We start from the raw sequence: 42017 nt of genomic DNA on the forward strand, positions 1-42017 counted from the left end.
CCCCGCGCGAGGCGCGCGGGGCCGCAGGCGTGTTCGGCGGGCGCTAGGCGGAGGCCCGCCACAGCAGTTTGGAGCGGGCCCTGCGGTGGATCGGGTCGAGCCGGGCGAAGTCGGCCTTGGCGAGGATCTCGACGATGTCGAGGGTGTGGGAGGCCAGGCCGTGCCGGTCGAGCGCGATCGAGGTGAGCGGCGGGTCGACCGCCTCGCCGAGGGCGAGGCCGTCGATGCCGACGATGCGGACGCGGCCGGGGACGTCGATGCCGAGGGTATGCGCGCTCTGGACCGCGCCGAGCGCCATGAGGTCGTTGAACATGAGCACCGCGTCGGTCTCGGGGCGGCGTTGGATCAGCTCGGCGAAGGCGCGGCCGCCGCCGGAGATCGTCTCCTCCCCCGCCACGACCGCGGTGAGGTCGGCGCCGACCAGGCGCTCGAACCACTCCCGGCGCGCCGAGGGCGCGTAGCGGGCGCCGTCGCGGGCGCTGTAGGCCGAGTCGACCATCCCGAAGCGGCGCGCGCCGCGTTCGCGCAGGGCCGCGACCGCTTCGGCGACGCCGGTCTCGATGTCGATCTCGACGGAGTGGACGCCCGGGAGGGTGCTGCGCGACTCCAGGCGGACCAGCGGCAGGCCGCGGCAGGTCTCCAGCAGGTCGGCGTCGCTCCCGGTGAAGTGCCCGACCATGACGTCGACCTGGCCGGAGAGCAGTTCGAGCGACGCGTCCAGGTCGCCTTCGGCCGAGGCGATCACGACCTGCCAGCCGCGCTCGGCGGCCGCGGCCAGGATGTCGGCGGCGGTGTCGGTGTAGTAGGGGTTGCGGAAGGAGGACACGACCAGTCCGAGGGCGTGGGTCTTCTGGCGGGTCACGAGGTTGCGGGCGAAGCGGCTGGGCCGGTAGCCGAGCCGCTCGGCGGCGTCCAGGACCTTCCGCCGGGTCGCCTCGTTGATGTCGGCCATGCCGTTCATCGCCCGCGTCACGGTCTGCCGCGACACTCCGGCTTCGGCGGCGACATCGAGGATCGTCACCCGTTTGGCCAAGGCTCCGCCTTTCGTCGACTGGTGCGCCAATACTATGGCCGCCGGGCCCCGAGGGGCCCGGCGGCGAGGGTACTGCGCGGCGGTCGCCGCCGCGCTTCGGCCGGCGTGGAACGGTGTCCGCCGGTGCGCTACCGCTCGGCCGGGTCGAGGACGGCCTCGGCTCCGGCGAGGAGGGCGTCGCGGAGCTCGTCGACGGGGACGTCGGGGAACTGGGCGATCGGGTCGGTGGCGGCCGCGAACGCCTGGGCCGCACGCAGACGCGAGCGCCAGTCGGGGTCGGGGCCGGCGAGCAGGCCTATGGCGCGGTCGACGGTGGCGTTGACGCGGCCGACGGCCTGCACGGTGCCGTCGCCGTAGACGGAGGCGTCGCGCAGCAGCAGCCCCATGACGTCGCGGTGGTCGACCATGACGGCGATGCACCCGCGCAGCACGGCCCGGCGGGCGTCGCCGCCGTCGCGCCCGGCGGCGTCGACGACCGCGGCGAGCTCGTCGAGCGGTGCGCCGATGAGCGCGTCGAGGATCGCGCTCTTGCTCGGGAAGTGGTGGTAGAGCGAGGGTTTGGCGATCCCGAGGCGGTCGGCGATCTGCTTCATCGAGGCCTTGCCGTAGGTCTGGGCGGCGAACAGCTCGCAGGCCGCCGCCAGGATCTTGTCTCGGGTCGAACCGGTATCGCTCACGGAGTCATCCTAGCCCCCTTGCCTACCGTCCGGTCGGGCGGTTACGCTTCTCTACCTAACGGTCGGTAGGCTACTTCGAAAGGGCATCGCATGAACGTGAACGGCTGGACGGCAACGGGATTCGAGGCGGTCCACGAACGGTTCGAACAGAACTTCAGCGAGGAAGGAGAAGTCGGGGCGGCGGTCGCGGTCCTGCGGGACGGCGTCCCGGTGGTGGACCTGTGGGGCGGCCTCGCCGACCCGGCCGCCGGAACGCCGTGGCGGCGCGACACGGTCGTGTCGATCGCCTCGACCACCAAGGCGATGGCCGCGGCGAGCGCGCTGGCCCTGGTCGAGCAGGGCGTGCTCGACCTCGAACGGCCGGTCGCCGCGTACTGGCCGGCGTTCGCCGCGGAAGCCAAGGGGGGCATCACCTTGCGGACGGTGCTCGCGCACCGGTCGGGCGTCGTCGCCCTCGAACACGCGCCGGTCACGTACGCGGGCCTGGCGGCCGGGGAGCCGGTCTTCGACGCGATCGCCGCGGCGCGGCCGCAGTGGGAGCCGGACACGGCCCACGGCTACCACGGCGTGACCTTCGGGCACCTGCTCAGCGCTGTCGTCCGCGCCGTCACCGGCCGCACGGTCGGCGCGTACTTCGCCGCCGAGATCGCCGGGCCGCTCGGCCTCGACTGCCGCATCGGCCTGCCCGCGTCCGAGCGGCACCGGCTCGCCGCCCTGGTCCTGCCCGACACGGCCGCGTCGGTGCAGCTCGGCAGCCAGGTCCCCGAGCTCCTGCCGCTGTACGAGGCGCTCGGCGACCCGGCCTCGCTCACCTACCGGGCCCTGTACGGCTCCATGCACATCGGCTGGGAGGAGGCGACCGACCCGAAGTTCACCGAGGTCGAGGCGCCCTCCACCGACGGCGTCGCCTCCGCGGCGGGCCTGGCGCGGCTCTTCGCCGCGCTCATCGGCGAGGTCGGGGGCCGCCGCCTCATCGGCCCGGGCCTCGCGGCCGAGGCCGCCCGCAGCCACTCCAGCGGGACCGACGCGGTCCTGCGCATCCGCACCGACTGGGGCCTGGGCTTCATGCTCCCCGGCGGCCCCTTCACGCCCCGCGGCCTGCCGTCGACGGCCTTCGGCCACGGCGGCGCGACCGGCTCCTTCGCCTACGCCGACCCCGCCACGGGCATCGCGTTCGCGTACACCCCGAACCGCGGCTCGGAACTGCTGGAGGGCAACGACCTCCGCGTCAACGGCCTCGTCGACGCCCTCAACGCCTGCCTGTTCTGATGCGGGACGGGCCGCAGGGTCGACCTTCACGGTGGCCCCTGCGGCCCGGTCAGTGCTCGTCCGATCGGCTACCGGAGGGCGTAGGAGCGGATCGTCTCGTGGACGACGGTGTTGCCGGCCTCGTCGGCGGCGGTGAAGCGGACCGAGGCGAAACCGGGGCTCTCGGGCAGTTCGACTGCGGCGGCGGCGGTGTCGCCGGTGCGGTCGATCGGCACTTCGGTCCAGGTCGCGCCGTCGTCGAAGGAGATCTCGAAGGTCATCGCGGCGCAGTCCTGGTCGTCGGCCCCGGGCTGCTGGACGAATTCGAGCGCGAAGTCCTGCACCGTTCCCGCTTCGACGGCGCCGTTCTCGATCCCCGCGGGGGTGAACTCGACGACCGAGACCGGCAGGGCCGGGTTCGCGGCCGGGTCGTAGGCGAAGTCCCAGGCGGCCGCGGAGCGGGTGCCGAGGGTCGTCCACGGCACGGAGCGCTCGGCCGCGGCGGTCACGGTCAGCCGGCCGGGTGCGAGCGCCGCGGGATCGACGATGGTGCCGATCCGGTCGCTCGCGGCGACCTGGATCCCGTTGTTGGCGATGGCGATCTCGCCGGGCAGGTACTCGGTCTGGACGGCCTCGTCACCTGAGGAGGTCGAGAACATCCACGGGGAGAAGAACACCGCCTCGGTCGCGTCCCAGCGGTAGAACATCGCCGGAGGGTAGTCCTGGCCGTGGTTCTCCAGGCCGACCGAGACCGCCGCGTCGTTCCACACGGCGGTGGTGGCCTGCCCGGGTTCGAGGACGCCGGCGTCGCGGTAGACCCAGTCCGAGATCCTCGCGGGGCGCTCGAAGGGGAAGACGCCGCGCTGCTCCCAGTACAGGTCCTCGCTCGCGGTGAAGAACTCGGTGCGGGTGGAGGGCACGGGCACGGTGCCGTGCGAGGTGAACGCGAACGGCTCGTACACCGGGTGGACGGCCATGTCCATGCGGATGAGGGTGGTGGGCGTGCCGAGCGACTGGAACTCGGTGTCGACCCGGGCGAGGTCCCGGTCGTGGACGGTTTCGACCATGTCGCACGGGATACCGTCGGTCTCGATGCGGAACAGGTTGTAGCCGTAGGGTTCTGGTGCGCCTTCGGGGCTGGAGAAGCCCGCGCGGACCGAGATCCCGGTGTCGCGGTCGCCGGAGAGGCCGTCGGTGGGGACGGCCCAGACCTGCCCGCCGGGGTGGGCGGTGAGGCCGGTCCAGGCGCCTCGGTCGGTGCCGGGCGCGTAGCTGAAGGCCTCGACGATGACGCTCTCGGCGACGACCTCGCGGTCGAGGTCGAACCCGACGGGCTCCGCTCCGGTCGCGTCGAACTCGATCGCAGTCGGCTCGTCGCCGACTTCGAGCTCCTCGATCATGAAGGCCAACTCGTAGTCCTGTCCTTCGCTGTAGTCGCTGTGCATGACCGCGACCAGGTGGTAGTCGCCCTGCGGGAACTCGCCGACGCCGCTGCCCCCGTCGAAGAAGGTCGGCGGGGAGGCCTGGCCGGTCTCCAGGTTCACCACGGAGACGCCCATGACGTACGGCGCCGACCCGTCGAGCCATTTGCCGGTGACGGTGACCGCCGTTCCCTCCTCGGCAGGCTCCTCCGGTTCCTCCCCAGGGTCGTCGACGTTGAAGCCGCCCAGGCTCATCGCGCCTGAGGCGACCTCGCCGAGCGCCTGCGCCGGGACGGTGAACCGGTCGCCGTCGGCGCCGCGCACGACCGTGTAGGACGTGTCGGGCTCCTTGAAGTCCAGGATCCCGTCGGCCTCGACGCCGACGGTCTCGCCGGTCGGCAGGACGACTTGCGCCGGGGCCGGCGGGAGCGGTTCTGCCTCCTCCACGGGTTGCTGCGCTGCAGCGGACCATGGCACCGACACGGCGGCCACCAGGGCCGCACCTGCGGCGATCACACTTGTGCGCATGAGTACTCCGAATCCGATCGATCGAGCGTGCTGAAGCGAGGACGGCCGGGACCGCGACCGTCCCTGTCCGGTCGGGCGAGTGCCCGAAATCCGACGCTGTACATACGGGCGCAGCCCTTCGGTCCGGTTGCCGACTTCCGGCAGGAGATCATTCCGGGCCCGCCGCAGGTCACGCAGCCGGAGGTCCAGGCGAGGGACGTCATATCCGGCGTTGACCTCGATGGGCGCATCGCCTCGCGGTACTGCCGGGGCCACCTCGCGCGAACAAGCTGAAAAAATCAAGCCGGCCATATGCGTGCGGCCGCGGACCGAATCCGCGGCCGCACATCGACCCACAGCTGCCCGACCAGCTGCTGCTACCGGAGGGTCTGGCGGAGGCCGGTCGCGTCGGAGGTGCGGATGGCGTCCTGGGTCCGGTGCACGGTGGCGGCGGTGTCGAAGTTCGGCTCGGCCGCGACGCCGGTGCGGATCGCGGCGGCGAACCCGCGGTAGACCTCGCCGGCATTGTCCGAAGGCGACGGATTGTCCGAGCCGTTCGTCCAGTGCCGCTTTGGCACCGGCATCGCCTCGGTCCCGGCGGCGGTGGTCTTGGACAGGGTGTAGCGGGGCGCGACCAGCGACTCGTCCGCGGAGACCAGCACCAGGCGGCCCGTGCGGCCCTGCACCTCCAGGCGGTACCCGGCCCCGGCGGGCCCGCCGGTCATGATGTGGACCGAAGCCGGAGCGCCCGACGCCAGGACGCCGTGGGCCAGGATCTGGTCGGGCGAGGTGACCTGAAGCGGCGCACCGGTCTCGGCGATCCGCACCTCGGGGATGCGGGTCGACAGGCGCCCGGTCAGCTCGGTGAACGGGCCGAGCGCATGCCCGAACTGGTCCATCGCATGGCCGCCGACCACCGCGAGGTGGTTGACGCCCTTGGTCTTGTCGAACAGGTCGGCGTACCGCTCCGACCACGTCTCGGCCGTGCCGATCGAGTAGTGCAGCGACGCCGAGAGCACCTCGCCGATCTCCCCGGCGGCGATGAGCTCGCGCAGGTACCGGATCGCCGGGTGGTTGCGGGTCTGGAGCCCGACCGCGTGCCGGACCCCCGCGGCCTCGGCCAGGTCGCGGTACCGCAGGGCGGTGTCGGCGTCCGGAGCCAGCGGCCATTCGACGTACACGTGCTTGCCCGCCGCGATCGCGGCCTCGACCAGGTCGCCCCGCTTGGGGAGCTGGACGGCGACGAGCACCGCCTCGACGGCGGGGTCGGCGAGCAGCTCGTGCGCGTCCGCATAGGAGCGCTCGGCGCCCCACACCGCGGCCGCCTCGGCGGCCTGCGCCGCGCCGGTGGAGGCGACGGCCACGACGTCGAAGTCGGGCGACTCCCGCAGTGCGGGCAGGTGGACCGCGCGGGCCCATCCGCGCTGGGCGTGCGCGCCGATGATGCCGAGTCCGATGCCGTTGGCCATGATCGCTCCTGTCGTTCAACCGTGTCAGTGAAGACGACGCTATCCGGCCGCGTCGAGCGCATCAATGATCGAACGCGGCGAAAAGATGTCTCAGACGCTCACTCGAATGGACGATAGGATGAGGGCATGGACGTGCTCAGCGACATGATCGCCGCCACCCGGGTCGGCCGCCCCGGATTCGGACTGACCGTGCGGGACGCCCCGTGGGGCCGCGCCTACCCGCGGGTGCCCGGGGCCGGGTTCCACATGGTGATGCAGGGGTCGTGCTGGCTCATTCCCCAGCGGTCGCAGCCGATCCCGCTCTCGGTCGGCGACGTCGTGCTGCTCTACGGCGACCAGGGCCACGGCCTCGCCGACGCCCCCGGCACGCCCCTGACCGAGACCGCCGGGCCGGGCGAACCGCAGGTCATCGAAGGGCCGGGACCGAGGACCACGCTGCTGTGCGGGGTGTACGAGTTCGAGCGGGCCTGGTCGCATCCGATGCTCGACGCCCTCCCCGAGGTCGTGCACGTACCCGCCCGCCTCGGCAGGCACCCGCACCTGCGCGCCACCGTGGACCTCCTGACCGCCGAGCTGGAGGACCGCGCCCCCGGCGCCGACGCCGCCGCGCCCGCGCTGCTCGACGTCCTGCTGGTCCAGATCCTGCGGGCCTGGCTGGCCGAGCAGCCGGACGGGACGGGCTGGGCCTCGGCCCTCCACGACCCGGACCTCGCCGCCACGCTCGGGGCGATCCACGACGACCTCGCCCGGCAGTGGACGGTCGAGGCGCTCGCCGCGCACGCGGGCATGTCCCGGGCCACCTTCGCGCGGCGCTTCACCGCCAGCGCCGGCGAGCCGCCCCTCGCCTACCTGACGCGGTGGCGGATGATCACCGCGGCACGGCGGCTGCGGGAGGGCGACGCGCCGCTGTCGGCGATCGCCAAGCAGGTCGGATACGGGTCGGAGTACGCCTTTGCGAAGGCGTTCAAGCGCCTCCACGGCACCGCGCCGGGACGCTACCGCTCGAATCCGACGACCTCGGCCCAGCGCGGAGCGACCCGCCCCAGGGCCACCCTCCGGGAAGAGCACCGGGGCGACCGCGCCGCGAGCTGACCGCGGGCCCGAGGGGAGCTGTGGGCCGACAGATCGCACTCTGCCGCGTCCTGCAACGGCCCGCCGGGACAGGAGACTCGACCAGTCCCGGACGGCCGCCGAACCCGAAGCCGTGCAGCGAATTCTCGACGCATGCGCCGGCCTGCCCCTGGCGCTGGCGATCGTCGCCGCCCGTGCCGCCGCCCGGCCCGACTTCCCATTGGGGGCCCTGGCATCCGACCTGCACGAGGCGAGCGACCGCCTCGACGCACTCGCCGACTCCGACCCCGCCACCGACTTACGGGCCGTGTTCGCCTCGTCATACCAGGCGCTGTCCTCCGGGTCCGCGCGGCTGTTCCGGCTCCTGAGCCTCCACCCCGGGCCGGAACTCTCGCTCGCCCTCGCGGCCAGCATCGCCGGGGCGGCGCTGAAGCCGACGCAGCGGCTCCTGACCGAACTGACCCGCGCCAACCTGCTCGTCGAGCCGAGGCCCGGCAGATACGCGTTCCACGACCTGCTGCGCGCTTACGCCGCCGAACACGGCTTCGACGCGCACTGCTGGCGGCTGTCCTGGACGCTGCGGGACCATCTCGACCAGGGAAGCTGGCAGGACCAGGCCGCCGTCTGGCAGACCGCCCTGGAAGCCGCACGTCGGCTCCAGGACTCCGATGCGCAGGTACGGGTGATCCGCCTGCTCGCCGAGGCGTTCAGCCACACCGGCCGGATCGAGGACGGCCGGGCGCTCCTCGACGGGGCCCTCCTCCTCTGCCAGGACATGGACGAACGCGTCGGCGACCAGCACCGGGCGCTGACCTACTGCGAGCACGCCATGGCGCTCATGATCGAGATCGGCGACCGCTACGGCGAGGCCGAGAGCATCCGGGCCAGCCTCGCCCAGCTCCCACTCCAACCGTTCGATACGGTCCACGCGCGCTTCAGATGTTTGATTCAGGAAATGCTGATGACTTTCAAGCCCAGGGGAGCGTGAAGACATAATTGTCACCTTTCCCCGACACTCCCAATCAAGGAGTGATCCGGTCCGACGTGACGGTATTCGATCGAGCAGATATCCTGCTATCTGTCAAGTCGGGTCGCCTGACCAGAGTTTCCGAAATGAGTCAAGGATTGAAAATAGGGGAAGCGTCACCTGCTTCATGCACCTCTCTGATGCCGTGTCGCCAGCTAACATCGAATATTGGGGCCGTCCCGGTCCCATTCGCAATGCCAAGCCGATTCCGTATCGGAATCCTCAGTCAGATGCTGTCCGAACGAAAGAAAGGGCTTCGTATGAATGCGGTGCACAGTACGAACATTGAGATCGCGACGCGGGACGGCACGGCCGATGCCTACCTGGCGCACCCTGACAGCGTTCGCCCATATCCGGCCGTCCTGCTGTATATGGACGCCTTCGGACTTCGTCCGCACCTGAAGAAGATGGCCGACCGACTGGCCGCGGGCGGGTACACCGTTCTGGCGCCCAACGTCTTCTACCGCCATGGGCGAGCGCCGGTGATCGATCTGCCGGACTTCGTGGGCCCGGCCGAGCGGGCGGAGCTCTTCCAGCGGCTCAGTCCGGTCATCATGTCCCTGACGCCTGAGATGGCGATGAGAGACGCCGATGCCTACCTGCGCTGGCTGGCCGAGTGCCCGATGGTCCAGGACGGGCCCGTTGGCGTCACCGGTTACTGCATGGGAGCGGGTCTGGCGATGCGTACGGCCGGTGCCTATCCGGACCGGGTGGCCGCCACAGCCGGTTTCCACGGCGCGAACCTCGCTTCCGCCGCTCCCGACAGCCCGCACCTGCTCGCGGACCGTATCAAGGCCGAGCTGTACTTCGGGCACGCCGACCGGGACCGCGCGCTTCCGCCCGAGCAGATCGAGCGGTTGAACGAGGCCCTCGCCGCAGCTGGTGTACGCCACCGCTGCGAGGTGTATGCCGGCGCGGAGCACGGCTTCACCCAGGCCGACACCGCCGCATACGACGCCGAAGCCGCGGAACGCCACTGGGCGGCGTTGCTGGGCCTTTTCGCGCGCACACTTTGACGCGCTGAAGTAGCAGGTGCCGCGGCCGCAGAATCGGTCCGGCGTCCCATCGGAACATGCCGGTGGACAATTCCATAGCACACGAAATTGCTTCCCGGTCGGTAGTCCGGAGCGCATCCGTTCACTATTGTGTCCGGCCGCGTCAATCTTCCTCTCCTTAGGAGAGATCCAGTGTGCTCCCTCATGCGAAACCAATTCACTGGGAGTACTCTTGTCTGGAATGCGAATCGTCATCGCTGGCGGCGGTCTTGCCGGGATGACGCTGGCACACTTCTTGAACCGGCACGGCCTGCAGGTGGCCGTCTACGAACGCGACACCGGCATCGCCGCACGCGAGGCCGGCTACCGGATCCACATCAACTCCACCGGCACCTCCTCCTTGCACGCCGCCCTTGAGCCTCGGCTGTGGGAGCTGTTCCTCGCCACCTGCGGCATGCCCAATGACGACATGCTCTTGTTCGACGAACAGCTCAACCTCCGCCCGGGCCGCGACAAGTCCGCCACCGAAGGCATCGGGGCGCCCACCGACATCCCGGAGCACCTGGTGGTCTGCCGCTCGACGCTGCGTCGGATCCTCTATCTCGGCCTGGAAGAGGCCGTGCACTTCGGTGCCAAGGTCACCGGGTACCGCTCCAACCCGGATTCCACCGTCACCGTGCTCCTGGACAACGGGGAGCGTGTCGAGGCCGACATGCTGATCGCAGCGGACGGCATCAACTCGGCAGTGCGGGATCAGCGACTGCCGCAGGTGAAGGTCGCCGACCTGGGCGCGCGGCACATCGCCGCGAAGGTCCCGATCACCGAGGAGACCAAGGCCGAGCTGCCAGCTCAGCTCTTCAACGCCTTCTCGCTGGCATTCGACTCCGACTTCACCGGACTGACGCTCGGCCCGCTGGAACGCTGCGACCCCGGCTCCGCGCTGATCAAGGAGCAGGATCAGGGATTCCAGGACGAGGCCACCAAGAACTACGCGCTGAGCATCTTCAACTCCGTTGCGAGCCGCATGATGCCCGACGCCGAGCTGTTCACCGCCACCCCCGAGCGGCTGAAGGCGTACGCGCTGGAACGCGTGGCCTCCTGGCATCCGTCCCTGGTCGAGACGGTCCGGCTGTGGGACACCGCCACCGTGCAGGCGCTGAAGTTGCGCAGTTGCGTTCCCGTCCTTGCGTGGGAGCCCTCGAACGTCACCGTCATCGGCGACGCGATCCATGCCATGAGCCCGGCCTTGGGCATCGGCGCCAACACCGCGCTGCGCGACGCTCACGTTCTCGGAGGGGAACTGCTCGCCGTCGCCCGGGGAGGAAAGGAACTGCTGGACGGTATCGGCGCCTACGAACAGGCCATGCGCGACTACGGGTACAAGGCGCTTCGGATGTCCGCAGCGGTAGGGCAGAAGGTGATCGGCCACCTCCCGCTGCCTGAGTAGGCCGCGTTCAAGCCAGATCACGACGCTGCCGACTAGTCGTGAATGGGTTTCTTTCACGGCTGGAGCCCGGGCGCCGCAGCGCCCGGGCTCTCATTTCCGGGGTGGTCAGGATTCGACGAGTGCGTCGATCGCGTTGGCGAGGGCGTCAGCGGCGGTGTCCACCTCCTCTTGGGTGGCGCCCTTGTCGTCGGCGGTGATCTGGGCGGCGTCGCGGGCGGCGGCCAGGACCGCCCAGGAGTCGGCGGTCCAGTCGGTCTCGGTCAGGGCGGCGGCGTCGGCGAGGCGGACCTCCAGGCCCGTCTTGTCGATGACAGCGACGATGAACTGGAGTTCGGCGACGTTGCAGTAGCCGTTGCCGCCGCTGATCCGGACGGCCTCGTAGGTCACGGGGTCGGTGAGGGTCAGCGTGTTCCATCCCGCGACCGGGGTGCCGGTGCCGGCGAAGGTGGTCCAGGTGGCGCCGCCGTCGTTGGAGCCCTGGATCGGCATCCCGGTCGAGCGGGAGACCGCGCCCGGGCGCGGGTGGTACCGGACGGCCTCGATCGTGAACGCGGTGCCGTCGGTCGGCAGGACGGTGTTGGTGCAGGCCTTGGTGGTCGTGTCGGTGTAGGTGGCGGTGTTCCCGTCGAACATGCGCCAGCCGTTGGCGGCCGCGGTGGTCGCGCCGTCGGCGGTGGCGGTGCTGGCCGCGACCCAGGACGCGTCCATCGCCGCGGGCGCCTCAGTCAGCAAGGGGTCCAAGAGGTCCCAAGCGTCCAAGAGACGCAGCGCGAGCGCCGTCCCGTCGGCCCCGTCCGCTTCGAGGGCCGCCCGGATCTCGGCGACCTCGCGGGGGAACAGGATCCGGGAGCCGCGTGTGAAGGCGTCGAGGTCGACGGCCTCGGCGCGGGCCAAGATCGGGTCGATGTCGAGGGTGAGCGTGCCGAAGACCCTCAGTTCAGTGATGTCGATGTACGTCGAGTTGCTGATCCTCAGGTAGCGGTAGTCGCCGGTGTCGGTCCCTTCGAGGGACTGCCACTGCATCGTCTTGAACGGCTGCTCGGCGATGGTCGTCCAGGTCTCCAAGTCGTTGGAGCCCTGGAACACCAGGTCGGGCATGCGGATCATGCCGTTGGTGTTCGAGGCGGCGAGGTAGTCGATCCGGTCGAGGCTGTAGGTCGAGCCCTCGCCGAAGTCCCAGATCAGGTGGAACTTCCCGTCGACGGCGGGCACGCTGGTCTGCGTGGTGGTCTTGCCGTCGAGCAGCAGCGCCGCCTGTGCGGCCTTGGCCTGGTCGGCTTCGCCGTTCGCGTTCACCACTGCGGGATTGGACATGTCGATGAGGTTCGACTCGTCGGAGCCGAACAGGTGGGTGCCATCGGTGGAACCGTGGATGGTCGCGGCGTTCTGGCCTCTGGCGGTGGTGTGGTCGATGGCGATGTCGAGCCGTTCTCCGCCCTCGAGCGCGCCGAGGGTACCGGTCGCAGTCCACGACAGGCCGTCCTCACTGGACGCCTCCAAACCCTGGCCGCCGACCGAGACACTGACCTCCGAGATCTCGGTGGGACTGGAGAAGGCCACCGTGACGTCGTCGCCCTCGGTGACGCGGCTCGCGAGCGCGTCCGGAGAGGACACGGACACGGTGTCGATGTCGCCCCGTACCTCGGAGCGAACGCCGTCGATGCGGAACCGCTGGAAGCACCACAGGCCCGGATAGGCCGGGTCGGTCGCGATGCCCGGGTTGTCGACCTGGAGCTTCAGGTAGCGGTACTGCTGTCCCCGGTGCTCATCGACGACGCCGATGGTGTCCCACAGGTTGGTGTTCTCGGTGTCCCGCTCGGTCAACAGGTCCCAGGTGATGCCGTCGGTGGAGCCGTAGACGTTGGTCCCCTCCATGCGGTTCCCGAACGTGAAGTTGCCCAGGAAGCTGAAGGAGTCGGCGGCGACCCGGTACTGGGGCCCGAAGTCGAGCACGAAGGATGCCACGGTCAGGTTCGGAATGCCGCCCTCGCTGCCCTCGCTGGACAGGAGGTTCACCGCTGCGGGTGTGATCACGGTCGGTGAGACCACGCCGTCGCCGAAGTCGAGCGTGCCGTCCCCCAAGTGCGGGTTGAGCAGCCGCAGTGCCTTGACGGCGGCGAGCAGCTCGGTAAGCGCGGTCTCGAACTCATCCACCGTGCCGTCCTCGGCGACCTCCTTCGCTTCGCGGAGCGCGGCCAGGTACGGCTCGTGCGTGACCATGGTGTAGACCGCGAACTTCTGGGTGCCGTCCGCGACGACCGCATCGATGGTCTTCGCGCGGTTCTTGGAGACCACGAGTTCGAACGTGCGGGCGGCGACCGTCTCACCGTCGTCGGCGACGATCTGCACCTCATACCGGCCGGACTGGCGCCGGGCCGGGTCCCAGTCGAGCTGCCCGGTGGCAGCGTCGACGGAAGCGCCCTCGGGGAGGCCGTGGGCGGTGTAGGCGGCGTCCCCGCCGGTGTCGACAGCCGAGAGGTCGATCGACTTCACCTGCCGCTCAGTGAAGTAGTACGTACTGTCGCTCTGGGCGAACTGCGGCGCGGTCAGGTCGGTCGCGCCGGTGAGGATGACGCCGTGCAGGTCCACAGTGGTGCCCTCGGCGCCGGTGAGGCGGTAGAACTGGACGTTCTGGCCGCCCGCCGGATAGGCCACGTATCGCCACTCGCCGCCCGTGTCCGGCAGCTCCAGCGAGGTGATCGGGTCGAAGTCGTACTCGTCCGGGTTGATCCCCGACGGGTCCTCCTTCTGGAGGACTTCCAGGTCGGCGGGCCCGTCGCTGCGGTACTTCAGGCCCAGGACGGTCCCCGTCCCCCACATCACGCGGTTGACGACACTCACCGTGCCGGTCTCGGAGAGCGAGGCGCGCGCGAAGGTCTCGCCGTCCTCGGTCACCATCTCAGTGCCCTCGTCGAGGGTCAGCCCGGCCCGTTCGAAGGTCAGCGCCGCATTCTCGGGCAGCGCGGGCGGGGCGGTTCCGGCCAGTTCCTCAGGGAAGGCGACCCAGTACTCGGGGTTCTTGTCCCCGGCGCCCCAGAAGTTCGCGACCGAGGTCCCGGAGTAGAAGTAGGGGCCGTCCATGCGGGAGGACAGCTCGGCCACCCATGGAGCCTCGGTCTCCACGTCCACGCCACGCTCGTACTTGTACTCGTAGTACAGCTCGTTGACCGCGTTGAACATCCGTCCCCGGTAGGCCTCGGAGACGCTGCCGTTCCAGCCCTCGCCGCGCTCGTCGACCCAGGGGATGCGCGATCCCAGCATGAACCCGAAAAACTGGTTCGCGCCGTCCAGGAGCCGCTGGCCCAGGAAGTCGTAGGCGGACACCGCGTCGTCGCCGGTCGAGACGGTCCCGGCGGTCGGGTCCACCTTCGTCCCTTGGACTTCGAGCATCCGGGCCAGGCCGGTGAAGTTGTCGATGTTGCACTCACCGTGGGCCTGGTCGCGGCCCATCTCCCTGACCTGCACGAAGTCGTACCCGTACGGGTTGATCGGGTCGTCGGCCTCGATCAGCGGCATCTGCGGGGCCATCGCCCCGTTGTCGTAGCCGTCGTACGTGGAGTTGACGGTCAGCCACTCGACGCCGGTGGCGTAGCCCTCGGCGTCATCGGCGTAGATCGCGGTCGCGATCCGCCCGAACAGCCCGAAGTTGTGCTGGTTCATCCACTTCTTGTTCGAGAAGTTGAAGACCTCGACCACCGGGTTCGCGTAGTTGGTGAGCAGGTTCGCGTCGTCGGTCTCGCTCCACACCACGTCATACCCGTTGTAGGTCCCCGGGGTGTCGTCGGCGAGCGGCTCGGTGGCGCGGATGATCTCGGCGGCCATCAAATGCTGGTAGAGCGGGTGCCCGGTGTGGATGTGCGCGTCGGGGAAGTACGCGTACCCCTCGGGGTTCATGTCCGCCCAAGCGCGCAGCGACTGGACCGAGTTCTTGCGGTACACCTCGTCGCCGGTCATGACCCACATGAGCGCCTGGGTCAACGAACCGAACGAGTCGTTGCGCTGGCGGGTGCGCATCCCGCCCTGGGTGTAGGTGTCGGTCAGCGCCTGGTCCGGCTGGGCCGCGGACTTCGAGTTCGAGGCCCGATATCCGGTGCCGGCGAAGCCGGTGTCCGCCATGGCCTCGAAGTAGGAGGCCCACGGCTCCTGCCCTGAGCGGACCATCTCCTGGGCGTTGCGCAGGTCCTCGGCCGTCAATCCGACGCCAGGGTGGACGAACCCCTGGTCGGAGACGGTCTCATTGATCGCCACGACGTTCGCGGTGATGAGGTCGTCGTAGTCGGCGGCCTGCGCCGCCTGCGGAGGCAGGGCGAGCAGCCCTATCCCGGTCGCGAGTGCGGCGGCGAACGCCATGGGGCGCAAGCGCTTTCTCTGCCTGGTTCGTGTCATCGGTTCCTGATTTCAGTGAGGGGACGGGTGGTTCGGGGCGGCCGCGGGCACGGCGGTACCCGGCCCGCGGAAAGGGTCAGGCGGTGATCCTGAAGGTCGCGTCGCCGTAGGCGCCGCTGCCGATCACATCGGCGCGGAGGATGTAGTACCCGTGCCGCACATACCGGGTCGCGTCGTCGTACAGCTGGAACGAGGTCCAGGAGGCGTCCGCGAGCCCGGCGACCGCACGGAACGTGGCGGACGCGGCGAACGCCGCGGAGCCGTCGTGCTCTTCGAGTTTGAGCACGGAGCCGTTACGGCGCAGGTAGTAGCCGGGGAGGTTCACGGATTCGAACGAGACGCAGTCGTCGGCCCGGTCGGCCAGGCCCGCACCCACCTGGAACCAGGTGTCCTCGGCGGGGCTGGCGCCGGTCGAGATGTTCGCGGCGAAGCCGGCGTGGCGCCAGTAGTGGGTCTGGAAGTTGTAGGACTGGATCCGGCTGTAGGGCACGGTGGCCCGGGCGCGGCTGTAGAGGAGGCCCCCGAAGCCGAGGGCGTCGTAGCCGCCGGAGGTCGAGCCGTAGTCGCCGCCGCCCCCTTCAGAGGCGACCGAGGCGGCCATCGCGGCGACGTTCGGCAGGTCGAGGCCGCGCCGGGAGTAATAGTGGTGGTGGATCATGGCCCACACCGGCCGCACGGTGCCGCGGCCGGCGGCGCTGATCGCGGTCTGCTCGTTGTAGGCACAGGTCGTGCCCGAACCCCAGCTGTAGGTGGTGTAGGGGACGTCGTTGCCGAGGTTGTAGGAGGCGACGTACTCGCAGGCCTTGGCGAACGCGTTGTCGTCGGCCGAGTACAGGTCGATGCCCTGGTTCCATGCCGTCTCCATGAACGTGGCCATGAGCCCGATGCCGAGGACGGCGTGGGCCTGGTCGCGGCCGGACTCCTGCCACTGCGCGAGGCCGTCGTCGTGGGTGAAGGGGATCGCGCCGCGGATCGAGCCGTTGCCGACGCCGTTCCAGAAGTAGTCGAGCGCCTGGTCGATGATCGTGTCGTCGTCGCAGAGGACGCCGATGGCGAGTTCGGCGTTCATGGCGGCCAGGTCCCAGTTGGCCCAGTAGTGGGTCGCGCAGGTGTTGTTGTGGGCGTTGAGGAATCCACTGGTCAGAGGGTGGAAGACCGCGAGCGCCATCGCCTGGAACGCGGCCAGGTCGAACCCGGGCGCGTCGCGGATGAGCTCGGCGGCGTTCGCGAACTGGTAGCCCTGGAGCCCGGCGCACAGCAGCGCGTCGGTGCTGCCGTTGATCTCGGTCAACGTCGACGACCACGCATTGCAGATGGCGACGGCGGCGTCGCGGTTGGCGGTGGTGCCGGCGATGCGCCAGCGCAGCGCGTTCTGGTAGGCGGCGTGGGCGTCCCGGTAGAGCAGTGCGTAGTTCTGGGTGCCCGAGCCGCCGCGGGTGATGACCGCGGTGGCGCTGGGTGTCCAGGTGGATTGCGAGTGCCCGTTGGCGGTGAGCATGTTCCAGCCCGAGAGCCAGGGCTCGGCCGTGAGGTTCGCGGCGATGTAGGCGAGGTCGGCCTGGGTGTGGAGCATGGCCGGGTGGCCGACCGCCTGGATGCCGACGGTCTGGGCTTCGGCGTACTGCGGGGCGGTGAGGGCGGAGCCGCCGAGCCCGGCGAGGGCCAGGCCGCCGGTGACGGCGGCGCCTTTGAGGAGGGGCCGCCTGCCGAGGCGGCCGGTGTCGAGCTGGGACATGGTGCTCCTTTGCGCCATGCGATGAACGATGCCGGGGGATGCCATCGCGATTCGCGTCCTGTTCGCGTGATCGCTCACGCAGATGAGTACGATAGCGCTTTCTATGCATCAATGTCAATATGTTGAATGGCCTGAGGCGCGGATGCGCGGCGGTGGGCGGCGACACGACCTCGTCCGCCGCCGAATCGCTGAAGGCCATCGTGGGGCGACCGGGGCGCCGATGCGGACGTTGATGCGATTGCTCATGGTCGTTTTCCTGGCAGTAGTGACGGGCGCCGCGGCTGGCGGGCCGCGTTCGGGTGTGGCGGTGAAACCGCGTTCCGACCGGAGCGGCGTCGGCTGGGATAATGGGGGTATGCAGCGACGTGTGACGATCGAGGACATCGCCCGGGAAGCCGGCGTTTCGCGCCAGACGGTGACCCGGGCTATGAACGGGATGCCGCGGATCAGCGAGGCCACGCGCGCCCGTGTACTGGAGGTCAGCGAGCGGCTCGGCTACCGCCCCAGCCGGTTCGCCTCGAACCTGGCCCGCTCGACCAAGACCAAGACCATTGCGTTCGTCGTGGACTCGTTCCGCAACCCGTACTACTCGGAGCTGACCGCGGACCTGCTCGACGCGACCTCGGCGCGCGGCTGGCAGATGTCGATCTTCTCCCACGAGGACGAACCCGAATTGCAGCTCATCGGCCGGCTGGCGAGCCAGGTCGATGCGGTCGTCGGGTATCTCGGCGAGACCGACGAGGCGGCCTTGGGTTCGGCCGCCCGGGGCGTGCCGCTGGTCCTGTTGGGCCGCACCGCGACCGCCGAGGGCCTCCACTCGGTCGATTTCGACTTCGGCCCCGCCTTCGCGCGCCTCGCCGCCGAACTGCGGGAGCGCGGCGCGAAGCGGTTCGGCCTGCTCGAGAGCCAACCGCTCGGCACGATCTACAAGCCGAGCAGCCGCCGGATCGCCTATGAGGACGCCGTCGACGCGCATTCGGCCGAGGCCGTCGTCGTCTGCGAGGCACCGCCGCAGTCGATGGACGCCGGCCAGCTCGGCTTCAACGAACTCATGGACCGCTTCCCCGAGACCGACACCGTGATCGCCTTCAGCGACCTCATGGCGATGGGTGCGCTGCGAGCCGCACACCGGCGCGGCATCGACGTGCCAGGCCAGGTGCGGCTGGTCGGCGTGGACGGCCTGTCGCTCGGCGCCGTGACCTCCCCCGCGCTCACCACCCTCGCAATACTGGGCACAGAGTTCGCCGAGCAGGTCGCGGATGTCGTCGCAAAGGCCCTCAGCGGACAGGGCGACGCCGCGGCGCGCCGCATCGTGCCGTCGATCCTATGGCGCGAATCCGCCTGAGGCGCTGGGGTTCACGGCCCGGAGACCGGGAGGACCGGCCCTTCCAGGACCTCGTCGCGGTCGCAGACCAGGCGCCCGTCCACCACATGCGCCCGTGCGACCTGGATCGAGGTGCGGCGGTGGGCGTACAGGTCGTCGCGGATCGGCTCGCCGGGGACGCGCCCAGGGTGCGTGAAATAGAAGACGAAGGCGTCGTCTCCGACGACGACCACGTCCGCGTGGAGGCCGTTGCCGCCGTCGTCCGCTCCTGTGCCCGACTCGGCGAGGATGCGGTCCTGGATCTCCCAGGACCGAAGGTCGTCGGAGCGGTGGACCCGCAGGCCCTTCCACTCGTCGGTGAGCATCCAGTACGAGCCGCCGAGCGCGAACACGTTCGGCCCCTCGTGCGCGCAGTTCTCCACGGCCGGGCCGGTCGGCCTCCACCGGTACAGGTCGGGGCTGTCGGCGGTGTAGGTGTGCGAACCGCGCGAGCTGTCTTTGAACCACATCCGCCAGCCGCCCTCTGGGAGTGGGAGGACACACGCGTCGATGACCTGCCTCGAATCAAGTTCCAGGGTGGACTGGTACTCCCAGTGTGCGAGGTCCTCACTGGTGTAGTGGCGGATCAGCCCTTCAGCCCCCCACCGCGAATGGATGCCCTCGATACAGCTCGCGTACATGTGGTAGGTCTCGCCGTCGTCGATCACTTCGGGAGCCCAGAACGTGTTGCGACCCCAGCCGGTCTCCAGACCCTCCGCGATACCGCGGTAGACCCAGGTCGCCCCGCCGTCTTCAGAGGAGGCGATGCCGATGTCGGTGCCGAACACCCAGGACACGTCGTCGAACGGCGGCGACCAGACTCGCCGGTTGGTGTAGAACATCCACCACTCGTCGAAGGCCCGGTTCCAGATGACGGTGGGATCGGCGGCACCGTCTTGTACGGGGTCGCGGAACAGAGGTTTCGGAATAGCGCTCATCGTCAAGTCCCTTTCTTCGCTCAGCCGATGGTGATGCAGGTCCAGGAGACCGGCGGCAGTTCGACGGTGACCGTGCCGTTCTCACGGCTGATCTTGGTGTTCTCACGGAGCGTCACGCGCTCGGGCTGGTCGAGGGTGTTCTTCGCGTGGCGGTCTTCATCCCAGATGCCTTGGGCGCGAACCGGTCCGTCGAGGTCGAGGGCCGCAATGTCGATCGCGAACTCCGCGGTGTCGTCGACCGAGCGGTTGAGGACGAACACGGCTGCGCGGTCGCCGTCGAGGGTGGCGACGGCGTCGATGGCAGGCACGTCGCCGAACTTCGCGGTCGCCACGCTCGGGGCGTCGAGCGCGCCGCGCAGCGCGGTTCCCGTCGCCAGGCGCGAGGTGGCGGCGAACGGGAAGAAGGTGGTCTGGCGCCAGGCGGGCCCGCCCGGTTCGGTCATGATCGGGGCGATGACGTTGACCAGTTGTGCGAGGTTCGCGGCCGTGACGCGGTCGGCGTGCTTGAGCAGCGAGATGAGCAGCCCGCCGAGGACCACGGCGTCGGTGACCGAGTACTGGTTCTCCAACAGGCGCGGGGCGATCGGCCACGAGGCCGTGTCGATCTCGTCGGGGTCCTGGTACCAGATGTTCCACTCGTCGAACGAGAGGTCGATGCGGCGCTTGGAGCCCTTGACGGCCCGCGCGTGCTCGATAGTGTGCACTACGGACTCGATGAAGTCGTCCATGTCCACGCCGGACGCCAGGAAGCTCGCGGCGTCCCCGTCGACCTCGTGGTAGTAGGCGTGGCAGGAGATGTAGTCGATCTCCTCAAAGGCGTGCTCCAGGACCGTGCGCTCCCAGACCCCGAACGTGGGCATGCCCCGCCACGAGGACCCGCACGCGGCGAGCTTCAGGTCCTGGTCGATCGCGCGCATCGCGCGGGCGGTGACCTTGGCGAGGCGACCGTACTCCTCGGCGGTCTTCGCCCCGATCTGCCAGTCGCCGTCGAGTTCGTTGCCCAGGCACCACATCCGGACGTCGAACGGCTCCTCACGCCCGTTCTCGCGCCGCTCGTCGGACCGGGCGGTGCCGGCGGGAACATTGGCGTATTCGAGGAGGTGCAGGGTCTCGCGCACGCCGCGGGTCCCGAGGTTGGTGCCGAGCATGAGGTCGGCGCCGACGAGGTCGAGCCAGTCGCTGAACTCGTGAAGGCCGACCTCGTTGGGCTCGATGGAGTGCCAGGCGAGGTCGAGGCGCCGCGGGCGGTCGGCGACCGGGCCGACGCCGTCCTCCCAGTCGTAGGCGGAAACGAAGTTCCCGCCGGGGTAGCGGACGTGCGAGATGCCGAGCTCGCGGACGAGGTCGACCACGTCGCGGCGGAACCCGTCCGGACCCGCCGTGGGGTGGCCGGGCTCGTAGATGCCGCCGTAGATGTGGCGGCCCAGGTGCTCGACGAAGCCGCCGAAGAGCTCGCGCTCGACGGCGCCGACCGTGAACGCGGGGTGGAGCTTGAGGTTCGCGAGGAACATTGGTGTCCTTTTCGGAGTGACGGGTTCAGCCTTTGACGCTGCCGGTGACGAGCCCGGAGACGATGTGGCGCTGGGCGGCGATGAAGAAGACCACCAACGGCGCGAGCACGATGACGCTGAGCGTCATGAACGCGGGCCAGTCGGTCGAGAACTGCCCGACGGCGCTGTACACCTGGAGGACCAGGGTCTGCTTGTCCGGCGAGTTGATGAAGACGTTGGGGGTGATGAAGTCGTTCCACACCCACATCGCCTGGAAGACGCCGACGGTGACCAGGATCGGGCGGATCAGCGGGAGCACGATCGACCGGTAGATGCGGAACGCGCTCGCCCCGTCGATCCGGGCCGACTCGAACATCTCGGTCGGGATCGTCCTCATGTAGCCGATGATCAGGAAGTAGCAGAAGATCGCCCCGCCCATGTACAGGAAGATCAGTCCCTCCAACGTGTCCACCAGGTACATGCCCGAAAGCATGCGGTACAACGGGATCAGCGTCGTCTGCCCCGGGACGAGGAACGCGATCAGGCAGATCACGCCGATGAGCTTGGTGAGCAGTCCCTGCCCGATGAGCATGCCGTAGGCGGCCATCGACCCGACCAGGAGCATCAGGAAGATCGACACGACGCCGACGTACAGGGTGTTGAGGAACGACTGCCAGATCGGCAGCGCCTCGAAGACCTCCGCATAGTTGGAGAAGTCCACACCGGAGGGGAGCCCGAGCGGGCTCGCCGAGATCTCCGGCTGGGTCTTCAAGGTGTTGACCAGAATGTAGTAGAACGGGATCGCGACGACGCCCGCGAGGGGGAGCATCACGACGCTCAAGAGAATGCTGCGCAGGTGCTTCATGAGAACCGGGCCTCCAGACGGCGGGAGAGCGCGAGCTGGGCGACGATGATGAGCCCGACCGCGATGAAGAAGACCACGCTCAGCGCCGAGGCCTTGCCGACCTCGCCCTGGGCGATGCCGTTCTCGATGATCGACTGCGTCAACGTGCGGGTGGCGAAGCCGGGGCCGCCGCCGGTGAGCGTGTACGGCAGGTCGTAGACCTTGAGCCCTCCAGTGAGCAGCAGCAGCTGGCTGACCGTGATCGCAGGGGTCAGCAGCGGCAGCGTCATATAGCGGAACTGCTGCCAGCGGGTGGCGCCGTCGATACTCGCGGCCTCGTAGAACTCCGACGGGATGGCCTGGAGATAGGCGAGGTAGAGCACGGCGTGCCAGCCGGTGCCGCCCCAGACGGCGACAATGATGACGCTCAGCCTCGCGAGAGTCGGCTCGGCGAGCCAGGCGACCGGCTGGGCGCCGAACCAGCCGATGATCGAGTTGATGACGCCGGTCCCCAAGGGCGCGAAGATGAAGCCCCACACCAGGCCGAGGATCGCGACGCTGACCACCGAGGGGAAGAAGAACACCGAGCGGACCAGGTTGCGCCCGAAGAACTTCTGGTTCAGCACGAGGGCGAGCGGGATCGCCAGCGCGGTGATCGCGAGGGTCGTGGCGATCGTGAAGATCAGGGTGAACCCCAGCGCGGACAGCATCGAGCTGTCCTGCCAGATGGTCGTGTAGTTCTCGAAGCCGACGAAGTTCGCTTCCGTGGAGTAGCCGTTGAAGTCGGTGAGGCTGTAGTAGAACGACTGCGCCAGCGGGATCGCGAACAGCACGACGAATACGACGATGACCGGCAGGGTGAACAGGTACGACTCGATGCCGCGCCGGCGCAGACGCTGGAGGCGGGTGGGCCGGGGCGGGCTTTGGAATGGAGGCGCGGGCCGGGGTGGGGCGATGGCGGTGCCCATGTCGAGGTCTCCTCTCTGAGACGGGGTGCCGGGGCGGGTGCGGTGCCCGCCCCGGCCGGGCGGCTACTGGAGGGACGCGAGCTTCGCGTCCAGGCCCTTGCCGACGTCGACGGGCTCGATATCGCCCGTGGCGAGCTGCTGGATCAATGCGTTCGCCTCGCCGGCCAGGACGTCGTTGTTGTCGACCCAGCTGACCGCGGGCAGGTAGTACCGGCCGTCCTGCACCGCCGACACCAGATCGCCGAGCTGTGCGGGCAGTTCGGGCTCGTAGTCCTTGACAGTGGAGATGAACTGGTTGGCCTGCTGGTAGAAGCTCACCCCGGGTTCGGTGGACATCCACTCCAGGAAGACCTTGGCGGCGTCGGGGTTCTTCGCCTTCGTGTTGAGGGCGAGGCCGGGCGAGACCGCGCCGGACCAGAAGGACTGCCCGTCGAAGCCTGGAACGGCTTTGAACTCGAAGTTCAGGTCGGGTGCGCCGCCGGTGATGCCGCTGATCCCCCACGAGCCGGTGGACATGATGGCGAGGCGGCCCTGCTGGAACTCGGGGAGCACCACGTCGCCGGTGAGCCCGGCCGCGGAGGAGTCGAGGATGCCCTCCCCGAACAACTGGTACCAGGCCTCGACGGCGGGGGTCCAGGCTTCCTCGAAGGTGAGGTCGCCGTCCCAGATCTGCTGGTCCATGGTCCCGCCGTAGGCGAGGTTCTGCATGCCGACGAAGGCGCAGACCGTGTCGGTCATACCGCCGACCGCTTCGAGGTAGGGGACGGTGCCGTCGGCTTTGAGCTGCTTGCAGAGGCTGAGGAAGCCGTCCCAGTCCGTCGGGAACTCGCCGGGCACGAGGTCGAGGTTGACGACCAGGCCGCCGGCCCAAGCCGAGATCGCCGAGCCGTAGAGCTTGCCGTCCCGCGAGTAGGTTTCGACAGCGGTCTCGTTGAGGTTCGACGCCCACGACTCACCGGACAGGTCCTGGACGAAGGCGCCGTCCATGAGCTGCTTCTTGTTCTCGGCGGTGATGATGAAGACGTCCGGCGCACTGTTGGATCCGAGCTGGGTCTGGAGCTTCTGGATGTACCCGGCCACGGGCGGCGCGTATTGCACCTCGACGTGGTATTCGGAGTGCTCCTGCTCGAACTGCTCGATCACCGGGCCCATGACCTCGGCGTTGTCCCAGGACAGGAACGTGATCGCATTCGGATCCGCGTCGCGGCCGCAGGCGGCGAGGGACCCGGCGGCAGGGGCGGCGATCGCGGCCGCGGCCGCGATCCGCCCAAGGGACCGGCGGGTGAGACGAGGGGCATTAGAAGGCGACATTGCGCTTCTCCTTTGGGATCGGAGGGGTCGGTATTGCAGGTGGATGCCGGGATGACGAGTTGCGTGATCGCTCACGCAATGGTTACCATAACACCGCCCCGGACCGGGCACCACCAGATCGACGATCAGGAGCGACGACATGTACTTCGGCGGCGACTACAACCCCGAGCAGTGGCCGGAGAAGGTGTGGGACGAGGACGTCCGGCTCATGCGCGAGGCGCGCGTCAACCTCGTGAGCGTCGGGATCTTCGCCTGGGCACGCCTCCAGCCCGACGAGGGCGAGTTCGACTTCGCCTGGCTCGACCGGCTCCTCGACAAGCTCCACGGCGGCGGCATCAGCGTCGACCTGGCGACGGCCACCGCCTCCCCGCCGAACTGGCTCGTTCGCCGCTACCCCGACGTCCTGCCGGTCACCGAGACCGGCACCGTCCTCGGCCCCGGCAGCCGCCAGCACTACGCCCCGACCTCACCGGACTACCGGCGCCTCGCCGCCGAACTGGTCACCGCACTCGGGCGCCGCTACGCCGACCACCCAGCGGTCGCCATGTGGCACATCAACAACGAGTACGCCTGCCATGTGCGCGCCGACTACTCCGAGCACGCCGCCCTGGCCTACCGCGCCTGGCTCACCGACCGCTACGGCGACATCGACGCGCTCAACGACGCGTGGGGCACGGCCTTCTGGTCCCAGCACTACAACGGCTTCGACGAGGTCCGGCCGCCGCGGGCCTCACCGACCACCCAGAACCCCTCGCTCGTGCTCGACTGGCGCCGCTTCACCTCCGACTCGGTGCTCGACCTCTACCGCATGGAGCGCGACGCGCTCCGCGCCGCCGGCGCCCAGCAGCCGATCACCACGAACTTCATGGGCGCCTTCCCGGCGATGAACTACTGGGACTGGGCCGCCGAAGTGGACGTCGTGTCCCACGACGGCTACCCCGATCCGCGCGAACCCGAGGCGCACCGCCACGCCGCGTTCGCCGCCGACCTCATGCGGTCCCTGAAGCCCGACCGGCCGTGGCTGCTCATGGAGCAGGCGCCGAACGCCGTCCAATGGCGACCCAACAACGCCGCCAAAGCACCGGGGCAAATGGCCGCCTGGAGCGAGCAGGCCGTCGCCCGCGGCGCCGACAGCGTCCTCTTCTTCCAGTGGCGTCAATCCCGAAGCGGCGCAGAGAAGTTCCATTCCGCGATGCTCCCTCATTCGGGGAAGCGATCGCGGACCTGGAAGGAGATCGCCCAACTCGGCACCGCCTTGGAAAACCGCGAGCCGGCATCGCCGCCGCCCGGCGACGTCGCGTTCGTCTTCGACTGGGAGAACCGGTGGGCGCTCGCCCAACCCGACCTCCCCGCCGACATCGACTACCAGGCCGAGGTCTTCGCCTGGTACGAAGCACTGCACGCCCGCCACGTCCAAGTGAGCTTCGTGCGCGCCGAAGCCGACCTCTCCGGATTCCGCCTGGTCGTCGCCCCCGCCCTGTACCTACTCACCGAGGAAGGCGCCGCCTCGCTCGAGCGGTTCGTCGAGACCGGCGGGACACTCGTCACGACCGCCTTCACCGACATCGTCGACGAGCACGACCGCTTCCGCCCCGGCGGCTACAGCACCCAGCTCGGCGAGGTCCTCGGCGGGCAGCCCGTCGACTTCTTCGGCGTCCTCCCCGAAGAAGGCCGCGTCGCCCGCGCGAGCGGCGCCGACTTCGCCGTCACGACGATGATCGAGGACTTCGACCTCGACGGCGGCGACGTCCTCGCGCGCACCCGCGAAGGCGAACCCGTCCTGATCCGCAACCGCTTCGGCGCCGGCACCTCACTGCACCTGGCCTGCTTCACCGACAAGGCGGGCACCGGATTCGTACTGGACCGAGCCCTCGAAACGGCTGCAATAGCGCCGGTCGTCGACGGGCTCGACCCGGCGGTCGAAGCCGTCGCCACCGTCCACGGCGCCACCCTGATCAACCAGTCCACGAACCCCGTCACAGTCAAGACCGAGAACGACACCTTCACGCTGGCCCCGTTCGAAATCCGCCACCTGTCCCACTGACACGCGATCAACTCCACCACCAGACCAGGAACCTGCCATGCGCAACTTCGAACGCCCGAACGCCCGCGACCTCACCGGCCCCGGAAAGCTCCTCGTCGGCGCCAACTACCACCCGCACGACTCCGACCCCGCAACCTGGCGACGCGACACCGCGATGATGCGCGACGCCGGAATCACCGTGGTGCGCCTGGGCCATCTCGCCTGGGACACCTTCGAACCCGCCGACGGCGACTTCCACTTCGACTGGTTCGACGACGTCATGGACCTCATGCACGAGCACGGCATCGGCGTCATCCTCGACATCGCCGCACGCCCAGCACCCCTGTGGCTGCACCGCAAGCACCCCACCATCGACGTCATCGACCCCGACGGCACCCGCCGCTACCCCAACCACCGCTACACCCTTGACACTGGCGACCCCCACTTCCGCGAGCACGCCGTCCGCTTCACCGACCGCCTCACCCGCCGCTACGCCGCCCATCCCGCCCTGACGGCCTTCGGGATCGACAACGAGCCCGGCGACGGTCCGATCTCGTACTCCCCGACCGTCCGCGCCCGCTTCATCGACTGGCTCAAGGCGAAGTACGGCACGGTGGAGGCCCTGAACCGCGCCTGGGCAGGACATCGCTGGTCCCGCCAGGTCAGCGACTTCGAGGAGATCGGCCTGCCCCGCCCCGGCGTCGCGGGCGGCGCCCCCGAACGCGTGCTCGACTTCCACCGCTTCATCTCCGACGAGATGAACGACTACCTCGACGCACTGTTCGACACGGTCGAGGCGAACGCGCCGGGCACGCTCACCACCTCCAACATGTGGTACTACACCCCGAGCAAGCACTTCGACTGGGCACCGGGCGCCTACGCCGGACGCCTGACCCGCCCCGGGAACGGCCTCTACCCCAGCCTCTCCCTCCTCGACACCGACAGCATCCGAGATGCCCTGTTCGGCATCGCCCGCATCCGCTACGAGCAGGCCGAACCGTTCTGGTGCACCGAGTTCACCACCATGACCGCCGCCCCCGGCTCCATCCGCCGCTCCGCATACGCGTCGCTGATGCTCGGCAACCAGCTCGTGTGCGGCTGGACCTGGCAGAGCATGCACGCCGGCGAGGAGCAGTTCCTCCAGGGCATGGTCGACTGGGGCGGCGAGCCCACCCGCAAACTCGACGAGTACCGGCAGATCGCCGCCGAATTCCGCAAGATCGAGTCTCACGGCTTCCCTTACGAAGTGAACGCCGAGATCGCGATCGCCATGGACTTCCCCAGCCAGATCGCCAGCGCACCGTTCCCCGAACGCCACGACGACCAGGCGCTGACCGCGTTCCGCACGATCCTGGACCGCAACCTGGACGTTCGCATCGTCGACCTCTCGCGCTCCGAACTGGACTACAAGATCCTCATCGTCCCCGGCGTGCTCGTCCTCGGCGAATCCGCCGCCGAGGCGATACGCGGCTTCGTCGAACGCGGCGGCACGGCGATCATGACCTCCTACTCGGCGACGCTCGACGCCGACGGCCAGGTGTTCCGCTCCACCCGGCCCGGCCGCCTCGCCGACGTCTTCGGCATCCGCGTCGGCCCGTACGAGGAGACCGCGACCCTGAACGAGATCACCAAGGGGCACAGCGGCAATGACGAGGTCGAACTGTGTTTCGAGGCTCGGTCGACGACCGCGCGTGCACCGCGGTTCGATCTGGTCGGGCCCCTCGGCGCGACGGTGATCGCCACGCTCGGCGGGCTCGACCAGGAGTACGCAGCGGTCACCGAGCACCAGTACGGCGAGGGCAAGGCGATCTACGTCGCACTGCCGATGCGCCGAGAGGTCCTCGATGCGTTGCTGGACGACGAGATCGCCCGTCTGGGCATCCGCACCGGCCCGCCGGTTCCAGCGGGAGTGATGGCCCGCGCGGTCTCCGACCGGCATGTCCTCTACCTGAACCTCGACGGGGAGCCGAAGCCGATCGATCTCCCCCACAACGCATCCGGCGTCATCAGCGGTCAGCGCTTCGAGAACGGCCTCGTCCTCGGCCCCTGGGACGCGGAACTCGTAGAACTCGACCCGCCCCGATGACCGACACGGCGGTGTCCACGCACGCTCCCTGGGCGGCCCGATCCTGAGCGCAGGCGGAACCGGCAGAGGGTCTTCGTCAGCTCCTCGTAGGCCTCCGGATCGAACGTGAGCCCGTCCGAGATGCCGGTGTCGGTCTCCTTCTGTGCGGCCCACGCGTTCAGGGCCGGGAGGACTCCGGGAGGGCGTCGATGACATTGCGGAGGCGGGCCCGCATGGCCGCCTCGGCGGCGGGGTCCCGGCGGCGGATGGCCTCGACGATCGCGAGGTGCTGGGGCAGCGACACGCTCGGGCGGCATCGGTGACGCGCTCGGCGGCCTTGGCGCCGCAGGAGCCGAGGCGGTCGACGTCATCGGGGAAGGCGCAGGGCGGGACAGCTCCAGTTCGTTCTCGGGCGAGAAGCGCGGACGGTTCGATGCGGTCATCCCTTCAACGATCCTTGGAGCAGGGCTGAGACGAACTTGCGCTGGAACAGCAGGAACACGATCAGTGTCGGTGTCAGGATCAGCAGCGATCCGGCGCACAGCAGGGGTATGTCCATGCCGTACCGGCCTTGGAACGCGCCCAGGGCTCCTGCCATGGTCCGCTGGGCCGGGTCGGCCACGAGGACGATCGCGAGGAGGAACTGGTTCCACGTCCACAGGAACAACAAGATGGCAAGCGAGGAGATCGCCGGGACCGACAGTGGGACGTGGATGCGCCAGAACAGGTGCCATGTGGTGGCACCGTCGACGTGCGCGGCCTCCGACAGCTCCCTGGGGATCGTGGCGAAGTTCGCGCGCATCCAGGTGACCGCGAACGGCATGAACAGGCCGATCAGCGGCAGGATGATCGCCCACCGGGTGTTCAGGATCCCGAGGTCGCGGATCTGGAAGTACAGCGGCGTGATGATCCCTTCGAAGGGAAGCGTCAGGCCGAGGATGAAGACGACGAACAGGCCCCGGGCGCCGGGCGGCCTGAGGTGCCCGAGGCCGAACCCGGCAAGGGTCGCCAGGAGGACCGCGGCGGGGACGACGCCCAGTTCGATGAGGAGGCTGGAGCTGAGCAGGTGGAACATGTCCGCCGATTGGAAGGCGAGGACGAAGTTGTCCCAGTGCGGCGTTTCCGGCCATTCGATGCCCCGCGGGTAGCTGCCCGGTTCGTGCAGGGCGGTGACGAAGATGCTGAGGAAGGGCAGCACCGTGACCAGCATCAGCACGACGAGGATGACGCGGCCGGTGATTTTCTCTCGGCGGGAGACGATCACGATTCACGTCCCCGGAGGAGTCGCTGGAGCGGCAGGACGACGGCGATCACCAGCGCCATCAGGACGATGCTGAACGCGGATGCCGTGCCGATCTCGCGTTCGAAGAAGGCGAGGTAGAAGATCTGCAGGCCCGGCACCAGGGTGCTGTCGCCCGGCCCGCCCTGGGTGGCGACGTAGACGATGTCGAAGCTGGCGAGCGCGGAGATGACGGTGACCGTGGCGCACACGGCGATCTCCTGGCGCACACCGGGAAGCGTGATCGAGAAGAATTCACGCACGGGTCCCGCCCCGTCGATGCGGGCCGCTTCGTAGAGCGACGCGTCGATCCTCGTCATGCCGGCGAGGATGAGCACCAGGCACAGGCCCACCTGCACCCACGCGCCGATGACCCCGACCGCCGGGAGGGCCGTGTCGAAGTCCCCCAACCACGCCCGGGCGGCGGCGTCCAGTCCGACGGACCGGAGTATCTGGTTGACGAGGCCGTCGCTCGACAGCTGCCAGCTCCAGATGATCCCGGCGGCGACCAGCGGGATCACCTGCGGGATGAACAGCACCGTCCGCGCGGCCGTCGCCAGCCGGCTCGCGGCGATGGACCTGATGAGGTTGGCGGCGAACAGCGCGATCCCGACGGGGACGACGCTGAAGTACAGGATGAGCTCGAACGCGTTCCCGATCGCGCCCACGAGCTTGGGCTCGCTCAGCACCGCGACGTAGTTGTCGATGCCCGCCCAGGTCGCCGTCGTGACGCCGTTCCAGTCGTAGAGCGAGTACTGCGCCGAGGCGACGATGGGCCGCAGCACGAAGAACGAGTAGAAGAGGGCGGCCGGAGCGATCAGCGCGTAGGCGAGCAGGCTGCCGCCGACGCGGCGGCGCCGGGCGCGAACGCCCGGGCGCGAACGGGCGGTCCCGCCGGACCCGGGCGGTGACGCAGTGGACGCGGGAGCGGGCATCGGCTAGTCCCCGACCTGCGACTCGTAGTCGGCCTGCACCGATTCGAGCAGGCCTTCGGGCGTCTGCTCCCCTGCGACCAGCTTCTGGAGGTTGGGCGTCCAGCTCTGGGCGTAGATCGAACCGGTGGCGTTGGCGATGAAGTCCATCGCCCCGTCCGCTTCGCTGACGGTCGCGCCCGCTGCGAGCGTCGCGGCGGTCACGGAGTCTTCGGCGACTTCCGGCATGAAGCCGTCGGCGGGCCCCATCGGGTGCGAACCGCCGGTCTCGACCCCGATGGTCCGCGCCTGCTCATCGGTCGCCGCCCAGTTCAGGAAGAACGCAGCGCACTCGGCGTGCTCGGCGGTGGCGGCGATCCCGTAGGTGTTCGGAGCCGACATGGCGCCGATCGCGCCGCCGGCCTCGAGCGGGGGCATCAGGAAGAAGCCCGCGCCGCCGGGCATCTGCGCGTCGAGGTTGCCCGACTCCCAGTCCCCGTTGAACATGAACAGCGACTCTCCCTCGACGAAGCGGCTCATCATCTGCGAGTAGTCCATCGAGTTGACGTCGTCGGTGAAGTAACCTTCGTCGATCCACCCGGCGAGGTGCCCGGCGGCGGCGAGGTTCTCGGGCGTGTCGATGTCGGCGCCGGGCTTCTGGAAGATCCAGTCGTTGACCGCGGCCGTGTCGCCGTACGAGGCCATGAGCGCCTGCAGCGGGAAGGCGAGGCCTCCGGTCGCGCCGCCGTTGAACTGCGCGACCGGGGTGATGCCGGCGTCGCGGGCGGCGGCGAGGTAGCCGTCGAACTCCTCGAGCGTCGCCGGGGGCTCGGCCATCCCGATCTGCGCTCCGAGCTCCTTGTTGTAGAACACCCCGGTCATCGAGTAGCCCAGGCCCATCGCATAGAGCGGGCCGTCGCCGCGGCTCCCGTCCTCGGCCACGCGCATCTGCTCAAGCTGCGAGGCGGGCCACGCGTCCCAGCCGAACGCCTCCGCGTACGGATCCAGGTCGAGGAGGAGGCCGTCGGTCGCGAGTTCGGACATCTGCGGCAGCCGCATGAGGTCCGGAGGGGAGTCCTGGAGGGTCCGCGGCGCGTTCTGCGTGATGACGGCGAACTGGTCTTCGCGGATGTCGAACGTGATGTTCGGATACTGGCGCGTGAACTCGTCGGTCAGCGCCCTCGCGAGAGGAAATCCCGTCTCGAAGTAGGCGCTGAGGACGACCGCGTCCTCACCGCACGTGGGATCGCCGGTCAGCGGGGCCGAGGCGTCGCCGCCGTCACTCCCGGGCGGAGCGCAGGCGGCGAGTCCGATGGCGGCGGAGAAGGCGGCACCTGAGGCGACCAGCGCGCGCCGGCTGAACTTCCTGATGAGAGACATCGTTGTCTTCTTTCATCCATGTCGTGCAGGGGTCGGCGGAGGATGCAGCCGTCGAGCTAAACCGAGTTAGCAACGACTATACTGCGAGACGGAGCCGGGTTTGTCAACTGCTCGGAGCGCTCGACGTACGGAAGGACCCGACGTGCACCAGAAGCGAGTCACCCTCGCCGACGTCGCCAAGGCGGCGGGCGTGTCCCGCACGACGGCATCGCTGGTGCTGTCGGACCGCGGCGACGAACTGCGGATCTCCGAACCGGTCCAGCACCGGGTGCGCCAGGTCGCGGCCGAGCTGGCGTACCGCCCCAACGCGGCGTCGCAGGTCCTGCGGACCGGCCTCAGCCGCACCTTCGGCTTCATCTCCGACACGGTGGCGACGTCCCAGCTCGCGGGCGACATGATCAAGGGCGCGCTCGAAGGCGCGCGCCGGCACGACCACATGCTCTTCATCGGTGAATCCGAAGGGTCAGAGGACGAACAGGCCCGCCTCATCCAGGCCATGGTGGACCGACAAGTCGACGGGATCGTCATCGCCTCCATGTTCACCCGGGAGCGGCCGGTCCCCGGCGGAGTCAGCCGCCCCCTCGTCTTCCTCAACACTGTCCCAGCGGACGCCCGGGCCGACATCCCCGTCGTCGTGCCCGACGAGATCGGCGCGGGCCGCGCAGCCGTGCGCGCACTGCTCGACGCCGGTCACCGGGAGGTCCACCTCATCGGCGCCGGCCCCGCGCCCGATGACGTGCCGCCGCTGACCATCGCCGGACAGGAGCGCCTCGACGGCATCCTCCAAGAGCTCGGCAAGGCCGGACTCAAGCCCGCGAGTGCGCGGGTATGCAACATCTGGCTGCCCGAGGACGGCTGGAAGGCCACGACGGGGCTCCTCCAGTCAGGTGTGACCGAGGGAGCCGTCCTCTGCTTCAACGACCGACTTGCCCTCGGCGCCTACCAGGCGATCCAGGAAGCAGGTTTCCTTGTGCCCCAGAACTTCTCAGTAGTGTCCTTCGACGACCACCAGCTCGCGGGCTGGCTTCGACCCGGCCTCACCACGGTCGCCCTCCCCCACTACGAGCTTGGCCGAAGGGCCATCGAGGCGCTGCTCGCTCCCGCCGGAACCGCCGCCGGGTTCGAGCGCGTGCCGATGCCGCTTCGCACGCGCGGTTCCATCGCCCGCGCCCGGATCTGACTCCTCCGCCGGGCACCGCGCCGCGTCGGCGTTCGCCGGCCCCTATCCGGGCGATCACGTCGACACGACGAAGGTCGTCACGCTCTCGGGCGGGAGCGATGCGGCGAAGGTGTCGCCTCGTCCTTGGATGCGGGGCTGCTCCTCGAGGTCGCGCGTCGCGTCGGTGAGCCAGGACTGCACACGGCGGACCCGGCGGCCCTTCACCGCGAACGACTGGCTTGCCGCCGCCGTCGCCGTGTTCACGGCCACCACGATGAGCGCCCCGTCGTCGCCGGCGTATGCCGAGGTGAGGACGCCGGCCTGCGGCTCCTTGTGGGCCTCGACGCGCGTGTGGCCGGGGCGCACGTACTTCGCGAAGTGCGCCAGCATGCGGCCGCGCTTGCTGATCGTGCCGTCCTCCAGGAGCGGCCCGTAGTAGCGGCGGAGGTACCACCAGACGTACGCCTGGAACTCGGCTTCGACCATGGCGTGGTGGACGTGCTCGGCGACCTTGAGCGCCTCGGGCCAGAGGTTCGCCGAGCTCGAACTGTTGGGGTGGTACACCTCCGTCATCCACAGTTCCTTGCCCTCGCCCGCGTCCTCGAAGAGCGGGTAAGGGAAGTCCGCGAGTGCCGTGCCGTAGAGGTGCGCGCCGACGATGTCGACGTTCGCGAGGACCGCATGATCCTCGAGGATCGGGTCCGATACCGACTTGACGTACTGGAAGGACTCCGGAGCGATGACCCGGCAGTCGATCCGGCCGGCGAAGTCGCGGAGGAAGCGGTTCATCTCCTCGGTCGTCCACCATGTCCAGTCGTGCGCGTAGTCGGGCTCGTTCTGGACCGAGATCCCGTACAGGTCGACGCCGTTGTCGCGCATGTGACGGACGAAGTCGTTCAGGTGCTCCGCGTAGGCGCCGTAAGCGTCGTGGCGCAGGCGGCGCGCTTCGGCGGGCGGGGTGTACGGGGCCGCCATGAGGTAGTCGAGGTCCGGCCCGCCCTCGCCGATCGTGACGACCTTCACGGGCCACCGGCCCGGCGTCATCGCGACCTGGATCGACTTCCACCGCCACTCGCCCGCGGCGGTCGCCGTGAACAGGACGCTCTCGGCGACGAGGACGCCGCCGACGTGGATGTCGACGCGCACGTCAGCGGTCGGCGCGGAATACCGGAACGCGAGGTTCTTGGTCCCCGTTGACCCGATGTAGACATCGGTGAACTCGACGCTCGCTTCCGCGGCGCCGTCGAAGTGCGCATACCCCTCGCCCTGGTAGCCGGGGGTGTCCGTCGCGATGCGCGCGTTCACGAGCGCTGCGGTCTCGGCCTCGTACTGGCTGCCGTTCGGCACCTCGTCCACCCGCTCGAACAGCTCGACGAGCTCCTCCGGCGGGTTCCACGGCGAGGCGAAGACGAGCGCGCCCTTGGCGGCGGCCGCCTGCGCGGTGGCGAGGTCGACGGACCAGTTCGCGCGGTCCTCTGGCACCGGGATGCGCAGGATCGAGAAACCGAGGTCGTCGGCGCCGTTGTCGAAGACGGTGTCGCATTGCGGCGGGGTGAGCTCCCCGATCCAGGTCGCGTGCGTCATGCCGCCGAATCCGCGGATGACCTGGCGGCGGCGCCTGGGCTCGACGATGACGGACCGCGGCCGGCCGGCCGTGTCCGCGTGGGCCGGGGTTCCGGCCAGCCCGACCGCGAGCGGCAGGGCGGCGCCGGCGGTGAGGACCGCGCGGCGGTTGACAGGGTTTCGAGACGGCGACGTTGCCATGGTCTGTTCTCGCTTTCTGTGTTGGTCCCTGCACGGAGGTCGCGGACAGGGTCGGTCGCGGATCGTGAACCGCGTCAGGACGTCTTCGCGTTCGGCACCGCAGTGGTGGGCCGGTGGTGCGGACCGGCCCACCGGTCGGCGGGTCAGTTCTGCGTGCGTTCGAGCGCGGCGTTGATGGTGCCGATGAGCTGGTCGGCCCCGAGGCTCTCGGCCTCGGCGACGTACGCGTCCCAGTCGTCCACGACGGATCGCTGACCCGTGATGAACTCGGCCGTCGCCGCCTGGACTGCGTCCGAGAGCTGGGTCTGGAGCAGCGATGTCTGCTCGAGCTCGATCTCGTCCAGCTGGGCCGCCGGCGCGGTCGGCAGCTGCTCCTTGCCGTCCAACTGCCTCTCGGTCCAGTCCGCGATCTCCTCGGTCATCATCGACAGGACGAGGTCCTTCGACGAGCCGTTCGCGACCAGGAAGACGCCGTTGCTGTAGCCGTAGTCGGCGTTCAGCAGCTTCGGGGCGCCCGCGTTGATCGAGCTCCACGCGATGTCCTCGTTGAGGACGCGGGTCCCGTCGGACCCGCGGGTGAACGTCTCGCCCTCGACGCCCCACTGGGCGAACTCCAGGCCCTCGTCGGAGTAGTACAGCCAGTCGACGAGCTGCAGGAGCGCTTTGAAGTAGGGCTGCTCGGCCGCCTTGCTGCTGATCAGGAGGCCGGAGGTGAAGCGGCCGCTCGGGAGGTTCGAGCCGTCGGGGCCGCCGGGGATCGAGAGCAGCCGGATGGGAACGTCGCCCTTGTCGGCGTCGGCGAATTTGGTGCGGTACTCCACCAGCGTCTGGGTGTTTCCGGAGATCGCCGCCGTGCGGCCCGAGATGAACTTCTGGACCGCCTGGTCGTCGTTCTGGGTGACCTCGGGGTCGAGCGTCCCGGCCGCGATGAGCCCTGCGGCGTAGGAGACGAGTTCCCTGTACTCCTCGGTGGCCCCGGTGAACACGTATGCTCCGGCCGATTCGTCGTAGTGAGTGTTCGCGTAGCCCCATCCGGCCGACGTGCCGTAGTTGACGGCCATCACGTTGAGCAGCGATCCGAGGGTCCTGGAGTCGGTCCAGCGGTCGGACATCGCGTAGTCGATCTCGGGGTTCGCCTCCTGCACCTGCTGGAGCTGCTGCTGGAACTCGTCCCAGGTGGCGGGATCCTCGGCGAGGCCGGCCCGCTCCCACATGTCCTCGCGGATCACCACCGAGTACTGCACGTCGGGCACTTCCCGGAGGCCGGGGAGGTGGTAGATCCCGCCGTCGGCCTGGCGCTTGTTCTCGAGGTCCTCCTGGAGGCCCCAGTCCTGGATCTTCTGCTGGAAATGGGGCATGTAGTGGAAGTAGCTGGAGACCGGGAGGATCGTTCCGCCCGAGATGAACTGCGTCTCGCTGCCTCCATAGGTGGAGGAGATGATGTCGGTCGCCTCGCCGCTGCCGATGAGCAGGGACTTCTTCTGATCGAAGTCGGCCATCGGGATGTCGGTGCGGGAGAAGGTGACGTTGTGGTCGTCTTTGAGGTGCCGGAAGAACGACCAGTCGTCCTGGACCGGGTAGTTGGTGTGGTCGCGGTACATGAGCGAGAACTCGACCGGCTCGGTCGCCTTGAAGGTGACGCCCACGCCGTAGTCCTCCATGGCGCCGACTGACTGCGCCTTGTCGATGGTGGCGCGGTCGCCGACGGCGTCGTCGCTCGGGCCGTCGGAGCATCCGGCGAGGGCGACCTCGCACGCGGCGACGCCGGCGAGGCCCACGAGGGCTCTGCGGGTGATGGACATGGTCTCTCCTATTCGGGAACGTCGTTGTTCGACGTGGAAGGGGATTCGGGATGGACGGGTCCTCAGCCCTTCACCGAGCCGAGCATCACGCCCGAGACGAAGTAGCGCTGAATGAACGGATAGAGGCAGATGATCGGCAGGACGGTGAGCAGCATCGTCACGGCCTGGATGTTGGCGGCGACCTGGACGGCCTCGCCCCCCTCGGCGATGTCCTGCGAGCCCGTCGCCGCGGCGATGAGATTGCGCAGATAGACCGTGACCGGGAAGAGCGACTTGTCGTCCATGTAGAGGAAGGCGCTGAACCACGAGTTCCAGAGGCCGACCGCGTAGAACAGCGTCATGGTCGCGAGCACCGCCTTGGACAGCGGCAGCACGATGCGGAAGAAGACGCCGTAGGTCGAGAGGCCGTCGATCGCCGCCGCCTCTTCGAGCTCGGTCGGGAAGTTCTCGAAGAACGCCTTCATCACCAGCAGGTTGAAGACGCTCAGTGCGCCCGGCACCACGACCGCCCAGATGCTGTTGCGCCAGCCGAGGTAGCTGGCGATGAGGATGTAGTTCGGGATGAGTCCGCCGCCGAAGAACATCGTGAACACGGCGATGCCGACGAAGAACGCCCGGCCCTTCAAGTGCGGCTTGCTGAGCGCGTAGGCGTAGGTGGAGGTGATCGCCATGGCGATGACGGTGCCGACGACGGTGTAGAGGAAGGTGTTCGCGTAGTTCGTCCAGAACAGGTCGTCTGCGAGCACAACCCGGAAAGTGTCGAGATTGAACCCGCGCGGGACGAGGTTCACCTCGCCTGCCGCGATATGGCCCTCCGAGGAGAACGACTTCGCGACGAGGTTCACGAACGGATACAGGGTCACGGCGCACACGAGCAGGAGCGCGATCGCATTGGCGACGCGGAAGACACGGTAGCCGGGCGACTCCCGGATGACTCCGGTCGAGCTGCGGACGTGGGCGATGTCCGGCTTCTGGGGCAGGGGTTCGGTCACCACAGCGAGGTTCCAACCATTCGACGGGAGAGGCCGTTCGCGAACAGCACCAGGACGAGGCCGATGACGGCCTCGAAGAGGCCGATCGCCGTGCCGTAGGAGAACTGGGCCGACTGGATGCCGACGCGGTAGAGATAGGTCGCGATGACGTCGCCAGTCGAGTAGACGAGCGGGTTCTGCAGCAGCAGCACCTTCTCGAATCCCACGGACATGAACGAGCCGATGTTGAGGATGAGGAGCACCATCATCGTCGGGCGGATGCCCGGCAGCGTGATGTGCCACGTCTGCCGCCACCGGCCGGCGCCGTCCACGCGTGCCGCCTCGTAGAGCTGGTCGTCGATCGTGGTGAGTGCGGCGAGGTACAGGATGGTCCCCCATCCGACGGTCTGCCAGACCTCCGACGACACATAGATCGTGCGGAACCACTCCGGTCGCTGCATGAACGGCACCGGATCGGCGCCCATGGCCGCGACTACCTGGTTCACCGTGCCGTCGAGCGCCGTCAGCTGCAGCACGAGTCCCGCAACGATCACGATCGACATGAAGTGCGGCAGGTAGGAGATGGTCTGCACGATCCGCTTGAAGCGGCGCGACCGCAGCTCGTTGAGCATGAGCGCGAGGACGATCGGCAGCGGGAAGGTGACCAGGAGCGTGAGCCCGCCGAGGATGGCCGTGTTCCAGAAGACGTTCCAGAACTGCTGGTTCGTGATGAAGGCCTGGAAGTAGTAGAAGCCCACCCATTCGTCGCCGAAGATCGACCCGCCGGGGCGAAACCGCCGGAACGCGATGACGTTCCCGAGCATCGGGATGTACTTGAACACCAGCAGGAACACGAACGGCACGACCAGGAACGTGTACAGCCGCCAATCGCGGGCGATGGCGCGCCGCCACGTCCGCCTCGCGCGCGGTCTCGGGCCCGGGCGAGAGCGGTGCCGCATCATCGACCGGATCGGGCTCACCTCCGCCTCGCCCGCCGACGGCGGGTCGCTGCCGGGCATTCGTTGCGATGCAACGGACTGGGTCATTCGGATCTCCACATCTTTGTGGTCGGCGGCCTTCGGCACCTGTTACGGGGCGAGGATGAGGGCGTCGGCCTGGGCCTGCAGGCTGAGTTCGGCGGCCTGCAGCGCGTGCGCCTGGGTCATCGCGGTCTCAGTGCGGTCGATGCAGTCGCGGACCAACCGTCCGAAGTAGGGGAAGCCGGTCATGCCGTTCGCGTTGAACCGGTACTGGCCCCCGTGGTTCACGAGCAGGACCTGGCCGCCGCCGTTGTCGGTGCCGATGTCGATGTACTTGCGCAGCTCGATGTAGCCGTCGGTGCCCAGCAGGAGCGTGCGCCCGTCGCCGAAGACGCCCAGGCCGTCAGGGGTGAACCAGTCCACGCGCACATAGCCCGTGGTGCCGTTGTCGAGCACGACGTGGGCGTCGCCGAAGTCCTGCAGGCCAGGGGTCTCGGGGTGGGCGTAGTTCGCGACCGTCGCGGCCGACACGCGCCCGCCGGCCGCGCCGGTGTAATAGAGCATCTGCTCGAAGTTGTGGCTGCCGATGTCGCAGAGGATGCCGCCGTACTGCGCCGGGTCGTAGAACCAGTCCGGCCGTCCGCCGCCGATCCGGTGCGGGCCGAAGCACACCACCTGCACGACCCTGCCGATCGCACCGCGCTCGACGAGCTGGCCCGCCAGGATCGCGGCCTCGGAGTGGATCCGCTCGCCGTAGTACACCGCGTACTTGCGGCCCGTGCGGGCGGTCGCCTCGCGGACGGCCTCGAGCTGCCCGAACGTGGTCAGCGGCGCCTTGTCGGCGAAGGCGTCCTTCCCGGCCTCGATGGCGCGCAGGCCGATCGGCGCCCGCTCGGAGGGTATCGCCGCCGTCGCGACGAGGCGCACGTCCGGGTCGTCGAGCACCTCCTGCTCCGAGGAGGCGACGCGCGCGGTCGGGTACCGCTCCGCGAACGCGGCGGCCCGCCCGGGGTCGCTGTCGAAGACCATCGTGATGGTCGCGCCCGCGCCGATGAGGCCCTCGGTCATGCCGTAGATGTGGCCGTGGTCGAGGCCGACTGCCGCGAAGGCGAACTCCCCGGGCTCGACGACGGGCTGCGGAAGGGGGTCGAAGGTGTACGGGTGGTTCACTGCGGAGTGCTCCTCAATCGGTGATGTCGTAGGTGCGCAGGCGGCCGCACATGCCGAACCCGCGCTCGCCTGCGTAGGGGACCGCCTGGCGCACGCGAGCCTCGCTCAGGTGCGCGAGATCGCCGCGCGCTCGGCGCTCTCGTAGACGTCGAGGTGCGACAGGGACGTCCCTCCGGGGAATGAGGAAGCGGTCATGACGCCGCCTCGGCGAGTGAGTGCTGCTTCTGGTGGAAGCGCGGTGCTCGCTCCACGAGGCGGCCGGACCGGTAGTAGGGGTCGTCGGCCTGGAGCGGCAGCGGCACGAACGTCCGCTCGATGCCCGCCTTGTAGATCGCGGTGACCACCTCGATCGCCGCCCGGCCGTCCCGCCCGTCCGCGATCGGCGCGCGCCCCTCGCGGATCGCCGACAGCAGGTCCCCGATCTGCCCCGCGTGCCCGGTGTGGCGCAGCGGTTCACGCTGGGCCACAAGCGCTTCGATCGCGGCTACGCGCTCGGGGTCGCCGCCCCGCTCGGGGAACCCGGCCCCGTTGGACCGCTCCGCGACCGCCTTCCACGGCTGGGACACGCGTGCCTTCGCACCCTGGACCACGATCTCCTGCTCCTCGCCGTGGTGCACCACCGAACTCGTCAGCTGCGCGAGCCCCTGTTCGAACCTGAGCACTGCCACCGAGAGATCCTCGACCTCGCTGTTGCCGTGCTGCGCGTTCGCGAGCATCGCCGTGACCTCGGTGGGGCGACCCAGCATCCACAGCAGCAGGTCGATGTGGTGGATGGCGTGGTTGAGAGTGCAGCCGCCGCCCTCCTTCTCCCAGGTGCCGCGCCACCACAGGTCGTAGTACGGCAGGCCGCGCCACCAGGCCGAGTCCACCCGCACGTGCGAGACGGACCCGAGGAGCCCCGAGTCGAGGACGCCCTTGAGCGTGGCGAGGTCGTCGCGGAAGCGGTTCTGCGCCACCACCGAGAGCAGCTTCCCCGAGCGCTCCTGCGCGGCGAGCATCGCGTCGCACTCCTCCAGCGACGGCGCCATCGGCTTCTCCACCAGGACGTTCACGCCCGCGTCCAGCGCCGCCACCGACAGCGCCGCGTGGGTGGACGGCGGCGTCGCGATGCTCACCAGGTCAAGGTCCGCTTCCGCGATCATCCGCAGTGGATCGTCGTACCCGACCGCCTCGGCCAGCCCGAACGACGCGGCCTTCTCCGCGGCCTTGCCCTCCACCGCATCGGCGAGCGCGACGATCTCGCACTCCTTCGGGAAGGCGAGATACCCGCCGACGTGCGCGCCCGCGATCCCGCCGGTCCCGATGATTCCGATTCTGAGCATGGTTCCTCGCGATTCCTACTACGTATTACTAAGACGTAGTAGGTAGTATGAGCACGGCGCGCCCGCCCGGTCAAGGTCTCCGTGTGGGATTCTCACGATGGAGGATGCAGGTATGGGGAAACGGCCGACCAGTCACGACGTCGCTCGACTCGCGGGGGTCTCGCAGTCGACCGTCTCGTTCGTGTTCACCGGGCGCGAGGGCATCTCGACCCCCACCCGGGAGAAGGTATTGCGGGCGGCCGCCGAACTCAGCTACCGGCCCAATCTCGCCGCCCGATCCATGCGCACGCAGCGGACCGGGCGGCTCGCGGTCGTCATCCCGTTCCCGGGGCTGAACCTCGGATCGCTCCTGGAGGGCGCGGTGACCACCGCGCGCGAGGCCGGCTACACGGTCGAAGTCGTCAACCTGTCGGACGAGTCCGACGAGGCCGCGCGCGAGGTCGACACCCTGCTCGGCTCCTTCGAGTACGAGGGCGTCCTCTCGTTCTCTCCGCTCCCGAAGCCAGGGCTGCCGTCCGCGGAGTCCGCTCCCGCGTTCCTGGCGCTCACCGAGTTCGACGAGGAGATGCATGCGATCGGGGCGTTCAGCGACGCACGTCCCCTCGTGGAGATGATGGAGCATCTCGTCGGTCTCGGGCACCGGCGCTTCCTCCACATCGCGGGCGCTTCCGACTACCCCGCGGCCGTCGCGCGCCGCGATGCCTACCTCGCCACGGTCGAACGGCTCGGGCTGGAGTCCGTCGGCGTCGTGGGCGGCAACTGGAGCGGCATCCACGCGAGGGAGTGCGTCGAGGCGCTCGCGGACGACGTCCTCCCGCTCGCGATCATCGCCGCGAACGACGTCCTCGCCGCCGGCGCCATCCGTGCCGCGGTCCAGCGCGGATGGTCCGTTCCGGGGGACGTGAGCGTGACGGGATGGGACGATGTCGCGCTGAGCCTGCACTTCCTTCCGTCCATCACGACGGTGTCCCAGGACCGGCGGCGCCTCGGCGCCTACTCGATGCGCCGCCTCGTCGCCGCGATCCGCGGCGACGAGGCTCCCGAACTCGAGACCGACCTGCAGCAGGTCATTTGGCGCGAGTCGGTCGCACCGCCCCGCCCGCGCTGAGCGCGCGGTTCGCGAATGGAAGCGTCGACTCCTCACTGCCGCTTGATGAACCGGTATGCGGTCCCGGCTTCGGCGTCGAAGGTGACGAGCCCGTCCTCCTCGGCGGCCTGGAAGCCGGAGGCGGCCAGCGGCGCGTCGGCGCGGACGCGCACC

At 69.2% G+C, this 42017-nt stretch carries 31 protein-coding genes; 10 read left to right on the forward strand and 21 right to left on the reverse strand.

The window, feature by feature from the left end; translation table 11 throughout:
- Nucleotides 1–43: 43 nt before the first annotated feature.
- Nucleotides 44–1033 carry a LacI family DNA-binding transcriptional regulator gene (locus DI269_RS23350; RefSeq protein WP_198667679.1) on the reverse strand — a complete coding sequence of 330 codons (990 nt, stop codon included), beginning with the start codon at nt 1031–1033 and terminating at the stop codon, nt 44–46.
- Between the two features lie 128 nt (nt 1034–1161).
- On the reverse strand, nt 1162–1710 hold the full coding sequence (locus tag DI269_RS23355) for a TetR/AcrR family transcriptional regulator (RefSeq protein ID WP_112140448.1): 549 nt from the start codon (nt 1708–1710) through the stop codon (nt 1162–1164).
- A gap of 90 nt (nt 1711–1800) precedes the next feature.
- Here DI269_RS23355 and DI269_RS23360 point away from each other — a divergent pair, with 90 nt between their 5' ends.
- A complete protein-coding gene (locus tag DI269_RS23360; RefSeq protein ID WP_112140450.1) occupies nt 1801–2979 on the forward strand; it encodes a serine hydrolase domain-containing protein in 1179 nt (392 codons plus the stop codon).
- 68 nt (nt 2980–3047) lie between these two features.
- On the opposite strand, the gene DI269_RS23365 is transcribed toward DI269_RS23360, so the two are convergent.
- Complete coding sequence (locus tag DI269_RS23365) at nt 3048–4907, reverse strand: hypothetical protein (RefSeq protein ID WP_157975175.1); 1860 nt, start codon at nt 4905–4907, stop codon at nt 3048–3050.
- A gap of 356 nt (nt 4908–5263) precedes the next feature.
- Complete coding sequence (locus DI269_RS23370) at nt 5264–6355, reverse strand: Gfo/Idh/MocA family protein (protein WP_112140454.1); 1092 nt, start codon at nt 6353–6355, stop codon at nt 5264–5266.
- A gap of 126 nt (nt 6356–6481) precedes the next feature.
- On the opposite strand from DI269_RS23370, the gene DI269_RS23375 reads away from it, so the two are divergent.
- The 4 genes from DI269_RS23375 to DI269_RS23390 all read left to right on the forward strand — a co-directional run bounded on the left by DI269_RS23375 (nt 6482) and on the right by DI269_RS23390 (nt 10895).
- Nucleotides 6482–7447 (forward strand): AraC family transcriptional regulator, encoded by a 966-nt coding sequence (locus DI269_RS23375; RefSeq protein WP_112140456.1) that lies wholly within the window; start codon nt 6482–6484, stop codon nt 7445–7447.
- Nucleotides 7448–7559: 112 nt separating this feature from the next.
- Nucleotides 7560–8414, forward strand: a complete 855-nt coding sequence (locus tag DI269_RS23380; RefSeq protein ID WP_112140458.1) for a hypothetical protein — start codon at nt 7560–7562, stop codon at nt 8412–8414.
- A 299-nt stretch (nt 8415–8713) separates the two neighbouring features.
- On the forward strand, nt 8714–9469 hold the full coding sequence (locus DI269_RS23385) for a dienelactone hydrolase family protein (protein ID WP_112140459.1): 756 nt from the start codon (nt 8714–8716) through the stop codon (nt 9467–9469).
- A 220-nt stretch (nt 9470–9689) separates the two neighbouring features.
- Nucleotides 9690–10895 (forward strand): FAD-dependent oxidoreductase, encoded by a 1206-nt coding sequence (locus DI269_RS23390; RefSeq protein ID WP_112140461.1) that lies wholly within the window; start codon nt 9690–9692, stop codon nt 10893–10895.
- 105 nt (nt 10896–11000) lie between these two features.
- On the opposite strand, the gene DI269_RS28730 is transcribed toward DI269_RS23390, so the two are convergent.
- Nucleotides 11001–15281: an Ig domain-containing protein gene (locus DI269_RS28730; protein ID WP_157975176.1), complete on the reverse strand. Its 4281-nt coding sequence runs from the start codon at nt 15279–15281 to the stop codon at nt 11001–11003.
- Between the two features lie 76 nt (nt 15282–15357).
- A complete protein-coding gene (locus DI269_RS23400) occupies nt 15358–17016 on the reverse strand; it encodes an AbfB domain-containing protein (RefSeq protein WP_112140465.1) in 1659 nt (552 codons plus the stop codon).
- Nucleotides 17017–17260: 244 nt separating this feature from the next.
- Between DI269_RS23400 and DI269_RS23405 the strand changes: the two genes are divergently transcribed.
- The gene (locus tag DI269_RS23405; RefSeq protein ID WP_198667680.1) at nt 17261–18361 is read left to right on the forward strand and encodes a LacI family DNA-binding transcriptional regulator; all 1101 of its coding nucleotides are present in this window, start codon (nt 17261–17263) and stop codon (nt 18359–18361) included.
- 11 nt (nt 18362–18372) lie between these two features.
- Here the strand turns inward: DI269_RS23405 and DI269_RS23410 are convergent, their stop codons facing one another.
- From DI269_RS23410 to DI269_RS23430, 5 genes are all read right to left on the reverse strand, one after another.
- Nucleotides 18373–19317 (reverse strand): glycoside hydrolase family protein, encoded by a 945-nt coding sequence (locus DI269_RS23410; RefSeq protein WP_198667681.1) that lies wholly within the window; start codon nt 19315–19317, stop codon nt 18373–18375.
- Nucleotides 19318–19337: 20 nt separating this feature from the next.
- Nucleotides 19338–20828 (reverse strand): arabinosylfuranosidase ArfA, encoded by a 1491-nt coding sequence (gene arfA, locus DI269_RS23415; RefSeq protein WP_112140469.1) that lies wholly within the window; start codon nt 20826–20828, stop codon nt 19338–19340.
- Nucleotides 20829–20853: 25 nt separating this feature from the next.
- A complete protein-coding gene (locus DI269_RS23420; RefSeq protein ID WP_112140471.1) occupies nt 20854–21672 on the reverse strand; it encodes a carbohydrate ABC transporter permease in 819 nt (272 codons plus the stop codon).
- Nucleotides 21669–22619, reverse strand: coding sequence for a carbohydrate ABC transporter permease (locus DI269_RS23425; protein ID WP_112140473.1), 951 nt, complete (start codon nt 22617–22619; stop codon nt 21669–21671). Before DI269_RS23425 ends, DI269_RS23420 begins: the two co-directional genes overlap by 4 nt.
- A 63-nt stretch (nt 22620–22682) precedes the next feature.
- On the reverse strand, nt 22683–23930 hold the full coding sequence (locus tag DI269_RS23430) for an ABC transporter substrate-binding protein (RefSeq protein ID WP_157975177.1): 1248 nt from the start codon (nt 23928–23930) through the stop codon (nt 22683–22685).
- Nucleotides 23931–24069: 139 nt separating this feature from the next.
- Between DI269_RS23430 and DI269_RS23435 the strand changes: the two genes are divergently transcribed.
- Together DI269_RS23435 and DI269_RS23440 are read left to right on the forward strand one after the other, a co-directional pair.
- Entirely contained in the window at nt 24070–25974 is a 1905-nt protein-coding gene (locus tag DI269_RS23435; RefSeq protein ID WP_112140478.1) for a beta-galactosidase, read from the forward strand.
- Nucleotides 25975–26011: 37 nt separating this feature from the next.
- Nucleotides 26012–28039 carry a beta-galactosidase gene (locus DI269_RS23440; protein ID WP_112140480.1) on the forward strand — a complete coding sequence of 676 codons (2028 nt, stop codon included), beginning with the start codon at nt 26012–26014 and terminating at the stop codon, nt 28037–28039.
- A gap of 157 nt (nt 28040–28196) precedes the next feature.
- Here the strand turns inward: DI269_RS23440 and DI269_RS28735 are convergent, their stop codons facing one another.
- The 4 genes from DI269_RS28735 to DI269_RS23460 form a co-directional block, all read right to left on the reverse strand.
- On the reverse strand, nt 28197–28322 hold the full coding sequence (locus DI269_RS28735) for a hypothetical protein (protein ID WP_269814194.1): 126 nt from the start codon (nt 28320–28322) through the stop codon (nt 28197–28199).
- Nucleotides 28323–28457: 135 nt separating this feature from the next.
- The gene (locus DI269_RS23450; RefSeq protein ID WP_112140482.1) at nt 28458–29282 is read right to left on the reverse strand and encodes a carbohydrate ABC transporter permease; all 825 of its coding nucleotides are present in this window, start codon (nt 29280–29282) and stop codon (nt 28458–28460) included.
- Nucleotides 29279–30232 (reverse strand): carbohydrate ABC transporter permease, encoded by a 954-nt coding sequence (locus DI269_RS23455; protein ID WP_112140484.1) that lies wholly within the window; start codon nt 30230–30232, stop codon nt 29279–29281. The genes DI269_RS23450 and DI269_RS23455 overlap by 4 nt, the downstream gene beginning before the upstream one ends.
- 3 nt (nt 30233–30235) lie before the next feature.
- Complete coding sequence (locus DI269_RS23460; protein ID WP_112140486.1) at nt 30236–31588, reverse strand: ABC transporter substrate-binding protein; 1353 nt, start codon at nt 31586–31588, stop codon at nt 30236–30238.
- Nucleotides 31589–31730: 142 nt separating this feature from the next.
- Here DI269_RS23460 and DI269_RS23465 point away from each other — a divergent pair, with 142 nt between their 5' ends.
- Nucleotides 31731–32768, forward strand: coding sequence for a LacI family DNA-binding transcriptional regulator (locus tag DI269_RS23465; RefSeq protein ID WP_112140488.1), 1038 nt, complete (start codon nt 31731–31733; stop codon nt 32766–32768).
- Nucleotides 32769–32822: 54 nt separating this feature from the next.
- Here DI269_RS23465 and DI269_RS27880 read toward each other — a convergent pair whose 3' ends face one another.
- The 6 genes from DI269_RS27880 to DI269_RS23495 all read right to left on the reverse strand — a co-directional run bounded on the left by DI269_RS27880 (nt 32823) and on the right by DI269_RS23495 (nt 40756).
- Entirely contained in the window at nt 32823–34511 is a 1689-nt protein-coding gene (locus DI269_RS27880; RefSeq protein WP_198667682.1) for a CBM35 domain-containing protein, read from the reverse strand.
- Nucleotides 34512–34654: 143 nt separating this feature from the next.
- Entirely contained in the window at nt 34655–36313 is a 1659-nt protein-coding gene (locus DI269_RS23475) for an ABC transporter substrate-binding protein (protein ID WP_112140490.1), read from the reverse strand.
- A 62-nt stretch (nt 36314–36375) separates the two neighbouring features.
- On the reverse strand, nt 36376–37275 hold the full coding sequence (locus tag DI269_RS23480) for a carbohydrate ABC transporter permease (RefSeq protein WP_408612328.1): 900 nt from the start codon (nt 37273–37275) through the stop codon (nt 36376–36378).
- Nucleotides 37276–37301: 26 nt separating this feature from the next.
- Nucleotides 37302–38246 carry an ABC transporter permease gene (locus DI269_RS23485; protein WP_408612329.1) on the reverse strand — a complete coding sequence of 315 codons (945 nt, stop codon included), beginning with the start codon at nt 38244–38246 and terminating at the stop codon, nt 37302–37304.
- Between the two features lie 126 nt (nt 38247–38372).
- Nucleotides 38373–39434 (reverse strand): Gfo/Idh/MocA family protein, encoded by a 1062-nt coding sequence (locus DI269_RS23490; RefSeq protein WP_112140493.1) that lies wholly within the window; start codon nt 39432–39434, stop codon nt 38373–38375.
- Between the two features lie 191 nt (nt 39435–39625).
- Entirely contained in the window at nt 39626–40756 is a 1131-nt protein-coding gene (locus tag DI269_RS23495) for a Gfo/Idh/MocA family protein (protein ID WP_112140495.1), read from the reverse strand.
- A 112-nt stretch (nt 40757–40868) separates the two neighbouring features.
- Between DI269_RS23495 and DI269_RS23500 the strand changes: the two genes are divergently transcribed.
- Nucleotides 40869–41864: a LacI family DNA-binding transcriptional regulator gene (locus DI269_RS23500; protein ID WP_198667685.1), complete on the forward strand. Its 996-nt coding sequence runs from the start codon at nt 40869–40871 to the stop codon at nt 41862–41864.
- Nucleotides 41865–42017: the final 153 nt, after the last annotated feature.

It is taken from the genome of Glycomyces dulcitolivorans (assembly GCF_003265355.1).
Lineage (GTDB): Bacteria > Actinomycetota > Actinomycetes > Mycobacteriales > Micromonosporaceae > Glycomyces > Glycomyces dulcitolivorans.

Coding starts and splice junctions, on each gene's coding strand:
- DI269_RS23360 (WP_112140450.1), top strand. CDS start 1,801: ATGAACGTGAACGGCTGGACGGCAACGGGATTCGAGGCGGTCCACGAA.
- DI269_RS23365 (WP_157975175.1), bottom strand. CDS start 4,907: ATGCGCACAAGTGTGATCGCCGCAGGTGCGGCCCTGGTGGCCGCCGTG.
- DI269_RS23370 (WP_112140454.1), bottom strand. CDS start 6,355: ATGGCCAACGGCATCGGACTCGGCATCATCGGCGCGCACGCCCAGCGC.
- DI269_RS23375 (WP_112140456.1), top strand. CDS start 6,482: ATGGACGTGCTCAGCGACATGATCGCCGCCACCCGGGTCGGCCGCCCC.
- DI269_RS23385 (WP_112140459.1), top strand. CDS start 8,714: ATGAATGCGGTGCACAGTACGAACATTGAGATCGCGACGCGGGACGGC.
- DI269_RS23390 (WP_112140461.1), top strand. CDS start 9,690: ATGCGAATCGTCATCGCTGGCGGCGGTCTTGCCGGGATGACGCTGGCA.
- DI269_RS28730 (WP_157975176.1), bottom strand. CDS start 15,281: ATGACACGAACCAGGCAGAGAAAGCGCTTGCGCCCCATGGCGTTCGCC.
- DI269_RS23400 (WP_112140465.1), bottom strand. CDS start 17,016: ATGTCCCAGCTCGACACCGGCCGCCTCGGCAGGCGGCCCCTCCTCAAA.
- DI269_RS23405 (WP_198667680.1), top strand. CDS start 17,261: ATGGTCGTTTTCCTGGCAGTAGTGACGGGCGCCGCGGCTGGCGGGCCG.
- DI269_RS23410 (WP_198667681.1), bottom strand. CDS start 19,317: ATGAGCGCTATTCCGAAACCTCTGTTCCGCGACCCCGTACAAGACGGT.
- arfA (WP_112140469.1), bottom strand. CDS start 20,828: ATGTTCCTCGCGAACCTCAAGCTCCACCCCGCGTTCACGGTCGGCGCC.
- DI269_RS23420 (WP_112140471.1), bottom strand. CDS start 21,672: ATGAAGCACCTGCGCAGCATTCTCTTGAGCGTCGTGATGCTCCCCCTC.
- DI269_RS23425 (WP_112140473.1), bottom strand. CDS start 22,619: ATGGGCACCGCCATCGCCCCACCCCGGCCCGCGCCTCCATTCCAAAGC.
- DI269_RS23430 (WP_157975177.1), bottom strand. CDS start 23,930: ATGTCGCCTTCTAATGCCCCTCGTCTCACCCGCCGGTCCCTTGGGCGG.
- DI269_RS23435 (WP_112140478.1), top strand. CDS start 24,070: ATGTACTTCGGCGGCGACTACAACCCCGAGCAGTGGCCGGAGAAGGTG.
- DI269_RS23440 (WP_112140480.1), top strand. CDS start 26,012: ATGCGCAACTTCGAACGCCCGAACGCCCGCGACCTCACCGGCCCCGGA.
- DI269_RS23455 (WP_112140484.1), bottom strand. CDS start 30,232: ATGCCCGCTCCCGCGTCCACTGCGTCACCGCCCGGGTCCGGCGGGACC.
- DI269_RS23460 (WP_112140486.1), bottom strand. CDS start 31,588: ATGTCTCTCATCAGGAAGTTCAGCCGGCGCGCGCTGGTCGCCTCAGGT.
- DI269_RS27880 (WP_198667682.1), bottom strand. CDS start 34,511: ATGGCAACGTCGCCGTCTCGAAACCCTGTCAACCGCCGCGCGGTCCTC.
- DI269_RS23475 (WP_112140490.1), bottom strand. CDS start 36,313: ATGTCCATCACCCGCAGAGCCCTCGTGGGCCTCGCCGGCGTCGCCGCG.
- DI269_RS23485 (WP_408612329.1), bottom strand. CDS start 38,246: ATGATGCGGCACCGCTCTCGCCCGGGCCCGAGACCGCGCGCGAGGCGG.
- DI269_RS23495 (WP_112140495.1), bottom strand. CDS start 40,756: ATGCTCAGAATCGGAATCATCGGGACCGGCGGGATCGCGGGCGCGCAC.
- DI269_RS23500 (WP_198667685.1), top strand. CDS start 40,869: ATGGGGAAACGGCCGACCAGTCACGACGTCGCTCGACTCGCGGGGGTC.